66 protein-coding genes, 3 riboswitches and 3 other annotated features (2 of these 72 cut by a window edge) are annotated in these 57671 nt (G+C 36.1%); of the genes, 52 read left to right on the top strand and 14 right to left on the bottom strand.

The window, feature by feature from the left end:
- Nucleotides 1–64, bottom strand: partial view of an MATE family efflux transporter gene (locus tag RTP99_RS00630; RefSeq protein ID WP_000665521.1) — the start only. 1301 nt of this gene lie to the left of the window's left edge; the window shows 64 of its 1365 coding nt (coding positions 1–64); its start codon is at nt 62–64; its stop codon lies beyond the left edge, outside the window.
- 187 nt (nt 65–251) lie between these two features.
- Between RTP99_RS00630 and uppP the strand changes: the two genes are divergently transcribed.
- Both uppP and RTP99_RS00640 read left to right on the top strand, forming a co-directional pair.
- Nucleotides 252–1043 (top strand): bacitracin resistance undecaprenyl-diphosphatase, encoded by a 792-nt coding sequence (gene uppP, locus RTP99_RS00635; RefSeq protein WP_000796248.1) that lies wholly within the window; start codon nt 252–254, stop codon nt 1041–1043.
- 187 nt (nt 1044–1230) lie between these two features.
- Entirely contained in the window at nt 1231–1704 is a 474-nt protein-coding gene (locus tag RTP99_RS00640; RefSeq protein ID WP_000006436.1) for an SRPBCC family protein, read from the top strand.
- Nucleotides 1705–1731: 27 nt separating this feature from the next.
- Here the strand turns inward: RTP99_RS00640 and RTP99_RS00645 are convergent, their stop codons facing one another.
- A complete protein-coding gene (locus RTP99_RS00645; RefSeq protein ID WP_116733374.1) occupies nt 1732–2319 on the bottom strand; it encodes a thioredoxin family protein in 588 nt (195 codons plus the stop codon).
- A 33-nt stretch (nt 2320–2352) separates the two neighbouring features.
- Nucleotides 2353–2784 carry a regulatory YrvL family protein gene (locus tag RTP99_RS00650; RefSeq protein WP_000503436.1) on the bottom strand — a complete coding sequence of 144 codons (432 nt, stop codon included), beginning with the start codon at nt 2782–2784 and terminating at the stop codon, nt 2353–2355.
- Nucleotides 2785–2946: 162 nt separating this feature from the next.
- Between RTP99_RS00650 and RTP99_RS00655 the strand changes: the two genes are divergently transcribed.
- Nucleotides 2947–3366: a MarR family winged helix-turn-helix transcriptional regulator gene (locus tag RTP99_RS00655; RefSeq protein ID WP_000081439.1), complete on the top strand. Its 420-nt coding sequence runs from the start codon at nt 2947–2949 to the stop codon at nt 3364–3366.
- A gap of 136 nt (nt 3367–3502) precedes the next feature.
- Nucleotides 3503–3658: a hypothetical protein gene (locus tag RTP99_RS00660; protein WP_000184931.1), complete on the top strand. Its 156-nt coding sequence runs from the start codon at nt 3503–3505 to the stop codon at nt 3656–3658.
- Nucleotides 3659–3681: 23 nt separating this feature from the next.
- On the opposite strand, the gene RTP99_RS00665 is transcribed toward RTP99_RS00660, so the two are convergent.
- Complete coding sequence (locus tag RTP99_RS00665; protein ID WP_000814819.1) at nt 3682–4917, bottom strand: dicarboxylate/amino acid:cation symporter; 1236 nt, start codon at nt 4915–4917, stop codon at nt 3682–3684.
- A gap of 994 nt (nt 4918–5911) precedes the next feature.
- Here RTP99_RS00665 and RTP99_RS00670 point away from each other — a divergent pair.
- Nucleotides 5912–7255 carry a TrkH family potassium uptake protein gene (locus tag RTP99_RS00670; protein ID WP_000454127.1) on the top strand — a complete coding sequence of 448 codons (1344 nt, stop codon included), beginning with the start codon at nt 5912–5914 and terminating at the stop codon, nt 7253–7255.
- Between the two features lie 33 nt (nt 7256–7288).
- On the opposite strand, the gene RTP99_RS00675 is transcribed toward RTP99_RS00670, so the two are convergent.
- Nucleotides 7289–7681, bottom strand: a complete 393-nt coding sequence (locus RTP99_RS00675; protein WP_001997037.1) for an imidazole glycerol phosphate synthase — start codon at nt 7679–7681, stop codon at nt 7289–7291.
- A 112-nt stretch (nt 7682–7793) separates the two neighbouring features.
- Between RTP99_RS00675 and ytfJ the strand changes: the two genes are divergently transcribed.
- Nucleotides 7794–8255 carry a GerW family sporulation protein gene (ytfJ, locus tag RTP99_RS00680; protein ID WP_001997038.1) on the top strand — a complete coding sequence of 154 codons (462 nt, stop codon included), beginning with the start codon at nt 7794–7796 and terminating at the stop codon, nt 8253–8255.
- Between the two features lie 114 nt (nt 8256–8369).
- The gene (locus RTP99_RS00685) at nt 8370–8459 is read left to right on the top strand and encodes a hypothetical protein (protein WP_000608225.1); all 90 of its coding nucleotides are present in this window, start codon (nt 8370–8372) and stop codon (nt 8457–8459) included.
- 362 nt (nt 8460–8821) lie between these two features.
- Here the strand turns inward: RTP99_RS00685 and RTP99_RS00690 are convergent, their stop codons facing one another.
- Together RTP99_RS00690 and RTP99_RS00695 are read right to left on the bottom strand one after the other, a co-directional pair.
- Nucleotides 8822–9061, bottom strand: a complete 240-nt coding sequence (locus tag RTP99_RS00690) for a YkuS family protein (protein WP_001062581.1) — start codon at nt 9059–9061, stop codon at nt 8822–8824.
- Between the two features lie 125 nt (nt 9062–9186).
- A complete protein-coding gene (locus RTP99_RS00695; RefSeq protein WP_000752504.1) occupies nt 9187–9426 on the bottom strand; it encodes a DUF3911 family protein in 240 nt (79 codons plus the stop codon).
- 415 nt (nt 9427–9841) lie between these two features.
- On the opposite strand from RTP99_RS00695, the gene ilvE reads away from it, so the two are divergent.
- The 20 genes from ilvE to RTP99_RS00795 all read left to right on the top strand — a co-directional run bounded on the left by ilvE (nt 9842) and on the right by RTP99_RS00795 (nt 28078).
- Nucleotides 9842–10738: a branched-chain-amino-acid transaminase gene (ilvE, locus tag RTP99_RS00700; protein WP_001005497.1), complete on the top strand. Its 897-nt coding sequence runs from the start codon at nt 9842–9844 to the stop codon at nt 10736–10738.
- Nucleotides 10739–10754: 16 nt separating this feature from the next.
- Nucleotides 10755–10983, top strand: a binding site (T-box leader).
- Nucleotides 10984–11055: 72 nt separating this feature from the next.
- Nucleotides 11056–12756: an acetolactate synthase large subunit gene (ilvB, locus tag RTP99_RS00705; protein WP_000095845.1), complete on the top strand. Its 1701-nt coding sequence runs from the start codon at nt 11056–11058 to the stop codon at nt 12754–12756.
- Nucleotides 12753–13262, top strand: a complete 510-nt coding sequence (ilvN, locus tag RTP99_RS00710) for an acetolactate synthase small subunit (RefSeq protein WP_000822948.1) — start codon at nt 12753–12755, stop codon at nt 13260–13262. Before ilvB ends, ilvN begins: the two co-directional genes overlap by 4 nt.
- Before the next feature lie 26 nt (nt 13263–13288).
- Entirely contained in the window at nt 13289–14299 is a 1011-nt protein-coding gene (gene ilvC / locus RTP99_RS00715; protein ID WP_001151735.1) for a ketol-acid reductoisomerase, read from the top strand.
- A gap of 1 nt (nt 14300) precedes the next feature.
- Entirely contained in the window at nt 14301–15821 is a 1521-nt protein-coding gene (leuA, locus tag RTP99_RS00720) for a 2-isopropylmalate synthase (RefSeq protein ID WP_000809579.1), read from the top strand.
- 78 nt (nt 15822–15899) lie between these two features.
- Nucleotides 15900–16964, top strand: coding sequence for a 3-isopropylmalate dehydrogenase (gene leuB / locus RTP99_RS00725; protein WP_000415369.1), 1065 nt, complete (start codon nt 15900–15902; stop codon nt 16962–16964).
- Nucleotides 16964–18358 carry a 3-isopropylmalate dehydratase large subunit gene (gene leuC / locus RTP99_RS00730; RefSeq protein ID WP_000518107.1) on the top strand — a complete coding sequence of 465 codons (1395 nt, stop codon included), beginning with the start codon at nt 16964–16966 and terminating at the stop codon, nt 18356–18358. Before leuB ends, leuC begins: the two co-directional genes overlap by 1 nt.
- A complete protein-coding gene (gene leuD / locus RTP99_RS00735) occupies nt 18336–18917 on the top strand; it encodes a 3-isopropylmalate dehydratase small subunit (protein WP_000433195.1) in 582 nt (193 codons plus the stop codon). Before leuC ends, leuD begins: the two co-directional genes overlap by 23 nt.
- A gap of 310 nt (nt 18918–19227) precedes the next feature.
- Nucleotides 19228–20490 (top strand): ATP phosphoribosyltransferase regulatory subunit, encoded by a 1263-nt coding sequence (gene hisZ / locus RTP99_RS00740; RefSeq protein WP_000170319.1) that lies wholly within the window; start codon nt 19228–19230, stop codon nt 20488–20490.
- Nucleotides 20466–21101: an ATP phosphoribosyltransferase gene (gene hisG / locus RTP99_RS00745; protein ID WP_001244481.1), complete on the top strand. Its 636-nt coding sequence runs from the start codon at nt 20466–20468 to the stop codon at nt 21099–21101. The genes hisZ and hisG overlap by 25 nt, the downstream gene beginning before the upstream one ends.
- 11 nt (nt 21102–21112) lie before the next feature.
- On the top strand, nt 21113–22402 hold the full coding sequence (hisD, locus tag RTP99_RS00750) for a histidinol dehydrogenase (protein WP_000407010.1): 1290 nt from the start codon (nt 21113–21115) through the stop codon (nt 22400–22402).
- The gene (gene hisB, locus RTP99_RS00755; protein ID WP_001209291.1) at nt 22402–22986 is read left to right on the top strand and encodes an imidazoleglycerol-phosphate dehydratase HisB; all 585 of its coding nucleotides are present in this window, start codon (nt 22402–22404) and stop codon (nt 22984–22986) included. Before hisD ends, hisB begins: the two co-directional genes overlap by 1 nt.
- Nucleotides 22987–23616, top strand: a complete 630-nt coding sequence (gene hisH, locus RTP99_RS00760) for an imidazole glycerol phosphate synthase subunit HisH (RefSeq protein ID WP_000560331.1) — start codon at nt 22987–22989, stop codon at nt 23614–23616.
- Nucleotides 23589–24308, top strand: a complete 720-nt coding sequence (hisA, locus tag RTP99_RS00765; protein WP_000402315.1) for a 1-(5-phosphoribosyl)-5-[(5-phosphoribosylamino)methylideneamino]imidazole-4-carboxamide isomerase — start codon at nt 23589–23591, stop codon at nt 24306–24308. The genes hisH and hisA overlap by 28 nt, the downstream gene beginning before the upstream one ends.
- Nucleotides 24302–25060: an imidazoleglycerol phosphate synthase cyclase subunit gene (gene hisF / locus RTP99_RS00770; protein WP_000880229.1), complete on the top strand. Its 759-nt coding sequence runs from the start codon at nt 24302–24304 to the stop codon at nt 25058–25060. The genes hisA and hisF overlap by 7 nt, the downstream gene beginning before the upstream one ends.
- Nucleotides 25057–25362, top strand: a complete 306-nt coding sequence (hisI, locus tag RTP99_RS00775) for a phosphoribosyl-AMP cyclohydrolase (RefSeq protein ID WP_000803969.1) — start codon at nt 25057–25059, stop codon at nt 25360–25362. Before hisF ends, hisI (RTP99_RS00775) begins: the two co-directional genes overlap by 4 nt.
- A gap of 10 nt (nt 25363–25372) precedes the next feature.
- Complete coding sequence (gene hisI / locus RTP99_RS00780) at nt 25373–25696, top strand: phosphoribosyl-ATP pyrophosphatase (protein WP_000786129.1); 324 nt, start codon at nt 25373–25375, stop codon at nt 25694–25696.
- A gap of 11 nt (nt 25697–25707) precedes the next feature.
- Nucleotides 25708–26724 carry a histidinol phosphate phosphatase domain-containing protein gene (locus RTP99_RS00785; protein WP_000861818.1) on the top strand — a complete coding sequence of 339 codons (1017 nt, stop codon included), beginning with the start codon at nt 25708–25710 and terminating at the stop codon, nt 26722–26724.
- Between the two features lie 68 nt (nt 26725–26792).
- A complete protein-coding gene (locus RTP99_RS00790) occupies nt 26793–26960 on the top strand; it encodes a DUF4025 domain-containing protein (protein WP_000240694.1) in 168 nt (55 codons plus the stop codon).
- 146 nt (nt 26961–27106) lie between these two features.
- On the top strand, nt 27107–28078 hold the full coding sequence (locus RTP99_RS00795; protein ID WP_001062826.1) for a 2-hydroxyacid dehydrogenase family protein: 972 nt from the start codon (nt 27107–27109) through the stop codon (nt 28076–28078).
- A gap of 32 nt (nt 28079–28110) precedes the next feature.
- Here RTP99_RS00795 and pssA read toward each other — a convergent pair whose 3' ends face one another.
- Entirely contained in the window at nt 28111–28812 is a 702-nt protein-coding gene (gene pssA, locus RTP99_RS00800; protein WP_000285422.1) for a CDP-diacylglycerol--serine O-phosphatidyltransferase, read from the bottom strand.
- Nucleotides 28813–28993: 181 nt separating this feature from the next.
- Nucleotides 28994–30880: an LTA synthase family protein gene (locus RTP99_RS00805; RefSeq protein ID WP_000941720.1), complete on the bottom strand. Its 1887-nt coding sequence runs from the start codon at nt 30878–30880 to the stop codon at nt 28994–28996.
- A 200-nt stretch (nt 30881–31080) separates the two neighbouring features.
- Between RTP99_RS00805 and RTP99_RS00810 the strand changes: the two genes are divergently transcribed.
- The 12 genes from RTP99_RS00810 to RTP99_RS00865 all read left to right on the top strand — a co-directional run bounded on the left by RTP99_RS00810 (nt 31081) and on the right by RTP99_RS00865 (nt 42146).
- On the top strand, nt 31081–31530 hold the full coding sequence (locus RTP99_RS00810) for a DUF3888 domain-containing protein (protein WP_011040159.1): 450 nt from the start codon (nt 31081–31083) through the stop codon (nt 31528–31530).
- A gap of 89 nt (nt 31531–31619) precedes the next feature.
- A riboswitch (Lysine riboswitch) is annotated at nt 31620–31801 on the top strand.
- A 180-nt stretch (nt 31802–31981) separates the two neighbouring features.
- Nucleotides 31982–33298: a diaminopimelate decarboxylase gene (gene lysA / locus RTP99_RS00815; protein WP_312363540.1), complete on the top strand. Its 1317-nt coding sequence runs from the start codon at nt 31982–31984 to the stop codon at nt 33296–33298.
- Between the two features lie 117 nt (nt 33299–33415).
- A riboswitch (SAM riboswitch) is annotated at nt 33416–33524 on the top strand.
- Nucleotides 33525–33596: 72 nt separating this feature from the next.
- On the top strand, nt 33597–33740 hold the full coding sequence (locus RTP99_RS00820; RefSeq protein WP_000116161.1) for a YezD family protein: 144 nt from the start codon (nt 33597–33599) through the stop codon (nt 33738–33740).
- Between the two features lie 86 nt (nt 33741–33826).
- Nucleotides 33827–34531, top strand: a complete 705-nt coding sequence (gene cysH / locus RTP99_RS00825) for a phosphoadenylyl-sulfate reductase (protein ID WP_000958989.1) — start codon at nt 33827–33829, stop codon at nt 34529–34531.
- A 38-nt stretch (nt 34532–34569) separates the two neighbouring features.
- Nucleotides 34570–35706, top strand: coding sequence for a sulfate adenylyltransferase (gene sat / locus RTP99_RS00830; protein WP_000108790.1), 1137 nt, complete (start codon nt 34570–34572; stop codon nt 35704–35706).
- A gap of 12 nt (nt 35707–35718) precedes the next feature.
- Entirely contained in the window at nt 35719–36312 is a 594-nt protein-coding gene (gene cysC / locus RTP99_RS00835; RefSeq protein ID WP_000380509.1) for an adenylyl-sulfate kinase, read from the top strand.
- 11 nt (nt 36313–36323) lie between these two features.
- Nucleotides 36324–37946 (top strand): nitrite/sulfite reductase, encoded by a 1623-nt coding sequence (locus tag RTP99_RS00840; RefSeq protein WP_000119630.1) that lies wholly within the window; start codon nt 36324–36326, stop codon nt 37944–37946.
- A 10-nt stretch (nt 37947–37956) separates the two neighbouring features.
- Nucleotides 37957–38157: a DUF3906 family protein gene (locus RTP99_RS00845; protein ID WP_000366912.1), complete on the top strand. Its 201-nt coding sequence runs from the start codon at nt 37957–37959 to the stop codon at nt 38155–38157.
- 86 nt (nt 38158–38243) lie between these two features.
- A complete protein-coding gene (gene cobA / locus RTP99_RS00850) occupies nt 38244–39020 on the top strand; it encodes a uroporphyrinogen-III C-methyltransferase (RefSeq protein ID WP_000521274.1) in 777 nt (258 codons plus the stop codon).
- Between the two features lies 1 nt (nt 39021).
- Nucleotides 39022–39777 carry a sirohydrochlorin chelatase gene (locus tag RTP99_RS00855; protein ID WP_000644359.1) on the top strand — a complete coding sequence of 252 codons (756 nt, stop codon included), beginning with the start codon at nt 39022–39024 and terminating at the stop codon, nt 39775–39777.
- Nucleotides 39752–40369, top strand: coding sequence for an NAD(P)-binding protein (locus RTP99_RS00860; protein ID WP_000283341.1), 618 nt, complete (start codon nt 39752–39754; stop codon nt 40367–40369). The genes RTP99_RS00855 and RTP99_RS00860 overlap by 26 nt, the downstream gene beginning before the upstream one ends.
- Before the next feature lie 61 nt (nt 40370–40430).
- Nucleotides 40431–40679 (top strand) — a binding site (T-box leader).
- A gap of 111 nt (nt 40680–40790) precedes the next feature.
- Nucleotides 40791–42146, top strand: coding sequence for a sodium-dependent transporter (locus RTP99_RS00865; RefSeq protein WP_000665449.1), 1356 nt, complete (start codon nt 40791–40793; stop codon nt 42144–42146).
- Between the two features lie 30 nt (nt 42147–42176).
- On the opposite strand, the gene RTP99_RS00870 is transcribed toward RTP99_RS00865, so the two are convergent.
- Both RTP99_RS00870 and RTP99_RS00875 read right to left on the bottom strand, forming a co-directional pair.
- A complete protein-coding gene (locus RTP99_RS00870) occupies nt 42177–42338 on the bottom strand; it encodes a hypothetical protein (protein WP_001095994.1) in 162 nt (53 codons plus the stop codon).
- A gap of 101 nt (nt 42339–42439) precedes the next feature.
- A complete protein-coding gene (locus tag RTP99_RS00875) occupies nt 42440–43711 on the bottom strand; it encodes a murein hydrolase activator EnvC family protein (protein WP_000726431.1) in 1272 nt (423 codons plus the stop codon).
- A 498-nt stretch (nt 43712–44209) separates the two neighbouring features.
- Here RTP99_RS00875 and gltP point away from each other — a divergent pair, with 498 nt between their 5' ends.
- The 9 genes from gltP to RTP99_RS00920 all read left to right on the top strand — a co-directional run bounded on the left by gltP (nt 44210) and on the right by RTP99_RS00920 (nt 51926).
- Nucleotides 44210–45481, top strand: a complete 1272-nt coding sequence (gene gltP, locus RTP99_RS00880) for a glutamate/aspartate:proton symporter GltP (protein ID WP_000821138.1) — start codon at nt 44210–44212, stop codon at nt 45479–45481.
- 66 nt (nt 45482–45547) lie between these two features.
- Nucleotides 45548–46066: a ribonuclease FAU-1 family protein gene (locus RTP99_RS00885; RefSeq protein WP_000824671.1), complete on the top strand. Its 519-nt coding sequence runs from the start codon at nt 45548–45550 to the stop codon at nt 46064–46066.
- Nucleotides 46067–46186: 120 nt separating this feature from the next.
- A riboswitch (SAM riboswitch) is annotated at nt 46187–46292 on the top strand.
- A 94-nt stretch (nt 46293–46386) separates the two neighbouring features.
- Nucleotides 46387–47703, top strand: a complete 1317-nt coding sequence (locus RTP99_RS00890; RefSeq protein WP_000665478.1) for a Na+/H+ antiporter NhaC family protein — start codon at nt 46387–46389, stop codon at nt 47701–47703.
- 228 nt (nt 47704–47931) lie between these two features.
- Nucleotides 47932–48288 carry a lmo0954 family membrane protein gene (locus RTP99_RS00895; protein ID WP_000808648.1) on the top strand — a complete coding sequence of 119 codons (357 nt, stop codon included), beginning with the start codon at nt 47932–47934 and terminating at the stop codon, nt 48286–48288.
- 50 nt (nt 48289–48338) lie between these two features.
- The gene (locus RTP99_RS00900) at nt 48339–49001 is read left to right on the top strand and encodes a PspA/IM30 family protein (RefSeq protein WP_000814143.1); all 663 of its coding nucleotides are present in this window, start codon (nt 48339–48341) and stop codon (nt 48999–49001) included.
- A 106-nt stretch (nt 49002–49107) separates the two neighbouring features.
- A complete protein-coding gene (gene liaF / locus RTP99_RS00905; RefSeq protein ID WP_000716091.1) occupies nt 49108–49848 on the top strand; it encodes a cell wall-active antibiotics response protein LiaF in 741 nt (246 codons plus the stop codon).
- A complete protein-coding gene (locus RTP99_RS00910; RefSeq protein WP_000744320.1) occupies nt 49848–50903 on the top strand; it encodes a sensor histidine kinase in 1056 nt (351 codons plus the stop codon). The genes liaF and RTP99_RS00910 overlap by 1 nt, the downstream gene beginning before the upstream one ends.
- Nucleotides 50900–51532 (top strand): response regulator, encoded by a 633-nt coding sequence (locus tag RTP99_RS00915; protein WP_000598709.1) that lies wholly within the window; start codon nt 50900–50902, stop codon nt 51530–51532. The genes RTP99_RS00910 and RTP99_RS00915 overlap by 4 nt, the downstream gene beginning before the upstream one ends.
- Before the next feature lie 55 nt (nt 51533–51587).
- Nucleotides 51588–51926, top strand: a complete 339-nt coding sequence (locus RTP99_RS00920; RefSeq protein ID WP_370530097.1) for a DUF3922 domain-containing protein — start codon at nt 51588–51590, stop codon at nt 51924–51926.
- A 23-nt stretch (nt 51927–51949) separates the two neighbouring features.
- Here the strand turns inward: RTP99_RS00920 and brnQ3 are convergent, their stop codons facing one another.
- Nucleotides 51950–53305, bottom strand: coding sequence for a branched-chain amino acid transport system II carrier protein BrnQ3 (gene brnQ3, locus RTP99_RS00925; RefSeq protein ID WP_001099152.1), 1356 nt, complete (start codon nt 53303–53305; stop codon nt 51950–51952).
- A 57-nt stretch (nt 53306–53362) separates the two neighbouring features.
- Nucleotides 53363–53621, bottom strand: a binding site (T-box leader).
- Nucleotides 53622–53891: 270 nt separating this feature from the next.
- On the opposite strand from brnQ3, the gene RTP99_RS00930 reads away from it, so the two are divergent.
- Nucleotides 53892–54101 carry a hypothetical protein gene (locus tag RTP99_RS00930; protein ID WP_000880630.1) on the top strand — a complete coding sequence of 70 codons (210 nt, stop codon included), beginning with the start codon at nt 53892–53894 and terminating at the stop codon, nt 54099–54101.
- Nucleotides 54102–54140: 39 nt separating this feature from the next.
- Here RTP99_RS00930 and RTP99_RS00935 read toward each other — a convergent pair whose 3' ends face one another.
- Entirely contained in the window at nt 54141–54917 is a 777-nt protein-coding gene (locus RTP99_RS00935; RefSeq protein ID WP_000026256.1) for a class I SAM-dependent methyltransferase, read from the bottom strand.
- Nucleotides 54918–55025: 108 nt separating this feature from the next.
- On the opposite strand from RTP99_RS00935, the gene RTP99_RS00940 reads away from it, so the two are divergent.
- Nucleotides 55026–55877, top strand: a complete 852-nt coding sequence (locus tag RTP99_RS00940; protein WP_000782993.1) for a YhfM domain-containing protein — start codon at nt 55026–55028, stop codon at nt 55875–55877.
- Between the two features lie 87 nt (nt 55878–55964).
- Here RTP99_RS00940 and RTP99_RS00945 read toward each other — a convergent pair whose 3' ends face one another.
- Nucleotides 55965–56162, bottom strand: a complete 198-nt coding sequence (locus RTP99_RS00945) for a hypothetical protein (RefSeq protein WP_001053353.1) — start codon at nt 56160–56162, stop codon at nt 55965–55967.
- Between the two features lie 151 nt (nt 56163–56313).
- Here RTP99_RS00945 and RTP99_RS00950 point away from each other — a divergent pair, with 151 nt between their 5' ends.
- Nucleotides 56314–57411, top strand: coding sequence for a site-2 protease family protein (locus tag RTP99_RS00950; protein WP_000794486.1), 1098 nt, complete (start codon nt 56314–56316; stop codon nt 57409–57411).
- Between the two features lie 178 nt (nt 57412–57589).
- Nucleotides 57590–57671, top strand: the 5' end (the start) of a protein-coding gene (gene hmpA, locus RTP99_RS00955) for an NO-inducible flavohemoprotein (protein ID WP_000947719.1). It continues 1127 nt past the right edge of the window; the window shows 82 of its 1209 coding nt (coding positions 1–82); its start codon is at nt 57590–57592; its stop codon lies off the right edge, out of view.

A 57671-nucleotide genomic window follows, 5' to 3' on the forward strand; every position in this document is an offset into this window, starting at 1 on the left:
AAATCGGGAAAAATAGTAATACAAATTGCTTTAATTTTTGTGAGAATGTACTAGTTTCTTTCATAAAATCCCCTTTCTACGTAAAAAAGAAAACTCTTACTATCATACAATTTAATCAAAAAATAGAAAAGGAATAAGCTTATTAAAACTACGGTTTGACTATAAAAAAGGATGCACTTTGAAAGGGGATAAGGTATTATGGTAAGGTATGAAAAAATTACATATTATTAGTTATTAAGGAGGCACTACTCGTGGCTGATTGGTTAATTGGAATAATCATGGGTGCTGTTGAAGGGTTAACAGAGTTTTTACCAGTTTCATCAACAGGGCATATGATTTTAACAGGTCATTTACTTGGATTTGACGATGAGAGAGCGAAAGTTTTCGAAGTTGTTATTCAATTGGGATCGATTTTAGCAGTTGTAGTTATATTTTGGAAGCGTCTATGGTCTTTAGTAGGTATAGGGAAAGTAACAGACGGACCATCGTTAAATTTATTACATATTATTATCGGAATGATTCCTGCCGGCGTACTTGGCGTATTGTTCCATAGTGCGATTAAAGAAGTTTTATTTGGGCCAGGCCCAGTTGTCATTAGCTTAGTGGCTGGTGGTATTTTAATGATTGTTGCTGAGAAGTTTTCGAAACCAAGTACAGCAAGAACATTAGATGAAATCACATATAAGCAAGCATTTACAATCGGAATGTTCCAATGTTTAGCGCTTTGGCCAGGATTTTCTCGTTCTGGTTCTACAATAAGTGGTGGTTTATTAGCTCGCGTGTCACATACAGCGGCAGCTGAATATACATTCATTTTAGCAGTACCAATGATGGTAGCTGCAAGTGGCTTAGATTTAATTAAAAGCTGGGATATATTAAGTGCGGCTGATATACCGCTATTTGCAACAGGATTTATTACGGCGTTCGTTGTTGCAATGCTTGCAATTGTTTCATTCTTAAAATTATTATCTCGTGTAAAACTAACACCGTTTGCTTACTACCGTTTCATTTTAGCTGCGGTATTCTATTTCTTCATTATGTAAGAAATAAATTCTTGGTAACACCCTATAGAATAGACATTTGAAAAAAGTCTATTCTATAGGGTGTTTTTTATCGTGAGAGAAAATTTTTACTCTCATATACTTGTATTTCACCATATGAAATATGACATAATGATGTCGATATAATAATTTTAAGGAAATCGATAGTGTATTTGAGAGGGGCAGTTTAGTGAGTTTTGCAATAGAAATAGTAATTCCAGCACCAATTGATGTTGTATTTGATTATGTAAATAATGACGAGAAAATAATGGAATGGAGTACCTTTATGGTGGAAAATAGGTATCCGCCACATGTAGATGTAAATAATCCTCGTGAAGGTGATAAATATATATCCGTGCAAAAGATGGGGAAGAAAATATATGAGTTTGAGGCAGAAATTTTAGAGTGTGAAGCACCTTATATCGTATCAATTGGATGTGAAATGAAGCAAGGCTATACAGCCGCAACTTATATGTTAGAAGAGGATGAGGAAGGTACATCACTTACTTTAATTATAGAATTTGAACCGAAGAATTTTTTATATAAGATTATGTATAAGTTGACTGGATGGATGACCCGTGCAGTATATATGGGTGAAATGGAACGGTTAGCAGAGTGCGTAGATGCTGCATATTCTCAGAAAAAGGATTGTAATTTTGCTTAATAAAAAACCTGCCGAAATCGGCAGGTTTTATTTTACTACTTTCTCAATCATGCTTTCCATTACATGTTCCCAAAGAGAAGTGTCATCAGCTAATGTGGCACGGAAATTAGCGTACATTTCTTTTTGTTTCTCTTCGAATGTTGGATCTTCTTTTTCAGGCAATGTAGCGCGCATTGAAGTTACTAACTCTTGTACTTTTGGAGCACGTGGTCCCCAAACGGCTTGTTCGTTTCCATCTTTATCAATGAAAATAAAGATTGGAATCGCACGTGCTGTTCCGTTTGTTAAATATTGATCCATTAATTCTAAGTTTTCATCGCGAATTAATAATGACATATCAATATTTGCAACTTCAGAAATTCGTTTCATAACAGGCACGCATAAAAGAGCATCGCCACACCAATCAGCTGTTAATACGATAACACGCCAGCCATCATTTTGACGTTCTTCTAATACAGGAAGTAATTCATTTGGAATTAAAAAGTTATTGTAAATGTGCAGTAGCTCGTATTGATTTACTTTCATTTCATTCACATATGTATCAAAGGACATACCTTTATCAGCCCATTTTTGTAAGTTCATAAGTAACACCTCTTTCGTATGATTTGTTTTCATTGTACCAATTTTTATATAGAAAAGCTTGTATTCTTACTCTTTCTTGTCACTTAATAATTTACTTAATAGGAAAAAGAATAGTACGACACATAATTCAGCTATGTTGGATAGTTGCACGCTCTCTATCCAATCGTCAGCGGTATGAATGACGAACCAATCTAGCGTAATTTCAATGATTGCGAAAAGAGTAATAGAAAGCCAATTTGGCATGTTTTGTGTCATTGGATATAGCAGTGCCTTGAAGAAACCGAAGATGAAAAATGTAATACCGTCTAAGAAAGTAATTAATAAAAAAAATAGAAGTAAGGCAGTGCGCGACCTATACTCTACACCAGTAATATGAAAGATTCCTACATATACAAAAAATATAAATGCAAAAATTACAATGAGGAACAGAATAACAAAACCAATAATCAAAGTTTTATCTTTTAGATTGAAATTCGAAAATTTGTCTTCTTCACCCATTATCCTAACTCCTTTTTTTGGAAATTCAACTTCATTTTATCATGAAATATCTATTAAAAAACTACGAATTATGGGAAAATAAGGTGACAAAAAGTAAGATTTCATGTAAAATTATTAATAAGGTTTTTATTTAATCAAATGAAATAAAAGGGGCTGTCAAAGTTGTCTCAAAATCGAGAGCAATTAATGGAAGAACTATCGACAAATGTTTTTGCTATGTTCCGCACGTTGCGTAATGATATTGGAAAAATATTTGGTGGTTACATACCGTGGAATGAGTTCATCGTTCTTAGAATATTGAATCGTACGAATAAAGAAATGGTATCACGTGTGGCGAATGAGTTAAATGTGTCGAATAGTCATATTACAGCTGTTACAGAAAAATTAATTAATAAAGGTTTTGTAACTCGTTCACGTTCTACGTCAGATCGCCGAGTTGTATATTTGGAGATTACTGAACAAGGAAAAGATTTAGTTGCAAAAATGGAAGGTGCAAAAAAACAATATTTGCAAGAAAGATTTTCTACGCTCTCAGAAGAAGAAATGAATATAATGATATCTATTTCTAAAAAACTTATTTAAGTTATTATAAGTAAGAAAACGCTTACACTCCGGAAAAGAAGACTTTCCTTATATGAGGAAGGTCTTTTTTCGTATGTAAAAGATTATAAAAAAGAAAATATGTAACATACTACTAATAAAGGAAGGGGGCAGAAATATGACAAATCGAAATGGTAGTAAAGGGAGCGGAAATCAAGGCTCACCGAAATCAGGGCAATTTCAACAAGAGTTTAGTGCAGAATTTGAAACTGGTAACGATAATAAAGGAAAAGAATATCGTTCGAAAAAGGGAAGTAAATCAAAAAAGGAGTGAATCATTTCACTCCTTTTTTTGATTTAAGATGCGGCAGATTGATCTGTATTATATTTTTCTTCTGATTTTGCGACAATCATTGCACAAATTGCATCACCAGAAATATTTACAGCTGTTCTTGACATATCTAGAATGCGGTCAATACCGATAATTAAGGCAATACCTTCTACCGGTAGATTGACTTGATTTAAAACCATCGTCAGCATTACAAGGCCAACACCTGGTACACCAGCAGTGCCGATACTAGCTAGTACAGCAGTTAATACGACTACAGCTAGTTGGGAAATAGTAAGTTCAACGCCGTATACTTGAGCGATAAATACAGTTGCTACACCTTGCATAATGGCAGTACCATCCATATTAATTGTTGCACCTAGTGGTTGTACAAAAGAGCTGATTGCTTTTGGAACACCAAGCTTCTCTTGTGCGGTTTTCATTGCAAATGGAAGAGATGCATTAGAGCTAGATGTACTAAATCCAATCGCCATTACTGGTCCGAAATGTTTAAAGAAACGGACAATGCTTTCTTTTGCTAATACTTTTAATAAGCCACCATATACGAAGACGCCGTGAATAATAAGTACTAGCATAACGACAATCATATACTTGAACATCGCAGCGACGCCTGCAAGACCCATTTTACCGACGGATGAAGCAAGCAACCCAAATGTTCCGATTGGAGCTAATTTCATAACGAGATTAACGAGATACATCATTAATTCGTTGCCCTGTTCAAGTAATGAATGAATACTTTGGACACGTTTTCCTAAAATAGCTATACCAAGTCCAATTAATACGGCAAAGGCAATAATTTGTAACATGTTTCCATCAGCCATCGCTTTTGCTGGGTTATCTGGTACGATATTTAGCAATGTATCGACGAAAGATGTTTCGGTTTTTGCACCTTCATATTTAAGCCCTTCGGTTTTAAAATTACCACCAGATCCTGGTTGTATAATCAGTGCAAATGTAACTGCAATAGAGATGGCAACGGCTGTAGTTACAAGAAAGAATGAAATTGATTTTAAACCGATTCTTCCAAGTTGCTTCGGGTCCCCAAGACCAGCAGCTCCAAGTACGATAGAAATGAATACAACAGGGACAACTAGCATTTTAATGAGGCGAATAAACAATTGACCAAGTGGATTGAACACATATTGATTTAATGGTTCAAAAATGGATGGTGCAGCTAAATTTAAAGTGAGTCCGACAACTAAACCGAGAAATAATGCAATTAAGATTGCTTTTGTTTGTTTCAATAAAACCCCCTCCTTATTTTTGTGAAATTACTTTCTACATTAATTGTACCGAAAAACTACCTATTTTGACAATATTTTCTGAATATTTTGCATGAAAAGTATCTATTTAAATATAGATTGCTTTTACGAAAGTAAGCAGAAAAAGCTAAATAAACTATTTAGAAAACAAAATAGACCATCACACAGGATGGTCTAGGAAGGGGACAATTTATGTCAATTTAATTAGGGATGGAAGTTGTTCAAGACACTGGGGAATGTCTTATAGATTAGGGAGGAACAACTTCGATACATATACTATAAAATGTGGATGTGACGCCCGTGTGAACATAGAGTGAAAGAGAGAGGGAGTTTTAAATAGAAGATAGAAAGACAAAAAATAAGACCATCACGCAGGATGGCCAAAGGAAGGGGACAATTTATGTCAATTTAATTAGGGATGGAAGTTGTTCAAGACACTGGGGAATGTCTTATAGATTAGGGAGGAACAACTTCGATACATATACTATAAAATGTGGATGTGACGCCCGTGTGAACATAGAGTGAAAGAGAGAGGGAGTTTTAAATAGAAGATAGAAAGACAAAAAAATAAGACCATCACACAGGATGGCCAAAGGAAGGGGACAATTTATGTCAATTTAATTAGGGATGGAAAGCTGTTCAAGACACTGGGGAATGTCTTATAAATTAGGGAGGAACAGCTCCGATACATATACTATAAAAGATAGATGTGACCCCTATGTGAACATAGAGTGAAAGATATGAGGATTTAAGCAATGATACATATAAAATGATTGTTGTGAGAGTTATAGAGTAAGGATACTTATAATAGAAAGAGTCTTTTCATAAATGAAGTGAAGTTCGAGTATAAATAACAGTTGAAAACTATGAAAAAAAGGATTATGCTCAACTATATTATAAGAATATAAGGTTTATCCTGCTATTTAAGGTTTTTTATAAGCCTTTAGTTATGAGGGAAAAAAGGGAGCTAGTGAATATGGAAGTAACAAAAAGACAAAGGCTGTATAATCGTTTTATACGATTAAATCCACCACAAATATTAGCATTAGGTTTTTTCTGCTTAATTGTGGTTGGCGGTTTGTTATTAAAGTTACCATTCGCAACGAAAGTACATATTAGTTGGGTAGATGCTTTCTTTACGGCAACATCAGCAGCAACTGTAACGGGTTTGGGAGTAGTAGATACTGCAAGTACGTTTACGATGTTTGGCGAAATTGTAATTATGTTTTTAATTCAAACGGGCGGTTTAGGTCTTATGACAATTGCCATTTTAATTGTTTGGGTATTAGGTAAAAAAATCGGATTACGTCATCGCTTATTAATTGGAGAGGCGTTTAATCAGACAAATATAGGTGGTCTCGTAAAATTAGTAAAACGTGTCTTTATATTTTCAATTTGTATTGAGTTTATTGGAGTCATCTTTTTATCATTTCGTTTTATTCCAGAGTTTGGCTTTGGAAAAGGTTTATACTATAGTATTTTTCACGTGATCGCATCTTATAATAATGCTGGATTTGCTCTATGGCCGGATAATTTAACAAGGTATGTAGGCGATCCGATTATTAATATTGGGATTTGCTCTTTAATCGTAATAGGTGGTCTCGGATTTACCGTACTAATTGATATATGGTATAGCCGGAGTTTTCGAAAACTATCGCTTCATTCCAAAATCATGATTATTGGAACGGTAGCGCTAAATGTGATAGCGATGATTGTGATTTTTGTATTGGAATATAATAATGTGAAGACGTTAGGGAATTTACCGTTAAATGAAAAGTTATGGGCTTCTTTTTTCCAAGGGATTACTCCTCGTACGGCTGGATTTAATACAGTTGACTACGGGGGAATGGAAGAATCATCTATATTATTTACGATGGTTTTAATGTTTATTGGTGCAGGAAGTGTATCAACAGGTGGAGGGATTAAATTAACAACGTTTGTTATTTTAGTTACATCTGTTCTTTCTTTCTTTAGAAAGAAAGAGGAAATCGTATTATTTCAGCGCACAATTAAAATGTCGACAGTAACGAGAGCATTAGCAATTGCCGTTGCTAGTCAAATCCTTATTTTTGCAGCAGTATTTATGTTAATGCTTACAGAAGACTTCAGTTTTATTCAGTTACTATTTGAAACAATTTCAGCGTTTGGAACGGTAGGATTAACGATGGGAATTACTGCAAAGTTATCAGCGTTTGGAAAATGTATGATTATGTTTGTTATGTTTTGTGGATTAATCGGACCGTTAACACTTGTATTTTCTTTAGCGCGACCAGCAAAACAAAAAATTAAATATCCGTCAGAAGATGTATTTACAGGATAAGGTATCCCGCATAAGCGAGATACCTTTTTCTTTTTAAAAGAGGGAGAACAATAAGCCGATAAGCGCTACTCGGAATAAAATTGCAATGAGTGCTGCAATTCCGCCGACAATCGCAGCGATACCACCAGTTACAGTAGCTCCGCGATTATAAGCGTAAATACCTAGTAGTACAGAAACAAGACCGAATAATGTTGGGAAGGTGAAAAGTGATAAGATAGATAAGGCAAGAGCGATAAAGCCAGCCGTTGATCCAGCAGCGGACGATCTTACATCATCTTTATGTTCCTTCTCATCGTAATCATAATCAATGCGCTGTGGTGCAACCTCAGCTGCATATTCTTCTTTATAGTCACTATAATCACTATCTATTCTATCTCTTTTTTTATACTCATCAAATTTCTCAGTCAAAGTCATGACTCCTTTCATAACAAGGTTCAATAGTAGTATGTATCTCTTTTTCCTTTTTATCCGAGTATGTACAGGGAGTAATATCCATTTAAAAGGTGAAGATTGTTTTTTTGAAATAGGAAAAGTTAGTATGACTTCCTCTATTTTGGAAAGTATAAAAAAGAATAATGAGGAAAGGGTGCAATACATAATGGAACATCCAATTGAAAATTTAATGAAAACAGCAATGACAAATTTAAAAGAGATGGTAGATGTAAATACGATTGTTGGAAGTCCAGTTTCAACAGCTGACGGAAATGTAGTATTAACAGTATCTCAAGTGGCCTTTGGTTTTGGAGCTGGAGGAAGTGACTTTAAAGGTGAATTTATTTCCGAAAAACATAATAATGGACAAGGGCAGCATAAAGAGAATAAGCAAAGTCATCCATTTGGAGGCGGAAGCGGGGCTGGGGTTTCTATTAGCCCAGTTGCTTTTTTAGTAGTTGGTTCTAACGGTGTGCAAGTATTACATCTCAATAGTAGTACACATTTAATTGAAAAAGCTTTAAATACCGTACCAAGCACTGTAGATAAATTTGTAAATGGTCGCTAAAAGTGAACTTGCATTTTTTAGGAATTATGATATATTAGAAAAAGTGCGCTTTAGGATGATCGGAATAATTGAACTGTAAATATATATGATGTGTGGAATAAGGGAGAGGAATTTATGATTAATATCAAAAACTTAGTAGTTGGCTTATGTATGTTAGTAAGCGGTTTTGTTGTATATGTAATAAAAGAAAAAGCTCCATTCTAAAACAGACAAACCGTTATTGTCTGTTTTAAATTTGTGAAAAATGTTGACAAGTTGTTATATTGATGTTAAAATTTTAATTCGTGTCTCGGTTACAGCTAGTGTAAAGTAAATAAATCTTATAAATATAATACGAAAAGTTTGCGAAAGATCGGGTAGTTTTACCAACAACTTTTGTGAACAAACCCTATAAATTATAATTATAGGCTTTATAGGTATACTAGTGAATCAAGGAGCGGTCAGTGGAACCGTAATGATGAGAGAGAGGTAGGGCTTTCATCCAGTATATGTTACTTTCCCGTTAGGTGAATATAAAAAAGAGGACTCCTTTTCAGAAGGAGTCCTCTTTCTTTTTTGTATGGAATTTAAATGCGGCTCTCAACTTGCTGGCAAATTTCATCTGTTGTTAAACCGTGGGCGTTAATTACCGATCCTTTTATTGATGTATCTGCAATACCCATCATATTAGAATCTTGCCCAGTTACAACGCAACAGTCGCATCCTTGTGCGTCATGTTCCGAGTTAATTGTAACGACTTCATGCCCCTGTTGCTGAAGAGCTTGTTGGACATCTGTTAACGAATTTTCAACACCAATTTTAGCCATAATTCTCACCTCCTACCATCTAGTTGTTAGTATGCTCAAGTTCATCGTATATATTTATACAAAGACGGTAGGAAGCATATATTTATCTGTTATTTACGGGTAGTCTGATTAAAGTACGACTTTATTTAGTCGTTATATACACCAGTAAGCATTTGGCTTACGAATTGATCGTTTAAAGTATCTTGGGCGGAAGAAGTATTTGAATGGATGTCGATGGAAGCAATAAAATTGTTATGTTCTTTATTATTTGGTTCTACCTCTACATAATTATCGAATTTACAAAAACCTTTCGTATCCATTAGATCGAATAGTTGAAGCATTTCTACTACCTCTTGTCTCGTTCCTTTAATTTGTACACACGCCATATTGATTTCCTCCTTCATTTTGACAAATTGTTTTTTAAAAATAGGATTATGATTCCGAAATGAAAAATATGAATGTTATTTTTAGACAGCGTTATTTTTATTATTTCCCCCCTTTTTCAGCAAAAGTCGTTGTATATTCCCGAATTTATAAAAACGGACGTCCGTTTATTGAATACAATAGATTCGTATCAATTGACGAAAATCCTTCTTTTAAACAAATATTTTTTTAATGGAAATTGACGAAAAAAATTTTTTGACTTTTTGTAAACGTTAACAATGTTGTTAAATCAATATAATTAAAGATGTACGTACGAATAAAAATTATAAATTTTCTAAAAATTCACTTGATTTATTTAGAAAGGAGAGTAAACTAGGAAACAATAAAAAATTCATAGAACATAGGAGGCGCTTTCCAGTGAACGAGCAATGGATTTTCTTAAATGGAGAATTTGTTCCAAAAGACGAGGCAAAAGTATCAGTATATGATCATGGTTATTTATATGGAGATGGAGTATTTGAAGGAATTAGAGTCTATAGCGGTAATGTTTTCCGTTTGAGAGAGCATCTTGTCCGGTTATATGAATCAGCAAAATCCATCATGTTAGAAATTCCATATTCTTTAGATGAAGTAACGAATATTGTTGTTGAGACGATTCGACAAAATAAATTATCTAATGGATACATTCGCCTAGTTGTATCGAGAGGAGCAGGAAATCTTGGGTTAGATCCTGATTCTTGTAAAAAACCGAATGTAGTAGTAATTGCAGAGCAACTATCTTTATTCCCGCAAGAATATTATGAAAAAGGGATTCCAGTTGTAACAGTTGCAACGCGCCGAAACCGTCCAGATGTATTGTCGCCTCAAGTAAAATCTTTAAATTACTTAAACAATATTTTAGTTCGCATCGAAGCGAAATTGGCTGGAGTACAAGAAGCGCTTATGTTAAATGATCAAGGATACGTAGCTGAAGGCTCAGGGGATAACGTATTTATTGTAAAAGGAAATAAATTAATTACACCACCAAGTTCTGCTGGAGCGTTAGAAGGCATTACACGAAACGCTATTTTAGAAATTGGTGAAAAACTTGGATATGACGTTAGAGAAGAGTTATTTACAAGACATGACGTATATGTAGCTGATGAAGTATTTTTAACAGGAACAGCAGCTGAAGTAATTGCTGTTACGACAGTAGATGGTAGAACGATTGGTTTAGGGCAAACGGGTCCACATACGAATCGTTTACTAGAAGAATTTCGAAAGTTAGTTATAGAAGATGGAGAGAAAATTTACGAAGAAAATAAAGTTGGATAACAACTTTTTATAACATAAGAAAGCGTTGATAGGGAGGAGTAGTTGATTGTGAAGCCTCACAGAGAGTCGGTGGTTGCTGGAAACCGATGGTTCACGTCGACGAACATCGCCCTTGAGTGCTAAGCTGAAGCATTTGTCTAGGCTTAGACGGTAGCTCCGTTACTAGCTAGACTCATTTTATGGGTCACTGAGGCAAGAGTATTCTTGCAAAGAAGGGTGGTACCGCGAAATCTTTCGTCCCTTCAGCACATAGCTGGAGTGTGGACGTAGGATTTTTTTTATTGATAAAAGTTTTTAAAAGGGGGCTTATAAGAACAATGTCTTCAAAAACGGAAGAGAAACTGGCAACTGGTGCACAGCTATTGTTAGAAGCGCTAGAAAAGGAAGGAGTAGAAGTGATTTTTGGTTATCCTGGTGGTGCTGTTTTACCTCTTTATGATGCACTCTATGACTGTGAAATTCCGCATATTTTAACAAGGCATGAACAAGGTGCTATTCACGCTGCTGAAGGATATGCCAGAATTACTGGCAATCCAGGGGTTGTCATTGCAACGAGTGGACCGGGTGCTACAAATGTGATTACTGGTCTAGCAGATGCGATGATTGATTCGTTACCACTTGTTGTATTTACAGGGCAAGTAGCGACAACATTAATTGGAAGTGATGCTTTTCAAGAAGCCGATATTATGGGGCTTACGATGCCGGTGACAAAACATAATTATCAAGTGCGAAAGGCTTCAGATTTACCTCGAATTATTAAAGAAGCATTTCATATTGCGAGAACAGGAAGACCAGGGCCAGTCGTTATTGACCTTCCGAAAGATATGGTAGTAGAGCAAGGCGAACGATGTAGTGATGCGCAAATGGATTTACCAGGATACAACCCGAATTATGAACCGAATCTACTTCAAATAAACAAATTATTACAAGCAATTAGAGTTGCAAACAAGCCATTAATTTTAGCTGGAGCAGGTGTATTGCATGCGAAAGCTTCGAAAGAATTAACAAGTTTTGCTCGTAAATACGAAATTCCTGTTGTGCATACATTACTTGGTCTTGGTGGCTTTCCACCAGATGAAGAGCTTTTTCTAGGGATGGGAGGAATGCATGGTTCTTACACAGCGAATATGGCGTTATATGAATGCGACTTACTCATTAATATAGGTGCGAGATTCGATGATCGTCTTACTGGAAATTTAGCTTATTTTGCTAAGGAGGCGACTGTCGCGCATATTGATATTGATCCAGCAGAAATCGGAAAAAATGTGCCGACTGAAATTCCTATTGTTGCAAGTGCTAAGCAAGCGCTCCAAGTATTACTTCAATCAGAAGGAAGGACAGAAAATCATCATGAGTGGATCTCTTTATTAAAGAATAGAAAAGAAAAGTATCCATTCTCTTATAAACGAAATTCTGAAAGTATTAAGCCTCAATATGCAATTGATATGTTATATGAAATTACGAAAGGAGAAGCGATTGTAACAACAGATGTGGGGCAACATCAAATGTGGGCAGCCCAATATTATCCGCTAAAAAATCCAGATAAATGGGTAACTTCAGGAGGATTAGGAACGATGGGATTCGGATTTCCTGCAGCAATTGGTGCACAAATTGCAAAGCCTGAAGAACTAGTTATTGCAATTGTTGGTGACGCTGGATTTCAAATGACACTGCAAGAATTAAGTGTGTTAAAAGAACACTCTTTACCTGTTAAAGTATTTATTTTAAATAATGAAGCTTTAGGAATGGTAAGACAATGGCAAGATGAATTTTATAACAAAAGATATTCGCACTCTTTACTACCTTGCCAACCAGATTTCGTTGCTCTTGCGAATGCGTATGGCATAAAAGGAGTTCGCATAGATGATCCACTTCTTGCGAAGAAACAATTGCAGCATGCAATTGAATTACAAGAACCGGTCGTAATTGATTGCCGTGTACTTCAATCAGAAAAGGTAATGCCGATGGTTGCGCCAGGGAAAGGTGTTCACCAAATGGAGGGAGTGGAAAAAAGGTGAAGAGAATTGTTACAGCAACAGTTCGAAATCAAAGTGGTGTGTTAAACCGAATTACAGGTGTTATGACACGAAGACATTTTAATATTGAAAGTATTTCAGTAGGTCATACGGAATCATCGGACATATCGCGGATGACGATTGTTGTACACGTTGAAAATGAACAGCAAGTTGAGCAGCTAATTAAACAACTGCATAAGCAAATTGATGTTTTGAAAGTATCAGATATTACAGAAGAAGCGATGATTGCAAGAGAACTTGCACTTATTAAAGTAGCCACTTCGGTAGCGAGGGCGGAATTATACAGTTTAATTGAACCGTTTCGAGCCGCTGTAATAGATGTTGGAAAGGATTCCATAGTTGTGCAAGTAACAGGTACACAGGAGAAAGTAGAAGCATTAATTGAATTACTTCGTCCATACGGTTTGAAAGAAATTGCAAGAACAGGGGTAACAGCCTTTACGCGTAGTATGAAAAAACAAGATAAGCAAGTTATGTTAATTCAATAATCATTTAAATATAGGGGGAAATGAAAATGGCAAAAGTTTATTATGAAAAAGATGTAACGGTAAATGTATTAAAGGAAAAAAAAGTAGCAATCATTGGATACGGCTCGCAAGGTCATGCGCATGCGCAAAACTTACGTGATAACGGATTTGATGTAGTAGTAGGTTTAAGAAAAGGGAAGTCTTGGGATAAAGCGAAAGAAGATGGATTTTCAGTATATACAGTAGCGGAAGCAGCAAAGCAGGCTGATGTAGTAATGATTTTACTGCCAGATGAACTGCAACCAGAAGTATATGAAGCGGAAATTGCGCCAAATTTACAGGCAGGAAATTCTCTCGTTTTCGCACATGGATTTAATGTTCACTTTGATCAAGTGAAACCACCAGCGAATGTAGATGTATTTCTAGTAGCGCCAAAAGGTCCAGGACATCTTGTACGCCGTACATTTAGTGAGGGTGGCGCTGTTCCAGCATTATTTGCAGTATACCAAGATGCAACAGGAGTTGCGACTGAAAAGGCACTTTCTTATGCCGATGGAATTGGAGCGACGAGAGCTGGTGTATTAGAAACGACATTTAAAGAAGAAACAGAAACAGACTTATTTGGAGAGCAAGCTGTACTTTGCGGCGGAGTAACTGCGCTGGTAAAAGCTGGATTTGAAACGTTAGTTGATGCGGGATATCAGCCGGAACTTGCATATTTTGAATGTTTACATGAACTGAAACTTATTGTTGACCTTATGTATGAAGGTGGACTTGAAAATATGAGATATTCAGTTTCAGATACAGCGCAGTGGGGTGACTTCGTATCAGGGCCACGCGTTGTAACGGAAGATACGAAGAAAGCGATGGGTACAGTGCTAGCAGAAATTCAAGATGGTACATTTGCAAGAGGTTGGATTGCAGAGCATAAAGCAGGAAGACCGAATTTCCATGCGACAAATGAGAAAGAGAATGAACATGAAATCGAAGTAGTTGGACGTAAATTACGTGAAATGATGCCTTTCGTACAGCCGCGAGTAAAGGTAGGGATGAAATAATATGAAGCAGATTTTGTTCATGGATACGACGCTACGTGATGGCGAACAATCACCAGGAGTGAATTTAAATGAACAAGAGAAATTGCAAATTGCAAGGCAATTAGAGAGACTAGGGATCCATGTTATGGAAGCTGGCTTTGCAGCAGCTTCCGAAGGGGATTTTCAATCGGTAAAACGCATCGCGAATACAATTCAAAATGCTACAGTTATGAGTTTAGCTAGAGCAAAAGAAAGCGATATTCGAAGAGCATATGAAGCTGTGAAAGGTGCGGTATCTCCTCGTTTACACGTATTTTTAGCTACAAGTGATATTCATATGAAATATAAACTTTGTATGTCAAAAGAGGATGTATTAGATAGTATTCATCGTTCTGTTACACTTGGAAAATCATTATTTCCAACAGTACAATTTTCTGCAGAAGATGCGACAAGAACAGCAAGAGATTTTTTAGCTGAGGCAGTAGAAGTTGCGATTCGTGCAGGAGCGAATGTAATTAATATTCCAGATACAGTTGGATATACGAATCCAGAAGAATATTATTCTCTTTTTAAGTACTTACAAGAATCCGTTCCTTCATATGAAAAAGCAATTTTCTCTTGTCATTGTCACGATGACCTTGGGATGGCTGTAGCAAATTCGCTAGCTGCGGTTGAAGGGGGAGCATTGCAAGTAGAGGGAACAATTAATGGAATTGGAGAGAGAGCAGGGAATGCGGCATTAGAAGAAGTCGCAGTTGCTCTTCATATTAGAAAAGATTTCTATCAAGCAGAGCCTTCTATGACGCTAAAAGAAATTAAAGCGACAAGTACATTAGTAAGCAGATTAACAGGTATGGTTGTACCGAAAAATAAAGCAATCGTTGGAGCGAATGCATTCGCTCATGAATCCGGAATTCATCAAGATGGTGTATTAAAAGAAGTGACAACGTATGAAATTATTGAACCAGAGTTAGTAGGCGAATCTCAAAACCTATTTGTACTTGGAAAACATTCTGGACGTCACGCGTTTACAGAAAAAATGAAAGAGCTTGGCTATGAATTTACAACGGAAGAACGAGATGCAGTGTTTGAAGCGTTTAAAAAATTAGCTGATCGTAAGAAGGAAATTACTGAGGAAGATTTACGAGCACTTATGCTTGGTGAAGCAGCATTTGCGGCTCAGCAATATAATATTACGCAACTGCAAGTACATTTCGTATCAAATAGTACACAATGTGCGACAGTTGTACTAAAAGATGAGGAAGGAAATGTATTCGAAGATGCAGCTACTGGCTCTGGTAGTATTGAAGCAATTTATAATGCAATCCAAAGAATTTTAGGATTAGAATGTGAATTGGCGGATTATCGCATACAATCTATTACGCAAGGTCAAGATGCACTGGCTCATGTTCATGTTGAATTAAAAGAAGGAACACATCAAGTATCAGGTTTTGGTGTTGCGCAAGACGTATTGGAAGCGTCGGCGAGAGCATATGTCCACGCAGCGGGGAAATTGAAATCTTTTATCCAGCTTGTGAAATAAGTGTTTGATAGGTGAGAGGGACTATTCTCACCTGTCAAATTAATGTTCTGAAAATTCAGTTAAAAAGGAGTGTTGAAATTGGAAAAACGTATCGTTTGTTTAGCTGGTGATGGTGTTGGACCGGAAGTTATGGAAAGTGCGAAGGAAGTATTGCATATGGTAGAAAGGTTATATGGTCATCATTTTCATTTGCAAGATGAGTACTTTGGCGGGAGTGCTATCGATTTAAATGGGCAACCATTACCACAACGAACGCTTGCCGCTTGTTTAGCAAGTGATGCGGTTTTACTAGGAGCAGTTGGTGGACCAAGGTGGGATAGTGCGAAAGAAAGACCAGAGAAAGGATTATTAGCTTTAAGAAAAGGGCTCGGTGTATTTGCGAACGTTCGCCCTGTAACGGTAGAAAGTGCGACGGCACATTTATCGCCATTAAAAAAGGCTGATGAAATTGATTTCGTTGTCGTTCGTGAATTAACAGGTGGGATTTATTTTTCTTATCCGAAAGAACGAACCGACGAAGTAGCAACAGATACACTTACGTATCATCGCCATGAAATTGAACGTATCGTTTCTTATGCCTTTCAATTAGCGAGTAAACGGAAGAAAAAAGTAACATCTATTGATAAGGCGAATGTTTTAGAATCTAGTAAACTATGGAGAACTGTAACAGAAGAAGTAGCCCTTCGTTATCCAGATGTTGAACTAGAACATATTTTAGTAGATGCAGCTGCTATGGAGTTAATTCGGAATCCAGGACGGTTTGATGTAATTGTAACAGAAAATTTATTTGGGGATATTTTAAGTGACGAAGCTTCCGTATTAGCTGGATCATTAGGAATGCTTCCATCAGCAAGTCACGCGGAAAAGGGCCCTTCGCTATACGAGCCTATTCACGGATCAGCGCCGGATATTGCCGGGAAAAATAAGGCAAATCCAATTGCGATGATGCGCTCTGTTGCCATGATGCTTGGGCAATCGTTCGGATTAACGAGAGAGGGGTGTGCAATTGAAGAAGCGATTTCAGCAGTCCTTAAATTAGGAAAATGTACAGCAGATATTGGCGGGACTGAAACGACAACTTCATTTACGAAGGCAGTAATGCAAGAAATGGAAGAGCAAGCACTAGTAGGGAGAGGAAGATAATGGGGAAAAGGTTGCTAGATAAACTTTGGGAAAGACACGTAGTTGCGACAAATGAAAATGGATTAGATTTATTATATATCGATCTGCACCTTGTTCATGAAGTAACGTCACCGCAAGCCTTTGAAGGCTTGCGGCTTACAAATCGAACGGTACGCAGACCAGATTTAACATTCGCAACGATGGATCATAATATTCCAACGAAAGATGTTTGGAATATTACCGATCGCATTGCGAAGCAGCAACTAGATACACTTCGGGAAAATTGTAAACAATTTCAGGTGCCGTTAGCGGATATCGGAGATGAAGAGCAAGGGATCGTTCATGTTATCGGACCAGAACTTGGGCTCACGCAGCCAGGCAAAACAATTGTTTGTGGTGATAGTCATACAGCAACGCACGGTGCGTTTGGCGCGCTAGCGTTTGGTATTGGTACGAGTGAAGTGGAACATGTATTGGCAACGCAAACGCTGTGGCAAAGAAAACCGAAAGCGATGGGCATTGAGTTAAAAGGAAAATTACAGAAAGGCGTTTACGCAAAAGATATTATTTTGCATCTCCTTTCAAAGTACGGTGTAGCAGTTGGAACGGGATATGTAATGGAATTTTACGGAGAGACGATTCAGGCTATGGAGATGGAAGAGAGAATGACGCTTTGTAATATGGCGATTGAAGGAGGAGCAAAAGCGGGTATTATCGCGCCAGATGAAAAAACAGTTGCTTATGTAAAAGGACGTAAATATGCACCGAAAGACTATGAAACTTTCGAGAAGAAATGGTCTGAACTTTATACAGATGCAGATGCAATGTATGATTTACATATTTCGATAGACGTTACGGATTTAGCGCCATACGTTACGTGGGGAACAAATCCGAGTATGGGAGTTCGTATTGATGAGAAATTGCCAGAAAAGCATGATGTAAATGACGAAAGAGCATTTTCTTATATGGGATTAAGCCCTGGACAAAGTACGTATGACATTCCAGTTCAACATGTCTTTATTGGATCTTGTACAAATTCCAGGCTCTCAGATTTAGAAATTGCTGCATCTGTTGTGAAAGGGAGAAAGGTAAAAGAAGGTGTGCGAGCACTCGTTGTGCCTGGATCGAAAAGAGTAAGGGACGCGGCGATGCAAAAAGGACTACATCACATATTTGAAGAAGCAGGATTTGAATGGAGAGAACCTGGATGTTCCATGTGTCTTGGAATGAATCCAGATCAAGTACCTGAAGGAGAGCATTGCGCTTCCACTTCAAATCGTAATTTTGAAGGAAGACAAGGAAAAGGAGCAAGAACACATTTAGTTAGCCCGGCAATGGCGGCAGCAGCTGCGTTATATGGTCATTTTGTTGATATTAGAAAGGAGAGTTATGATGGAGCCATTTCGTATTCATAAAGGTACTGCCGCAGTACTTATGAATGATAACATTGATACAGATCAAATTATTCCGAAGCAATATTTAAAGAGAATTGAAAGGACGGGATTTGGGAAATATTTATTTGATGAGTGGCGGTATGATAATGAACGACACGAAAATCCTAATTTCCCACTTAATGCACCAGATAGAAAAGGAGCAAGTATATTAATTACAGGTGATAATTTTGGATGTGGTTCTTCAAGAGAACACGCACCTTGGGCACTTGCTGATTATGGTTTCCGCGTAATTATCGCAGGAGGGTTTGCAGATATTTTTTATATGAATTGTATGAAGAATGGTATGTTACCAATTGTAATGGATAAAGAAATGCGAGAAAAGCTTGCCAAAACGGATGCAAGAGAACAAATAGAAGTAAATTTAGAGAATGAAGTAATTACAACAAGTACGCACAGGTTTCATTTTACAATCGAGAAAATGTGGAAAGAGAAATTATTAAATGGTTTAGATGAAATTAGTATTACAATGCAATATGAACAAGAAATAAAGGAGTATGAAAGAATGGTAGCTGTATATTAAAAGATAACGGAATATTTAAAATGTATTTACATTCAGAATTAAGTATTATATACTATGTAAAAATTAGAGGAGAAAGGGAGTAAGTATTATGAAAACAATGCAATCTATTAAAATGCTTACACAACTACATCATCATACATAAAGCCCTTGAACCTAGCGTGAAAACGTGTAGGTGCAAGGGTTATTCCCGTTGTACCTACACGCTACTAAAGAGCCTTGTAGGTATATTTTATCTACAAGGCTCTTTTTATTTTCGGTTTAGGTGCATGAAATAAGCATACATTAGAAAGGGAAAGGTGTGAGAATTTCGATGACAAAATGGAAACGGGCAAATCCAAATGGAACGAGAGATTATTTATTCGAAGAATGTACGTTAATTGAAGAAGTGGAGCAAAAATTAAGGCGTACTTTTTTAGAGAGAGGTTATGAAGAAATAAGGACACCAACAATTGAATTTTATGATGTGTTCGCCTTTCAAAGCAGGCCGATAGATGAAGAAAAGATGTATAAATTTTTTGATGAAAAGGGAAGGATTATCGTATTGCGTCCAGATATGACAATTCCTTTAGCGAGAGTGATCGGAACGCAGAGGTGTGATACACCACTTAAAGTGACGTATAGCGGAAATGTATTTCGAGCGAATGAGTCCCTTACTGGAAAATATAATGAGATCGTGCAAAGTGGTATTGAAATTATCGGTATTGATAATGTAAGAGCTGAAATTGAATGTGTTATAAGTGTCATTCAATCACTTCAAAAGTTGAAAGTGCAATCTTTTACAATAGAGATTGGGCAAGTGCAGTTATATAAATGTATTGTCAAAAAGCTCTCCATTCATGAGGAAGAAGAGAAAGTTCTTAGAACATATATTGAAAGTAAAAATTATGCTGCTCTATCAAATTTTATTAGAGAAAAAAATTTTGATCGATGTGATGAAACAGTAAGGTTACTGGAGAAATTACCAAGGTTATTTGGGAATTTAGAAGTGATTGAGGAAGCAGAAAAACTCGCCTCCAGTAATGAAATGAAAATGGCCATTGCAAGAGTGAAAGAAATATATGAAGCAATTGACAAGCTAGGCTATGGATCGTACATATCAATTGATTTAGGTATGATTCAACATTTGGACTATTATACGGGTGTTATTTTCAAAGGGTATATATATGAAATTGGAGAAGAAATTGTTAGTGGCGGAAGATATGATGAGTTAATTGGAAATTTTGGAGAAATGTTGCCGGCTGTTGGACTCGCGGTGCAAGTTAATCAAATTGTGAAGGCGCTGCAGGAGCAGCAAGAACCGTATGAACGAAAGAGAATAGATATTATGATTCATTACGAGTTAAATAGATTAGCAGAAGCGGAACGGTTACGAAATTTACTTCAAAAGGACGGGAAAAAAGTAGAGATATCTTTATGTTCTAATTTAAATGACACCTTTCAATTTGCAAGAAAAAATCAAATAGTGACGGTTGTTGAGGCAAAGAACGAATCGTTAGTGGAATATGTGTGGAACGAGAAATGGGTAGTCCAGAAAGAAGGAGAAACTTCATGCGTAACATTCAAATTGCGTTAACGAAAGGAAGATTAGAAAAACATGTGATTCCACTCTTTGAGCAGATTGGAATCGATTGTTCAGAGCTTAAAAATAAAGGACGAAAGCTTGTCTTTCAAAGTAAAAATACAGATATCTCATTTATTTTGGTGAAAGCAGTAGATGTTGCTACTTATGTAGAACATGGAGTAGCGGATATCGGGGTCGTTGGAAAAGACGTTTTAATGGAAAACGAAAAAGATATTTATGAAATGTTGGATTTAGGAGTAGGTGTGTGTAAGTTTTGTGTTGCTTCTATTCCTACTTATAATCCGAAGAGCTACCGGAAGAAACGTATTGCGACGAAATATCCACATATTACTTCTAACTATTTTCATGATAAAGGAGAGGATGTAGAAATCATAAAAATAGAAGGGTCTGTAGAAATCGCTCCTATTCTTGGATTGGTAGATGCGATTGTTGATATTGTTGAAACAGGAAAAACATTACAAGAAAATGGACTCATTGTATTTGAGGAAATGTATTCTATATCTGCTCGAATGATTGTGAATAAGGCTGCATTAAAAACTAAAAAAGACGAAATATTCAGTATTATAAATGTGATGGAGCAAGAAATTTTGTCAGGAAAATAGGGGGACTTGTAATGGAGATCGTTTTTGAAGATTTTCAAAAGGCGTTATCGAAAATAAAATTGCTACGAGAAAACGCTAATATAATAGAAGAAACTGTTCAAAGAAATGTAAGCGAAATCGTTCGAAATGTAAGGGAGAGTGGGGATGAGGCCTTATCTTTTTATACAAAAAAGTTTGATGGTGTAAAGATAAAAGAGTTTCGTGTAAGTGAAGAAGAAGAAAAACGAGCGAGTATGTTTGTAGAGAATTCATTTTTAGAAGCGTTACAAGAGGCGAAGAAAAACATTATTTCGTACCATGAAAAGCAAAAAAGACAATCGATGTTCGATTGTGCGAGTGAAGGCATCATTAGAGGGCAAATCATTCGGCCGTTAGAGAATGTAGGCGTATATGTGCCAGGCGGAACTGCTTCGTATCCTTCGTCAGTATTAATGAATGTATTGCCAGCAAAACTCGCTGGTGTGAAAAAGATTGTAATGGTAACACCGCCAAGAGAAGGAGGAATTGATCCACATATTTTAGTTGCTGCAAGCCTTGCGGGAGTAGATGAAATTTATACGATAGGTGGTGCGCAAGCAATTGCTGCTTTAGCATACGGTACGGAATCGATTCCGAAAGTGGATAAAATAGTTGGACCAGGAAATTTGTACGTCGCTCTAGCGAAACGAGAAGTATACGGAATAGTAAATATCGATATGATTGCTGGACCGTCAGAAATTGTAGTTATTGCGGATGAAACCGGCAATGCAAAATATATTGCGGCTGATTTATTATCACAAGCAGAACATGACGAGAGAGCGACAGCAATTTGTATTACAACAAATATAGAGTTAGCAAAAAAAGTAGAAAAAGAGATAGAAAGGCAGTTAGAAACATTACCAAGAAGCGAAATTGCACGTGAATCAATAAATAGAAATGGAGCCATTTTTATCGTTCCTTCTATAGATGAGGCACTACAGTTATCGAATGAAATTGCCCCGGAACATTTAGAGTTACATATAAAAGAACCGATGAATGCTTTAGCTTATGTGAAACATGCAGGATCTATCTTTCTTGGACCATATGCACCAGAACCGCTCGGGGATTATTTAGCAGGACCGAATCACGTGTTACCGACAAGTGGAACGGCAAGGTTTTTCTCACCGTTATCAGTCGATGATTTTGTGAAAAAATCAAGCTTTCTGTCTTATACGGAGGAAGCATTAAGAGATGTCCAACATCATATTGTAGAGCTTGCCAATAAAGAAGGATTACATGCGCATGCGAGAGCAATTCAAATAAGATTTGAGGAGGAAGAATAATGCGTGAGTCTAGTCAAATACGTGAGACGACAGAGACAAAAATAAAATTAAGTTTACAGCTTGATGATGGGAAGAATGTTTCTGTACGAACGGGAGTTGGTTTTTTTGATCATATGCTAACTTTATTTGCAAGGCATGGAAGATTCGGTTTGCAAGTGGAGGCAGAAGGCGATGTATTCGTTGATGCGCATCATACAGTTGAGGATGTTGGAATTGTACTCGGAAATTGTTTGAAAGAAGCATTGCACAGTAAAGAGGGGATTAACAGGTACGGCTCAGCATATGTACCGATGGATGAGTCTTTAGGCTTTGTTGCAATTGATATAAGTGGACGCTCATATATTGTATTTCAAGGAGAATTAACGAATCCGAAGCTTGGGGATTTTGATACAGAACTAACGGAAGAATTTTTTAGAGCAGTTGCTCATGCTGCTAATATTACATTACATGCTCGTATTTTATACGGAAGTAATACACATCACAAAATTGAAGCCTTATTTAAAGCGTTTGGTAGAGCGCTTAGCGAAGCAGTCGAAAGAAATGCCAACATTACTGGTGTAAATTCAACGAAAGGGATGTTGTAATTGATTGCCATTATAGATTATGGAATGGGAAATATTCGTAGTGTAGAACAAGCATTAAAGCATATTGGAGCAGCGTACATTGTAACGAGTGATAAAGAAGAGATTTTTAGAAGTGATGGAGTGATTTTACCAGGAGTAGGTGCATTTCCAAAAGCGATGGATGTATTGGAAGAAAAAGATTTAGTGCGTGTGTTACAAGAAATCGGGCGTTCAAGAAAACCACTTCTAGGTATTTGCCTAGGAATGCAGCTTTTATTTGAAAAAAGTGAGGAACTACAAGACTGTAACGGGCTAAGTTTATTGCCAGGCGTTATTCGAAAGCTAAAGGTTCCTTATAAAATTCCTCATATGGGATGGAATGAGTTAAAGAAAGAAGGAGAAATAGCGCTTTGGAATGGAGTAGAGGACGGTTCTTTCGTATATTATGTCCACTCTTATTACGCAGATTGTCCAAATGAAATTGTGTATGGAATAAGTGATTATGGAGTGAAAGTACCTGGTTTTGTAGCAAAAGAAAATATATATGGCGCACAGTTTCATCCTGAAAAAAGTGGTGATATAGGCATGCAAATGTTGAAAAATTTTAAAGGAGTGGTAGAATCATGGAAATCTTCCCAGCTATCGATTTAAAAAAGGGACGATGCGTTAGACTGTATCAAGGGGAATTTAGTAAAGAAACAGTAATGAATGAAGATCCGGTTGCGCAAGCGATTATATTTGAAACATTTGGAGCGAAACGGTTGCACATTGTTGATTTAGATGGTGCAGTTGCTGGTGAATCGTTAAACTTGTCCGTCATTGAAAGAATTTGCAAGGCAGTACGTATTCCAGTGCAAGTTGGCGGAGGAATTCGATCACTTGTAGCCGTAGAGAAGTTATTTTCAGTAGGGGTAGATAAAGTGATTTTAGGAACAGCTGCTCTTTATGATAAGCCATTTTTAGAAGAAGCAGTTTTTCTATATAAAGAAAAAATCATCGTCGGAATTGATGCGAAAAATGGTTTCGTCGCAACGAGAGGCTGGCTTGATGTATCTGAAATTTCTTACATTGATTTAGCAAAACAAATGGAGAATATAGGTGTTCAAACAATTGTATTTACAGACATTTCGAAAGACGGGACACTTGCAGGACCGAATATAGCACAATTGGAGTTACTACAAAAAAGCGTTTCTACTCGACTTATTGCTTCTGGAGGAATTGCATCTATTCAAGATGTGAAAAAGTTAAATGATATGAACATATACGGCGTCATAATTGGTAAGGCTCTTTACGAGAAAACGATTGATTTAGAAGAAGTGCTAGAGGTAACAAAGTTATGTTAGCAAAACGCGTTATTCCATGTCTAGATGTGAAAGAAGGGCGAGTCGTAAAGGGTGTAAATTTTATAGGACTACAAGATGTCGGGGATCCTGTTGAAATAGCAGCTTTATATAATGATGCGGGAGCAGATGAAATAGTATTTTTAGATATTACGGCAACTCATGAAGGACGAAAAACGATTGTAGATGTTGTAGAAAAAACGGCTTCAAAAGTATTTATTCCTCTTACAGTTGGCGGAGGAATTTCAAATGTGAAAGATATGTACAATTTACTAAGAGCTGGAGCAGATAAAGTTTCAATTAACTCAGCAGCAGTGCGAAATCCAAAATTAATCGGAGAAGGGGCAGAGCATTTTGGCTCACAATGTATTGTCGTCGCAATTGATGCTAGAAAAGTAGCAGAAGATAAGTGGAATGTATATGTGAACGGCGGAAGAGTTGATACGGGAATGGATGCAATCAGGTGGGCAAAGCGCGTTACAGAGCTAGGCGCAGGCGAAATTTTATTAACGAGTATGGATGCAGACGGAACGAAAAACGGATATGACCTTCGTTTAACAGAAGAAATTTCAAAAAGTGTTTCCGTACCTGTCATCGCGTCAGGCGGGTGCGGTCATGCTGATCACATTATAGAAGTGTTTCAAAAGACAGCAGTTGATGCAGCATTAGCGGCATCAATCTTTCATTACGGTGAGGCGACAATAGGGGACGTAAAGAGAAAGTTAAGAAATGCAAATGTTGAGGTGCGGCTATGAAACCTAACTTTTCAAAAGGACTATTACCAGCAGTTGTAATTGAAGAAGATACAAAAGAAGTTTTAATGCTAGCTTATATGAATGAAGAGGCATATGAAAAAACAATAGAAACGAAAAGAACATGGTTTTATTCTCGTTCAAGAAGGTCGTTATGGAATAAAGGAGAAACATCAGGTAATGTCCAACATGTGCAATCTCTTTATTTAGATTGTGATCAAGATTCAATTGTTGTTGTCGTAAAGCAAGTAGGACCTGCATGTCATACGGGAGAAAAAACATGTTTTCATTACAAAATTATATAGGGGGATACATATGAAAAACGCCTTTACATTACTATTTGAAACAATTGAAGAACGAAAGAGAAATCCACTTCCTGAATCATATACAAATTACTTGTTTTCAAAAGGAGAAGATAAAATTTTAAAGAAAATTGGTGAGGAATGTACGGAAGTAATTATTGCATCCAAAAATAATGATAACGAAGAGCTAGTGAAAGAAATAGTTGATGTATTGTATCACTGCTTCGTGTTATTAGCCGAAAAAAATATATCATTAGAAGATATTATGGAGGAAGTGACAGAAAGAAATGGGAAGCTTTCGAGAGTAGGGGACAGAAGAGAAATAGATACATTATAGGGGGAATACGTATGAAGGTGGATTATCACATTCATTTAGAAGAAGGGCCATATTCAATAGGATGGCTAGCTAAAATAAATGAATCATTACAACATTATGAACCGCTAAAAGAAGAAAAACATTCTATGGAATGGCTTGTAAAAATACAAGAACGCCTGCAAAGACGTGTGAATGAAGGACCATTTACAACGAAATGGATTGATTTATATTTAGAAGAAGCTTTGCGAAAAGGGATAAAAGAAGTTGGTATTGTCGATCATTTATACCGTTTTTATGAAGCGAAAGAATACTATGAAAAATATGTTGATATTAGTGATTCGGGGCTTGGACGTTTACAAAAGGAATGGTTAGACCAAGTAAGGGTAGCTTCACTACATGATTTTACAAAGGCAATTGAAGAGGCGAAAGAACGGTGGAGTAAAAGAGGTGTTACGCTTAAACTTGGAATTGAAGCAGATTATTTTATTGGTGGTGAACAACAATTACAATCTTTACTTGCATTAGGAGATTTTGATTATGTAATTGGTTCTGTTCATTTTTTAAATGGCTGGGGATTTGATAATCCAGATACGAAAGAATATTTTAAGGAACATGACTTATATGCTTTATATGATACGTTTTTCAAAACGGTTGAGTGCGCAGTTCGTTCTGAGTTATTTGATATTATTGCTCATCTTGACAACATAAAAGTATTTAATTATCGGTTAGATGAGAATGAACAAATTTCTTATTATAAGAAAATTGCGCGTGCATTAGTAGAAACAAATACAGCAACGGAAATAAATGCGGGATTGTACTATCGCTATCCTGTGCGCGAAATGTGTCCGAGTCCGCTATATTTACAAGTATTAGCTAAACACGAAGTTCCGATTACACTTTCTTCAGATGCTCATTATCCGAATGATTTAGGGAAATATGTGGAAGAGAATATAAAGACGTTACGTAATCATGATATTGCTCACTTAGCTACATTTACGAAACGAGTCCGAACGATGAGATTACTAGAAGAAGTAACAATTTCAAAATGATCATGATTTTTTCATGAAAACCCATCTTTTTGTTCAAAATAAGAAAGAATAAAAAGGAGGGTAAAGAAATGGTGAAACAACAAAATAAACAAAATGTACAAGATGCACAGCAACAAGCGTATACTTCTGATACGAATGCTACATCTCAATCAGTGATTGAGGAGCAAATTAGTGATACAGTTGCAGAAGGAACAATTGATGTGAAGCTTGGAAAACAATCGCAAGAAAAAGCGTAAAAAGAGGGGAGACTTGCATCTCCTCTTTTTTTGTGGAAAAGTGTCGATTTTCAAAACTATAATCAAATTCCTTGGTTTTTATATGTGGATTTCTTACAATGAAAGATAAGAGCTATCCTATTTTGTATAGAAGAGGTGTTAGTATAGTGGCAAAAATATTAGTAGCAGGAAAAATTCCAGCAATCGGATTAGAACTATTAAAAGATCATGATGTAGAAATGTATGATAAAGAGGAGTTAATTTCTTTAGATGAATTAACAGAACGTGTAAAAGATAAAGATGCATTGTTAAGCCTACTTTCTACAAAGGTGACAAAAGAAGTGATTGATGCGGCACCTAATTTGAAGATTGTTGCAAACTACGGTGCTGGTTACGATAATATTGATTACTCATATGCTGGAGAAAAAGGGATTGCGGTAACGAATACACCGAAAGTATCAACGGAAGCGACAGCAGAATTAACATTTGCACTTCTTTTAGCGGCGGCACGTAGAATTCCTGAAGGTGATACGCTATGTCGTACAACTGGATTTAACGGATGGGCACCGTTATTTTTCTTAGGCCGCGAAGTACATGGTAAGACAATTGGAATTATCGGCCTTGGAGAAATTGGAAAGGCAGTTGCAAAGCGTGCAAAAGCGTTTGGAATGAATGTTTTATATACAGGACCAAATCGAAAGCCCGAAGCTGAAAGTGAACTGGAAGCAACATATGTAACATTGGAAGAATTATTACAAACAGCAGACTTTATTACAATTAACTGTGCGTATAATCCGAAATTGCATCATATGATTGATGAGGAACAGTTCAAAATGATGAAGAAAACAGCGTATATTATAAATGCTTCACGTGGACCAATTATGCATGAAGCGGCACTTGCTCATGCTTTAAAAACGAATGAAATTGAAGGGGCAGCTCTTGACGTGTTTGAATTTGAACCGAAAATTACTGAAGAGCTAAAAGGATTAAAGAATGTGGTACTTGCTCCTCACGTAGGAAATGCAACATTCGAAACGCGTGATGCGATGGCCGAAACGGCGGTAAGAAATATTTTAGCTGTATTAAATGGCGAAGAACCTGTAACGCCTGTCAATCAAAAAGTATTCGTTACAAAATAAAAAGAAACCTTCCGGAATCGGAAGGTTTCTTTTTATTTTTCTTTATTTGCTCTTTTTGATGGTCTTTGTCTAAGGAATTGAGATAGCATGTACAAAATATATAGTGGAATAGCAATGAATAAGAAAACAGAAAAATTACCGAACCCTGTTTGGTACATTGTGATAATGATGCCCACTAAAAATAGTGTAATAATGATGCTATATCGTGGAATTGGTACATCCTTTAAACTTGGGATACGAATGCGGCTCACCATTAAAAATGCGAACGTTACAAATACTGTAATAAGAACGATTTTTGGAATGGTATGTGAAAATAATGTTAAGAAAGCAACAAGCCCTCCCGCTGCTGTAATCGGTACCCCAGTGAAATATTTCATTGAAGTAGAAGATGGTGTTACATTAAATCGTGCTAAACGATATGCTCCGAAAAGAGGGAATAGCCCCGCTATGTATAGTCCGATGATTCCATAATTAGAGAAAGATGTGTAATACATGAGAACAGCAGGTGCTGCACCAAATGTTACGACATCCGCAAGCGAGTCAAGCTCTTTTCCCATTTGTGAATCAACACGTAATAAACGAGCAACACGCCCATCAAGACTATCTAACATCATCCCGATAAGTACTAAAATAGCAGCTGATTTATAATATCCTAAAGATGCATAGCCGATTGACAAGAATCCACTATATAAATTTCCGAGCGTAAATAAGTTTGGAATAGCTGCTCTATACAAAATCTGATCCCTTGCTTTCTGTAATAAATTCTTAATTAGTTTATGAAAGTTTACTTATTTTATCATACCATAAATTTCTTCTTCATACGAAAGAAATTCCCAATTTGTGAAAGATTTCATAGCAGAATGATTTGAAAAATAAGTGAAAAAAGAAGCAACTTTTATAAAGTTGCTTCGTGTATTATTCAAAGTTCGTTGTCATAGTTCCAGTTTTATACCGATTGTTAGGATCGAAACGTAACAAATCTCCATAAATGAGTTTGTCGGAAAGTTTCAATTCCGTTTTTGCTTTTTCAATATTCGGTTGACATAATGAGATGTCTGCTTCTTCACCTGTGTTTCGTTTATAGCACATGTTTTTTGTATACACATAATCTTCCGAAACGAAGCTACCATCACGCATTACCATAAGAGGGTCTTTTTCTTTAATAAATAGGTCAGTTCCAAATTCAACTGATTGATTTGTTTTAATACCAAGTAAATGAAGTAGCGTTGGTTTAATATCAATTTGACCAGACACTTTAGAAATGACTTTTCCTTCTTGACCAGGCACGTGAATGATGAGAGGGACGCGTTGTAATTGCATAGAATCAAACGGTGTAATAGCGTCTTTCCCAAGGAATTGAGCCATAGCTGCGTTATGGTTTTCAGAAATACCGTAATGATCTCCATAAATGACAATAATGGAATTATCATACAATCCTTCTTCTTTTAATTGTTTAATAAATTGTTTAAGAGCTTCATCCGTGTAACGAACAGTTGGGAAGTAACGGTTTACAACACCACTTTCTGAATTAAACTCATCAACATATTGATCTTCTGGATTTAGAAGGAATGGAAAATGGTTTGTTAAAGTAATGAATTTTGTATAGAACGGCTGTGGTAAAGATTTTAGCTTTGGAATAGATTGTTCAAAGAACTCTTTATCTTTTAACCCCCAACCGACAGACATTTGTTCTGTGCCAACATAATCATTTAAATTAAAGTAACGATCATATCCAAGTGCAGGGTACATTACATCACGATTCCAAAACGTTTTATCGTTTGAATGGAAGACAGCAGAAGAATATCCGTATTTCTTTAATTGTTCTGGTGTAGCTGTATATTCATTTGTTGCATGAGTAAAGAATACAGAACCGCGGTCTAACGGATAAAGTGAATTTTCAACGATAAATTCAGCGTCAGAAGTTTTACCTTGCCCTGTTTGATGATAGAAGTTATCGAAATAAAAACTATCTTTAATAAATGCATTTAAAAATGGAGTAATTTCTTTTCCATTTATTTTTTTATTAATAACAAAACTTTGTGTAGATTCCATTGAAATCAAAATTACATTTTTACCTTTTGCAGCTCCAAATAAGTTTTTATCAACTTGCTTATCTTTTGAGTCTGTATAGTTTTTAATTTCAGAGAACCCGTCCCCACTCGCAAATACACGTTCAGCTGAAGATTTAGATTGAAGTGTAATATCAAATAGATGATATGTGTATAAACCTAAATTTTTCACGACAGTTTGACGGTCAAACGAGCGTGAGAACATTTGTGGTTTATAAATAATGGAAACAACAATTTGTAGTGCTAATAGAGCTGTTACACCGCTAAAGAAAGTTCTCTTTTCAGAGCGAGAAAGCGGCGTTTTGTCGCAAAATGATGGGAATTTACGCGAAAGAAACATTAAGATGATCGCATCTGCGAATAACAGTAATGTTTTATACGTAAAGAGTTCTTTTATACTCGTCCCTAAATCAGCCATATTATTTGTTTGAAATAATACTGGGAACGTAACGAAATCGTTATAAAACCCATAAAACATTGCATTTCCAAATAAAATGAATGACAGTATAAAACTAATTCCAACTATAATGCGATTTCGGTGTTTAGATGCAAATAATGCAAAACCGAAAAATAAAAGTAACGCAGCTAGTGGATTAATAAAAAGCATAAATTCTTCAAAGAAATTATCAATTTTAATATCAAACGCTAGCTTGTACACAATATATGTTTTTATCCATAATAAAACGACTGCAACGAGTGCGAATCGCAGTTTTGGAAACAGACGTTGTAGCATAATATACTCCTCTCCTAAAAAGCATGACGGTTCTTGTGGGCCGATTTGATTAGCGCCTCATTTTATATATACGAACAGTCCTTTATTATTATGTTTATTATACTATGAGTATCATTATACGAAAATAAAAGAGAGTTGTGGACTTTTTTATAATAATTGAGTAGAAAAAGGGCAGTAGGAGACAATAAAATGGAGTTTCTATGTATGATTATTATCGTGCGCGGAAAGAATCGTGTAACAATACGGAGGTTATAATGCGAAAATTATTATATTTTATAGTATGCAGTAGTGTTATACTTTTTGCTTCACCAAGTGTGTCGGTAGCTCAATATGATGCACCTCTTATGGAAGATGCCCTTTATTCTGTCTTATTTCCGAAAATAAATAAAGCAATCGAAAAACAATATGGAAGCTTGAAGCCTTATCAATGCCCGAAAATTATTAGTTTAAAAAAAGTGTATACCGGTACATATTTATTTCAAGCAGTTATTGAAGTAACAAAGTATGAACGTGTTGCAGGGGAAATTGCGCCACCATTTGAGAAGGTAACGATTACATTTAATAACGAAGAAGGCGAATGGGAAGTGACAAAGGTTTCAGTAAAGCGCTTACCAAACGATACGAAACTAAACTGTAAAAAAGCAATATAAAAAATTGTTTGACAAATAAAATGGTCCTTTGGTATTGTTAATAGCAACAATTAGATGTTTGAAAATTAAATAGACTTACCTCATCTACTCTCAAAGGTAGAGGCCGCGATAGGAAAGAGTAAGCTATGGGAGATTTAATGGGATCTGTGATCATAGGTTGAAAGGGACTATTGCCGAAATATAAGAATAACCATCTTATTCATATATTGGGACTGCATTGAATAAATGTAGTACTGTCATAAGATTTATTTTATGGAGAGCTATTTGGAGATGTTGATGCGGTTTCTTATTTTGAGGAGATAACAACTCGTTTATTTTTTCAATATATATTTTTCCTAATAAGAAACGCGTGTGAACATTGTTCCGCGCGTTTTTTGTCTATCTAAAAGCGTGCTGCAATGAATAGAAGATTGGGGTTATGAGTTTTAGAGGAAATAAGGGAGGAATTCAAATGTATTTACACGGCACAAGCCGAATCAATGGGCAAGGACACTTAGAAATTGGAGGGTGCGATACGACGCAGCTAGCAAAACAATATGGGACACCACTTTATGTATACGATGAAGAGTCAATTCGAGGAAAGTGCCGCGCGTTTCATCGTGCTTTTAAAGAAAGTGGGTTCTCTTATCAAGTAGCATATGCAAGCAAGGCGTTCTTGTGCATGGAGATGTGCCGAGTAGCTCGTGAAGAGAATATGTCATTAGATGTTGTTTCTGGAGGGGAATTATATACTGCACTACAAGCAGGATTTCCGGCATCGCGCATTTATTTTCACGGCAATAACAAAACAGATGAAGAAATTGTGATGGCTCTTCAGGCGAATATTGGTTGTTTTGTCGTAGATAACTTCTTAGAATTAGAAATTTTGCATGATTTAGCAGTGCAGCATGGGAAATTTGTGAACATATTAATTCGTGTAACGCCTGGGGTAGAGGCGCACACACATGAATATATTACAACAGGTCAAGATGATTCAAAATTTGGATTTGGCGTGTCAAATGGTCAAGCGATGCAGGCAATTGAGCTTGCTTTACAAAAATCAAATTATAACGTGTTAGGGATTCATTCACATATCGGATCACAAATATTTGAAACGGCTGGATTTGTGCGAGCGATTGAAGTTCTTCATCAATTTTTAGAAGAAGTGAGAGAGCGAACAAACTATGTAGTAAAAGTGCTGAATGTGGGTGGAGGATTCGGAATACGCTACACAGAGTCCGATACACCATTAACTCTTGAGACATACGTGCGAGCTGTAACAAGTGCAGTGAGAGAACAATTTACAGTATGTAATTATCCATTACCAGAAATATGGGTTGAGCCAGGTCGTAGCATTGTAGGGGATGCTGGAACGACACTTTATACAGTCGGATCTGTGAAAGACATTCCTGGTATTCGGAAATATGTATCAGTGGATGGTGGGATGACTGATAACTTAAGACCTGCTTTATATAACGCTCGTTATGAAGCGATGTTAGCGAATCGAGGGAATGATGAGAACGAGGAAGTTGTTTCGATTGCAGGGAAATGCTGCGAGAGTGGAGATATGTTAATTTGGGATATTAATCTACCGAAAGTTGCTTCTGCGGATTTACTAGCAATTTCTTGTACAGGGGCATACGGGTACTCGATGGCGAATAATTATAATCGGATTCGTAGACCAGCTGTCGTCTTCGCGAAAGGTGGTACATCACAAATTGTTGTAGAGCGCGAAACATATGAAAATATTATTGGGAACGATCGCATACGTATTAAAGAACTTGTTTAAATGAGGAAAAAGGAGTTGTTCGGATGGGCAATTCCTTTTTTATAAAATAAAATAATTAAAATATATCGGAAAACTAGGATTGAAAAAAATCAGAATTGTGATAAAATACAAATACAAAGCTTATCAAGAGAAGCGGAGGGAACTGGCCCGGCGAAGCTCGGCAACCTGCTTATAGAAAGCAAGGTGCTAAATCCAGCAAAATGGAATCCATTTTGAAAGATAAGGTAAAATATATTACCGAACAGTCTTTTCGAAATGGGAAAGATTTTTTTTATGAATAAAAAGGGGGGCTGTTCGCGTGAGCGTACGGGAACATTTTGAGGAAGTATCTGAGAAAATTGAAGCGATGCTTGCTGATATGAAATATGGTTCAATTACAATTGTTGTGCAAGATGGCAAAGTCATTCAATTAGAGAAAAGTGAAAAAGTACGTTTAAAGTAAAAAGCGCTGACTAGAAAAACTAGAGGCGGTTTTAACCTATTTCATTAGGTTAAAACCGTCTTTTTGCTTTTATAGGGGGAAAAAACATGTTGACGTATGAAACGTGGGAAGAAAATGATGTTTCATTTTCAGAAGAAGATGAAACGAAAGGCGCGTTATCTGTATTAAGTTGGGCTTATAAAGAATATAAAAGTGAAATTGTATACGCATGTAGCTTCGGAGTGGAAGGGATGGTACTGCTGCATCTTATTAACCAAGTAAATCCATCTGCTAAAGTTGTTTTTTTAGATACAAACGTACATTTTCAAGAAACGTATGAATTAATTCAAAAAGTGCGGGAACGATTTCCGTCATTAAATATTATAGAAAAACAACCAGAACTTACACTTGATGAACAAGCCAACTTGCATGGTGACAAGCTATGGGAAAGCAACCCCAATCTCTGTTGTAAGATTAGAAAAATTTTGCCTTTAGAAGAATCATTAGCGAATGAAAAAGCGTGGATATCGGGACTGAGGAGGGAACAATCAGAAACCCGTAAGCATACAAAGTTTATAAATCAAGATCATCGCTTTCGATCTATTAAAGTTTGTCCGCTCATTCATTGGACGTGGAAAGAAGTATGGCGATATGTATACAAGCATAGCTTGCCGTATAACCCATTACATGATATTGGATATCCAAGTATTGGGTGTGAGAAGTGTACGTTGCCTGTAGGAGAGGGTGGCGATTCGAGAGATGGTAGATGGGCCGGGAAAGTAAAAACTGAATGTGGCCTTCATTATCAATAAGGTGAATCTTGAAATAAAACTAAGAGGGGATATAGAAAATGAGTACAGTAAACGAATTAGTAAACCGTGTAGACGAGACATATGACGTATCGCAAATTGAAAAAGAAATTGGGCTAGACAACATTGCATTAAGTGATTTAGAACTATTAGCGACAGGGGGATATAGCCCGCTTACTGGTTTTCTAGGAAAGAAAGATTATGATTCGGTTGTAGAAACGCTTCGTTTAAATAATGGAAGTGTTTGGAGTATACCCATTACATTACCAGTAACAGAAGAGGTAGCAGAGACGCTAAAAGTTGGAGAGGAAGTAAAACTTGTTAACGGTGGAAATGTATATGGTGTCATTCAAATAGAAGATATTTTTGTGCCTGATAAGGAAAAAGAAGCGTTACTAGTGTATAAAACGACGGATGAGGCTCATCCTGGAGTGAAAAAATTATACGAAAGACCGAGCGTTTACGTCGGAGGAGCTATTGTTCTGACGAAACGTTTTGAAAATAATCCGTTTCCTTCTTATCATTTAGATCCAATTGAAACGAGAGAGGAATTTAAAAAACGTGGTTGGAAAACAGTAGTTGGATTCCAAACGAGAAATCCGGTACATCGTGCTCATGAATATATTCAAAAATCTGCTCTTGAAATTGTAGATGGCCTCTTTTTAAATCCGCTCGTTGGGGAAACGAAGTCGGATGATATTCCTGCTGATGTAAGAATGGAAAGTTATGAAGTATTACTTCAAAACTACTATCCGAAAGATCGTGTCTTTTTAAGTGTATTTCCTGCAGCAATGCGTTACGCAGGGCCGAGGGAAGCGATATTCCATGCATTAGTCAGAAAGAATTTTGGATGCACCCACTTTATTGTAGGGCGCGATCATGCAGGAGTAGGAGATTATTACGGTACTTATGAAGCACAAGAAATTTTTACAAACTTTACAGTAGAAGAGTTAGGGATTACACCGTTATTTTTTGAGCATAGTTTTTACTGCACGAAATGTGAAGCGATGGCTTCAACGAAAACATGCCCGCATGGAAAAGAGGATCATGTCATCTTATCTGGTACGAAAGTAAGAGAACTATTAAGAAACGGTGAGGTTCCGCCAAGTACATTTAGTCGTAGAGAGGTAGTAGAGGTACTAATTAAAGGTTTGAAAAAAGAAGTAGTAACAGAATAGGGAGAGAATGAGATGGATACGAATATTACTTGGCATACAGCTTCTGTTTCAAAAGATGAAAGAAGAGTGAAGAATGGGCATCATAGTTTTGTCATTTGGTTTACTGGTTTATCAGCTTCGGGTAAATCTACAGTAGCGAACGCGGTTGCTCGTAAACTATTTGAAAAGAATATTGGAAACTATGTACTTGATGGAGATAATATACGCCACGGTTTAAATAAAGACTTAGGTTTCTCTGAAAGTGATCGTATGGAAAATATAAGACGGATTGGCGAAGTAGCAAAGCTATTTGTAGATCAAGGGACTGTTGTTCTTACAGCGTTTATTTCACCGTTTCGAGTAGACCGAAAACAAGTTAGAGATCTATTAGCTGCAGATGAATTTATAGAAGTGTTTGTAAAATGTCCAATTGAAGAGTGTGAGAAACGTGATCCGAAAGGGCTTTATAAAAAAGCAAGAAAAGGTGATATTAAAGACTTTACAGGTATCGATTCACCGTATGAGGAACCAGAGCAAGCGGAATTAATTGTAGAAACGCACAAGTATTCTATTGAAGAATGTGCAGAACAAATCGTGAAGTACTTACAAGAGCGTAGTTTTATATAGGGGGATAAAAAATGAGTTATGAAAAAGTATGGGCTAACAATGAAAAATTAAATCAAACTGAGAAAAATAAATTAAAAAAAGATGGATTGGAAATCTTTAATGACATTCCTTACTATGCAGAGAATGGCTTCGAATCTATTCCGAAAGAAGAGTGGGACGCATTCAAATGGGCAGGGTTGTATTTACAAAGACCGAAGGAAGCTGGTTATTTTATGATGCGTGTAAATATCCCTTCTGGCATTATTACGAATGCACAGGCAGAAGTGCTTGCTTCTATCGCTGAGGATTATGGACGTGACGTAATAGATATTACGACAAGACAGGCAATTCAGTTTCACTGGTTAGAAATTCATCAAATTCCAGATATTTTTGAAAGATTAGCAAAGGTTGGGTTATCTTCAGCTGGGGCTTGTGGTGATATAACGCGTAATATTACAGGGAATCCACTTGCTGGTATTGATGCAAATGAACTATTTGATACAACTGGCATTGTAAAAGAGGTATATGATTATTTCCAACATAATGAAGAGTTTTCTAACTTACCGCGTAAATTTAAAATGTCTATTAGTTCTAACATTTATAATTCAGCAAACGCAGAGATTAACTGTGTTGCATTTACACCTGCAACGAAAGAAATAGATGGTGAGAAAAAAGTTGGTTTTCATATAAAAGTAGGCGGTGGGTTATCAGCCCGTCCGTATTTAGCTGATGAATTAGATGTATTCGTTTTACCAGAAGAAGTAAAGGCGGTAGCAATTGCGATTGCTACGATATTCCGTGATTTTGGATATCGTGAAAAACGTCATTTAGCTCGTTTGAAATTTCTTGTTGCAGACTGGGGAGCAGAGAAGTTTAAAGAGAAACTAATAGAATATACAGGACCATTACAAAGTAAAGGAGAAAGTGCTCTTAAAGGCTGGAATGCGGGGTACTTTTATGGTGTCCAAGACCAAAAACAAGATGGACTAAAATATGTAGGTTTTAATGTGCCAGTAGGACGCCTACATGCAGAAGAAATGTTTGAGATTGCAAGAATTGCTAAACAATATGGAAATGGACAAATTCGTACATGTAATTCACAAAACTTCATTATTCCGAATGTTCTGCCAGAAAATGTAACTGGCTTGCTAAATGAGCCGTTGTTTGAAGCGATATCAGCAAATCCGAAATCGTTTATTGGTCACGCGGTTTCTTGTACTGGTATTGAATATTGCAATCTTGCATTAGTAGAAACGAAAGAAAGATTACGAAAAATTGCCGAATACTTAGATACACAAATTGCACTCGATGTTCCGGTTCGTATTCATATGGTAGGATGCCCGAATTCATGTGGTCAACGTCAAATTGCTGACATTGGATTACAAGGTGTAAAAATGAAAACGAAGGAAAAAGGAATTGTTGAAGCATTTGAAATATATGTAGGTGGAACGCTGTTAGATGGTGGTGCTTATAATCAAAAGTTAAAAGGAAAAATAGATGGCGAGGATCTACCTGATGTACTCGCATCATTTATAAGTTATTTCAAAGAAAATAAATTACCAGCTGAAACGTTTTATGATTTTGTAGGCCGTGTTGGTGTAGAGACATTACAAACAGCGTTAAATAACGTGTTAGAAGAAGTAATAGCGTCTTAGGAGGGGCAATATGGATTTATATCGATTTGAAGCGGTATTAGTGAATAGCATTGTTCCGATTGTTGTTGTTGCTGAAAGTGAAGAACAGGCATTTAAGATGGCGGAGATTGAGCTTGAAAAACATTTTTTACCGTTACCAGAAGTAAAGGAGATTGCTTTATTTGAAAAAAAGAAGATTCGAAAAAGCGCAGCCTTTGTTATTCATGAGTAAGGAACATTGAAATATGAAGAAATGAAAACTTCCATTCCTATATAAGGATGGAAGTTTCACTTTAATAGTAGAAATGAGGAGAGATGATGGGAAAAGTATATATCGTTGGAGCGGGCCCTGGTGATCCAGATTTAATTACTGTAAAAGGATTGAAATGCATTGAGAAAGCAGATGTTATTTTATACGACCGTCTCGTGAATAAAGAATTGCTTTCTTATGCAAAGCCTGAAGCGGATTTAATTTATTGCGGAAAACTACCAAATTATCACACGATGAAGCAAGAGACAATTAACACGTTTCTTATTAAATATGCGAAAAAAGGAAAAGTTGTAACGAGGCTAAAAGGTGGGGATCCATTTGTATTTGGTAGAGGAGGAGAAGAAGCTGAAGCGTTAGCAAAGCAAGGTGTACCGTTTGAAATCGTTCCTGGTATTTCAGCTGGAATAGCTGCTCCTGCTTATGCTGGTATTCCAGTGACACATCGTGATGCAAGTGCAAGTTTTGCTATTGTGACAGGGCATAGAAAAGAAGATGCTGAAGAGGAAGTGAAGTGGGAAAATTTAGCGAAAGGTGTAGAGACGTTAGCTGTATATATGGGGGTTAGCAATTTACCCTACATATGTGAGCAACTGATAAAGCATGGAAAAGATAAAAGTACGCCTGCTGCTATTATTGAGCGGGGAACGACATCTATGCAGCGCACAGTTGTTGGGACGTTAGGAACAATTGTAGATGTTGCGAAAAAAGAACAAATTCAAAATCCGAGCATGATTGTAATTGGAGAAGTCGTCCGTTTTAGAGGAAAAATCCATTGGTTTGAGAAACAGATAGAAAGTACGTATCAAGTAAGTGGAGTGTTATAAAATGAAAGCCATCTTATATATATGTCATGGAAGTCGCTTGAAAGCGGCGAAAGAAGAAGCGGTTGCATTTATTACGTCATGTATGAACCGTGTAGAGGCAAGTATTCAAGAAATTTGTTTTTTAGAGTTAGCGAGTCCAACTATTGATGAAGGGTTCCGTACATGTGTGAAGCGTGGTGCTACAGAGATTATTGTTATTCCTGTTTTTTTATTAGCGGCAGGTCATGTGAAGAAAGATATCCCGTTTGAATTGGAAAAGTTAAATAATCAATATCCAAGTATAAAAGTGACCTATGGTAATCCGTTTGGTGTATCAGAATCACTTGTTAAATCGGTATATAGCGGAAGTGGTATTGAACAGGAAGATAAGAATGAAGTGACGTTACTTCTCGTTGCAAGAGGGAGTAGCGATCCTGAAGTATTAAAAGATATAAACTGGATTGCTTCTTTATTTCAAATGGAAGAGAAGATTAAGAAAGTAGAAGTTTGTTATTTAGCAGCTGCAGAGCCAAAATTTGAGGAGAAGTTAAAGGAAGTTGTAGAACGAAAAGAAAAGAATATCGTTGTACTGCCTTACTTGTTATTTACAGGTTTGCTTATGAAGCATATTGAAAAAGAAGTGCGCCAATATGAGCTAGATGAGATAAAAATAAGTCCATATTTAGGGAAGAATGAAGCGTTTCAGTATATATTAATTCAGAAAACGAAGAAATTATTGAAGGGAGATCAATATGTATCCACTTACAGTGCGAGTTGAGAAGAAACGTGTTGTTGTCATTGGTGGAGGGAAAGTCGCGGGATTCAAAATTATTCCTTTACTCAAACAAGGTGCAGATATAGTTGTGGTAAGTCCTGAATTGGATGCAAATTTAGTGAAACTTGTAGAAGAAAAGAAAATTCGTTGGTATCAAAGGGAGTATGAAAAAAGTGATATTAAAGACGCCTTTTTAGTTGTTGCAGCGAGTAGTGATGCTGTATTGAATGAACAAATTGCTGAAGATGTCGCAGAGAATCAATTAGTAAATGTTATTACGAATCCGGAAAGTGGTAATGTTCATTTTCCGGCGGCGTTTCATCGTGGGCTACTTAATATAGCTGTTTCTACTGGAGGAGCGAGTCCGAAACTTGCAAAAAAAATTCGAGATGATATCGCAAATAAATATGATGAGACGTATGAATCGTATCTTGATTTTTTATACGAAGTTAGAATAAAGGTGAAAGAATTACAAATAGAGAAAAGAGAGAGAAATATATTGTTGCAAGAGGTATTGAAGTCGATATATGTTCAAAATGAACAAAAAAGAGAATTGTTTTTACAAGAATTAGAGAGAAGAGTTCATATAGGATAATAAATAAATTGTACTTTACAACTATAAAAATATAATTTATAATCACAAGTAACTTCAATAGATGAAATCGATGAGCAAGAAGAGTATGTATATTTGATACGTTCAGAGAGCTGGGGTAAGGTGTGAGCCCGGTACGATAAGATATACAGAATGGGCTTGCGAGAGGTATGTTGAACATTGTAGTAGGCAACCCGGGTTCCGCCGTTAAAAGGATAGAGTATCGGAGTTTTTCCTGTACTTGAACAAGTGGGATTTATCAATCCAATTGAGGTGGTACCACGGTATTAACATTACATATATCGTCCTCTACATGCATATTTGCGTGTAGGGGACTTTTTTATTTTCTAAAGGAGGTGTGCGAGTATGAAATGAAAGTGTATAATTAACAAAAGTTTAAATATTCAGAAAAGGAGAATTTATGATGAAAGAAACACAGCAATGGACGTCGAAAATAGGCTTTGTACTCGCAGCAGCCGGAGCCGCAGTAGGTCTTGGTGCAATATGGAAATTTCCATATGTTGCAGGTAATGGCGGGGGAGGCGCATTCTTCCTTGTATTTTTACTATTAACTTTATTTATAGGTATGCCACTCCTTTTAGCTGAATTTGTTATTGGACGTAGTACGCAAAAAGAGGCAGTTACAGCGTATAAAGTATTGGTGCCAAATAGCAAGTTATATCCTTGGATTGGTCGTATGGGAGTTGTTACTTGTTTTAGTGTACTATCTTTTTATAGTGTTGTAGGTGGATGGATTTTACTTTACTTATACTATAGTGTGACAGGAAGTTTCTGGAATGGAGTGACTGATTATGGGCAATTATTCGGTGAGACGATTTCAAATCCAGTAAGCGCGATTGGAGCGCAATTTGTCTTTATGCTTTTTACGATTTTTGTTGTAAGTAAAGGTGTAGAGAAAGGGATAGAAAAAGCAAGTAAGTATATGATGCCGCTATTATTTATTTTGTTTATTGCAATTATTGTTCGTGCGTTAACACTGGATGGTGCTTTTGCTGGGGTAGAATTCTTCTTAAAACCAGATTTTTCAAAGCTGACAGCAGATACGATTTTATACGCGATGGGACAATCATTCTTCTCGCTAACAGTTGGGGCCTCGGTAATGGTCACGTATAGTTCCTATTTGAAGAAAGAAGAACATTTAGCAAAATCAGCAACATCTATTGTAAGCTTAACTGTTTTTATTACAGTACTTGCAGGATTAGCGATTTTTCCAGCGATTTTCGCATTAGGTGTTAAGCCGACTGAAGGACCGGGGTTACTATTTATCGTCCTTCCAGCAGTATTTGCGAAAATACCATTTGGACAATTTTTCTTCATTATGTTTTTGGTGTTATTCTTCTTTGCAACGTTAACATCTGCGATTTCCATGCTTGAAATTGTAGTAGCATCTGTTGCGAAAGATAACGAGAAAAAGCGTCCGTCAGCATCGTTATTAATTGGTATTCTTATTTTTGCAGTTGGAATTCCGTCAGCTCTATCGTTTGGAATTATGAGTGATGTGAAAATATTTGGGAAAACATTCTTTGACTTAGTCGACTTCTCAGTAAGTAACGTATTGCTGCCGTTAGGGGTACTAGCTATTTCGCTATTCGTACCAAATAAAATGAGTAAAGAAATGTTAATGAAAGAATTAGAAGTTACGGAAACGAAAGGGAAAACATTATTTAATATTTGGTTCTTCTTACTTCGTTATGTTATTCCAGTAACTGTAATTATTGTATTTTTAAATGCGATAGGCGTATTTAAAATGTTTGCATAATAAAAAGACGGAGATTTCTCCGTCTTTTTATTATGTTGTAGGTGTATTTAATAAACGATTATATGCTTTATAGGCTGTGACGACTGCGAGGAATGATCCGATTAAAAATAAAACTGAGCCGCCAAATGTAAATATCCGGCCAATAAAAGTCTCTCTAGCTTCTTGTATTTCTTGTTGTAATTGTGTATTCATATAATTCACCCCGTAAACTATAGGCATTTAGTTGTAGTCTATGTGGAATGCCTATAGTGTGTGAAGGGGAAATAAAAAAACTCGGTATGCACCGAGTTTTTTTATAATCCGATATAAGGAGATGGATCAACTGCGTTTGTCTTACCGACATTCCATTCTCCAAGATGAAGTTCAAAGTGTAAATGTTGTCCGTATGATTGGCCGGTATTCCCCATAAATCCAAGTTGAGTTCCTTGTTTTACAGTTTGTCCATTCGATACAGAACGGCTACTCATATGAGCATATACTGTTGTATATGTTTTTCCGTTAATACGGTGAGATAAGTACACAACATTTCCGTAACTAGATGATAATTCTGAGCGAATAACAACGCCATCTGCAGCGGCAATAATTGGAACAGTTCCTGAAGCAGCGATATCGATTCCTTTATGGTTATCAATAGAGCGCACGCCAAAACCAGAAGTTTTTGATCCAGCTGCTGGTTTAATAAATCCACCGATGTTTGTATCGTGTGGTGTTGGGGCCGCTTGAGCTGTTTGAGCAGATGTAGCAGCTTGTTTACGAGCTTCTTCCGCCTTGCGAGCTTCCTCGGCTTTACGAGCTTCTTCTGCGCGTTTTTCTTCTTCAATTGCCTTTTGAACAGCTTGACGCTGATTTTCTAAAATTCCTTTAGATTCTTCTAATCCTTCAATCTCTGAATCTACTTTTGCTACTTTCGTATGTAGATCGCTAATAAGAGTTTGTTGCTGTTGTTGGTTGTTTTGTAATTCTTGTTGTTTTTGCTCTAATTTTTGCTCGGATTCTTTCAGTTGTTGCTCTTTTTTCTCAACAGCCTCTTTTTCTTTCGTCACAGCATCTTGGTCATTTGTTTGTTTTTTCACAATATCAGTATCGTTGTTTAAAATTAAACTGACAGAGTACATATTATCAACAAGATCAGCAATGTTTGCAGAATTTGTTAATACTTCCGTAATGATATTTGTGCGAGGTTTTTCTTGCATAGATTGCAGTCGTTGCTTAATAACTTCCTGACGTGTATCTATGTTTGTTTGTAATTGCTCTATATGTTTCTTTTTTTCAGTAATTACTTGTTGTGTTTTACTAATTTCTTTTTTTGTATCGTTTAATTCAGCTTCGTTTTTATTAATAGAAGTAGTTAAATCGTCGATTTTCTTTTGTAATTCTTGAATTTCTTTTTCTATTTGTTCTTTCTCGGCTGATTTATTTTGTAAGTCATTTTGTTTTCCTTCTAATTCAGATTGAATATTAGATAATTTATCTTGATTCGTTTCAGCGTATGCGGGTGAAAGTAACGGGGAAGCGAAAATCGTTCCTGCTGCTAAAACGCTGAACGCTACAAATTTCTTTTTCATGGTTGTCTAGCTCCTTTCCCTATGAATGTTATATATCATAAGAAGAAGAGTGTCTATCGTTGTAACCATAATGTAAAGAAAATTTTATAAAATTACTAAGTTTTGTCGGAATTTATCATTTTTCAGCGATAAATTTCACTGCAGATGCATTTTTTATATTTGTGTAACAAGGGTGTATTTTTAGAGTTCCTTGTAAAATAAAGGGAAAAGTGAAATTGTTTTATGTAGTGAAATATTAGTTATACATTTAATAAAACACTGGTAAGGAATCGTTCTCATGTTAGGTTTTCTGACATGGGTTTTATTTTTGTCAAGAAAATTATTTGCGTTCGGGCAAACTTATTTTGTTGTCAGATTTTAAATTTTGATTTATGATTTTTAACAGGGACAAAATGTAGTGAATTGTCGAATAATATGTAATACTCTTAATTTCAAGTTTTATAGAGATAGATAGAATGAGAGATAGAGTGAAACATCGAAGAGGGGGTTACAACAAATATGAAAAGAATAGGACTTGCATGGCAAATTTTAATTGGTCTTGCGCTAGGTATTGCAGTTGGGGCGATTTTCTTTGGCAATCCGGCAGTGGTGAGTTATTTACAACCAATTGGTGATATTTTTATCCGATTAATTAAAATGATCGTTGTACCGATTGTTGTAGCGAGTATTGTTGTTGGGGTTGCTGGTGTTGGCGATGTTAAAAAATTAGGTCGACTAGGCGGAAAAACAATTATTTACTTTGAAATTATTACAACAATTGCAATTATTGTCGGTCTATTAATTGCTAATATTTTCCAACCGGGAAAAGGCGTGAATATGGAGCAGTTAACAAAGACAGATATTTCGAAATATACACATACGACAGAGCAAGTACAAAGTCATTCGTTTGCAGATACATTTGTAAATATTGTTCCAACAAACATTGTAAAGTCATTAGCTGACGGAGATATGCTTGCTATTATCTTCTTCTCTGTATTATTTGGTTTAGGTGTAGCGGCAATTGGTGAAAGAGGAAGACCGGTTCTTCAATTTTTCCAAGGTGTAGCTGATGCAATGTTTTACGTAACAAACCAAGTTATGAAATTTGCACCATTTGGTGTATTTGCGTTAATTGGAGTTACAGTTTCTACATTTGGTCTTTCTTCATTAATTCCATTAGGGAAATTATTAATTGTAGTATACGGAGCAATGATTTTCTTCGTTGTAGTCGTATTAGGAATTACAGCGAAAATATTTGGAATTAACATTTTCCAATTCTTTAAGATTTTAAAAGATGAACTGATCTTAGCGTACTCTACAGCAAGTTCAGAAACAGTTTTACCAAAAATCATGGAGAAAATGGAGAAGTTTGGTTGTCCAAAGGCAATTACATCTTTTGTTATTCCGACAGGTTATTCATTTAACTTAGATGGATCAACTTTATATCAAGCAATTGCGGCTATTTTCTTAGCACAAATGTATGGTATTGATTTATCTATTACACAACAAATTACATTATTACTTGTATTAATGCTTACATCAAAAGGTATTGCGGGTGTACCTGGCGTATCATTCGTTGTATTATTAGCGACACTTGGTACAGTAGGTATTCCAGCTGAAGGTTTAGCCTTTATTGCTGGTATTGACCGTATTTTAGATATGGCCCGTACAGCAGTTAACGTTGTAGGTAACTCTTTAGCAGCTGTAGTTATGTCTAAATGGGAAGGTCAATATGACGCTGAAAAAGGACAAGCCTACTTGAAAGAAATTTCTAATAAGCAAGCAGCTTAATTATAATTTGAACAAGCTCTCACATAATATGTGGGGGCTTTTCTATATAGAAAGGGAGCAGACGAAATGAAACGTAAATATGGTGACGGTTCTTCGTGGAAGCGACTAATAGAGAGGGATTATACTGTTAAGCAAATAGAAGAAGGAATGCTAGGAATACTGGAAATAAAAAAGGTGAGAGAACCTAGTTTTAAAGCATATGATGGTAAGGAACTTTGTATTGCTGGTAATCAGTATACGTGGATTCAATATTTCATAGATGGGAAAAACTTTGCGATTACAGCTATGTTAGATGATCAGAAAAAATTAGTGCAATATTATATCGATGTGGCGAAAGAATATGAAATAGATGACTGTGGCTTACCATATTTTGATGATTTATATTTAGATGTAGTGTTATTACCGAATGGTAAAATGTATGTACTCGATGAAGATGAGCTAGAGGATGCTTATAAAAGTGGCGATGTTACAAAAGAAGAGTATGAGTTAGCTTGGTACACTACGAAATGGATCATAGCTGCAATAAAAAATAGTGAATTTTATTGGATTTCAATATTGGAAGAAGAAATCAAAAAGTTAAAATGATTATTGTATTCAAATTTTTGTATAATTACCAAAAAAATCTATACAAAAAATAATTGACTTTTGTTTTGTAAGCGAGTAAAGTTAGGGAAGAAATTATTATTAAAAAATAAATATGAAACCTTCTTATAAAGAGAGGCGGAGGGACTGGCCCTACGATGCCTCGGCAGCGGACTCGATTTCAGAGTGCTGTGCCAAATCCAGCAAGCATATGCTTGAAAGATGAGAAGAGCGTTTCTTATAGATGTATAAGACCTCTTCTCGATGGAAGAGGTCTTTTGTTATTCATTAGAAAAAGGTTGAAACTAGGGAGAGATGGTACTTTGAAAGAAACGAGAGGAAATGGTTTGGCATTATTACCACTTGGGATATTTTTGGCGCTATTTATTGGTTCTGGAATTATTACAGGTGATTTCTATAAATTGCCGATACTTGTAGCAATTTCAATTGCTGTAGGAGTCGCTTTAGCAATGAATCGTAAAGAAAGTTTTCATGTAAAAGTGGAACGATTTGCTAAAGGTGCAGGGAACCCAGACATTATGATTATGGTTCTGATTTTTGTACTGGCAGGAGCATTTTCTGAAACAGCAAAAGGGATGGGTGGCGTTGATTCTACAGTTAACTTAGCGTTATCGATTTTACCACAAGGATTTATCGTAGCTGGCATTTTCGTTATAGGAGCATTTATTTCATTAGCGATGGGAACTTCAATGGGAACAATTGCTGCATTAGCACCAATTGCTGTAGGTATTAGTGGGCAAACTGATATCTCAATTGCACTTACGATGGCTACTGTTGTTGGCGGAGCGATGTTTGGTGATAATTTATCATTTATTTCAGATACAACAATCGCAGCTGTACGTTCACAAGGAACAGAAATGAAAGATAAGTTTAAAACGAACTTTTTAATTGTATTACCAGCAGCTATTATTACAATTGTACTATTAGTAATCATTACTTTAGGAAGCGATACGCAGATTAAAACGCATAGCTTTGACTGGATAAAGATTTTACCGTATGCAGGAGTACTTATTACAGCGCTACTTGGTTGGAATGTACTTATCGTGTTAACTGGTGGAACTGTACTATCTGGGGTTATCGGTCTTTTAGATGGAAGTTATACGTTAGAGAGTTTCTTTAAAAGTGTAACGACTGGAATGGGCGGTATGATGGAGTTAGTATTACTTGCTATTTTAATTGGCGGTATGGTCGAATTGATTCAATATAATGGTGGCATTCAATATTTAATGAATATTTTAACGCGTAACATTCGTTCAAAAAAAGGAGCAGAGTTCGGTATCGCTGGTTTAGTAGGTATGACGAATATGTGTACAGCGAATAATACCATTTCTATTATCTTTACAGGTCCGCTTGCGAAAAACATTGCAGATCAATATGAAATTGATCCTCGTAAATCAGCGAGTGTATTAGATCTTTTCTCGTGCTGTGTGCAAGGGTTAATTCCGTATGGTGCGCAAATGTTAACAGCAGCAGGATTTGCGGCGTTATCTCCAATTGAACTGTTACCATATGCGTTTTATCCAATCTTAGTTGGCGTATGTGGAATCATTTCTATATTAATTGGTTTCCCGAGGTTTTCTAAAGTAGCGGAAAAAAAAGAGTATCATAAAACAGCATAATGAAAATGAAGTGTATGAAAAGTAACGAAAGCCGTACAGAGAACATTCTCTGTACGGCTTTTTATGTGCGGGAAAAGAGTGAATGATCCCATGCTACCGTATGTTTTTACAAAAGGCTGAATGCAACTCGGTCTTAAGTCTGAGTTAAAAACGGTTCTTAAGCTCGTTATGGAAAAAAGAAAAAATAGTTAAGATAAGAGTATCAAATCGAAGGGAGGCAAGCACAAGATGAAACAATTTCTAGCGTTTATCGCGGCTGGTATTTTAGCTTTAATTGCTCTTGGTAGTCTTGCTGGTATTGTAGGATTCGCAATCGGAGCAGGAGTTGTGTACTGGAGCTATAAATCATTTGTGCGAGCACAATCATTTTTTGGAAAGTTAGCTTGGGGTATTGTTGGTTTGATCGGCTTGTCCATCGCCCTTTCTCATTCCCCAGCATTAATCGGTATTGCAGCATTAGTAGTTTTATACTACGGATACCGTGAGTGGAAAAAAGAAAAAGATGTAGTTGTTGATTCTGCTCCAGAAAGTTCTAAACCATATAGCAACTTTGAAGATGAGTGGAACAAGTTAATGAAAAACTAATATAAAATCAATCAAATCAAATTTATAAAGTAGAAGAGAGGAAGATTATAATGAAACAATCTTTATTCGGACGTGTACGCGATGCAATTTTAGCAGATTTTCATAATGTGTTAGATGAGAAAGAAAGAAAAAACCCAATTGCTATGTTAAACCAATATTTACGTGATAGTGAGCGTGAAATAACAAAAATTGAGAAGTTAATTCAGCGTCATAAAACATTAAAATCTAACTTTGCTCGTGAGCTTGAGCAAGCACGTTATTTCGTGAATAAAAGATCTAAGCAAGCGATCATCGCTCAAGAAGCAGGCGAACTACAACTACATGAGCGTGCATTAGAAGAAGTAGCTTATTATGAAGGGCAAGTAACTCGATTAGAAGAAATGTATGCAGGTGTTGTAGAACAAATTGATGAGCTAGAGCGTCGTCTTTCTGAAATGAAAAATAAATTAAAAGAAATGAACGCAAAACGTATGGAATTAATGGCACGTGAAAATATGGCACATGCAAATCGTCGTATGAATACTGCGATGCATAAAATGGATGAAAATAATCCATTCTTACGCTTTGAAGAAATTGAAGATCATATTCGCGACTTAGAAACTCGTATGAACGAGGAGCATGAACGTGACACATTTGATATGAAGATTGCAAAGCTTGAGCGTGAAATGAAAGAAAAGAATGATGTATCGTTAACGAAAGAGTTAACAAAATAATAGTAGTATATTATAAAACAGGCTTATGATATAGTGATAGGAGAAAAGGTGTTGGAAAGCAATGCCTTTTCTTCTATGTATATGTGACAAGAAGGGGGGAGCTGAAATGAAGAAACATTTTTCAAAGACACAATTAATGGGGATGCTCCTCATCATATTTGGATTCGGTCTTTTTCTTGATATGATACTTGGACATTTTGAACCAGGTGGTCTCATTTTTGCATTTATTATGCTTATGTTTGGAAGGCATTATCGTAAAAAGAATCGTTATGTACGGGGAAATGTATTTTTATTTGTCGGTGGTATCGTATTTTTATTCTTCTTATTTTCATCAGCAGCATTTGTTCTTGTCGTATTTGCTTGTTTAGCTTTAATTGGTTATCAATTGATTCAACAAGGGCATCAGCAAAAAGCAATGAAGGTTGAAATTAAAGAAGAAGGGATTATAGACGAAGAGAAGCAAATATATCGTACAGAACCATATTTAAAAAATATGTTTGTAGGCAATGTACGAATGATGGATCATATTTATGAACTTGAGGATATTAATGTTCAATATGGTGCTTGTGATGTGGAAATAGATTTAACAACTGCTATGATTCCAGAAGGAGAAACGGTAATTGTTATTCGGGGTGTCGTTGGTAATATTCGTTTATATGTGCCATATGATATTGAACTGTCTTTAAATCATTCTGTTATTGTCGGACGTGTGCTCTTGCCAGGTCATGAGGAGACAGGGTTTAACCGCAATGTTACATTTAGAACAGAGCAGTATAAAGAGGCTCCTCGTCGTATTAAAATTATTTCTTCGCTTGTCGTAGGCGATACGGAAGTGAGGAAAGTATAATGAAGAAACAAAAAAATATTTCGTGGATGTATATTCGTTATTCTATGTTGTCCTCAGTTAGTATCGCACTCATTTGTACAATTGTATATGTATGGAAAAGCGAGCAACAAGTATATGATTTATTATGGAAGGAATCCATCGCTTCTGTTCCAATTGGCTTGTTTATTATGACTACAAGTTTACTTATCGGGGGGATTGTAGGATATGCAATCGGTTACTATATAGAGCAGCGTATACAAGGATTAAATACGTTTCTATTTGAAGTAGAGCGAGGGAATTTTCCGAGTGATGTTTCGTTTACTGCAGATGATGAATTTCATGAAGTGGAACGAAAAGTAATCGGTCTGGCTCGTCGATTAGAGGAGCAAGCTGGACTCTTTCAAAAGGTAACGAATGAACGAGCTCATTGGAATGAAGAGATGAGACAAGAAGCGATTTCCCAAGAAAGGCATCGATTGGCGAGGGAGCTGCATGATTCTGTAAGTCAGCAGCTTTTTGCAATGTCGATGATGATGTCGGCTATTAATGAACAAGTAGCTGAATTTCCAGAAACGACGAAAAAGCAGTTACAGCTCGTTGAAAATATGGTTGTAAATGCACAGTCAGAAATGAGAGCATTGCTTCTTCATTTACGCCCAGTACAGTTAGAAGGTAAGAAACTAACAGAAGGTATAGAAGAATTATTAACAGAACTATCTAGAAAGCAACATATGAAAATTGAATGGTTAATTGAACCGATTCAATTAAAAAAAGGTGTAGAAGATCACTTATTCCGCATTGTACAAGAGGCGCTATCTAACACTTTACGTCATGCGAAGGCAAAGAAAACGGAAGTGCGTCTTCGAAAAATTGATCAATATGCAATATTGAAAATTATTGATGATGGTGTAGGTTTTAAAGTAGGAGTGAATAAGGCTGGTTCTTACGGATTAAGGTCAATACAAGAGCGTGTTCATGAAATTGGTGGGACATTAAAGGTACTTAGTTTTCCAAATAAAGGTACACAAATAGAAGTAAAAGTACCGATTATGATTGAGAGAGGGGGAGAATCATGATTAAAGTATTACTAGTGGATGATCATGAAATGGTTCGAATGGGTGTATCAGCATATTTATCAACGCAGCCAGATATTGAAGTAGTTGGAGAAGCTGAAAATGGAAGAAAAGGTTCAGAGTTAGCTTTGCAATTAAGGCCGGATATTATTTTGATGGATCTTGTCATGGATGAGATGGATGGTGTTGAAGCAACACGTGCTATTATTCAAGAATGGCCAGAAGCAAAAATTGTAGTTGTAACGAGCTTTTTAGATGATGAGAAATTGTATCCTGTTATTGAGGCCGGAGCGACAAGTTATTTATTAAAAACATCAAGAGCGAGTGATATAGCAGACGCTGTACGAGCTACTTATGATGGAGAAACGGTATTAGAGCCGAAAGTTACTGGTAAAATGATGTCTCGTATGCGTCAGAAGAAAGAACAACCTTTGCATGAGGAGTTAACAGAAAGAGAGTCTGAAATTTTGTTATTAATTGCAGAGGGGAAAAGTAATCAAGAGATTGCAGACGAGTTGTTTATTGCCCTCAAAACAGTAAAGACACATGTGAGCAATATATTAAATAAGCTAAATGTAAGTGACCGGACACAGGCGGTTATTTATGCGTTTCGACATCAATTGACGAAATGATAAAGTGAAATTTTAACCAGTGGGGTGGTCCCCACTGGTTATTAGTTTGTACAAAATCTTTTTATTGACGCCAATAAATGTAAGCGTTATCATTAAGTTGTTAACAGTACATACAAAGGGGAGAATGTATATGCTAGTTCAAACTATATTCGGTATGGATAAGTCTAAAAAACTAGGGGATTATGTGAACGCATTACAAGCGCTTTGTGAACAATATAATGTTGAAACAGATAAAATTGCAATTGTTGAGGCGACAGAAGAGTACTATTTATTTTTAATAAAGCAAGAAGAGTGCTACGATGTTGTCAAAGTAGAAACAGTGGATACAAATATCGATTATTATACGAAAGCGTATAAAATAAGCAGTTTTAATCATACTGCTTATCAAATGTAAAAAAACTCCCTTTCGGGAGTTTTTTAGGATGCTTTTATTTCACGAGATTCGGTGAGTAAGGGAACTTTTTTCGCGCCGCTTAGCTTAGCGATTGTAAGGCCGATAAGAGCTCCGATTAATGCAGGTACTAGCCAACCTATTCCTTCATTATATAAAGGGATAAATTCAAAATATGATGTGATAAATGAAACTGAAATACCACCTTGTTTTAATCCATCAAATACGCTTACGATTGCTGCGCCAATTAAAGCACCTACATAAACAGAGCGATATCCACCGAAATATTTATGCAGTAACGATAGTAGAACAAGTACAATCGCAACTGGATATACAACAAGTAAAATTGGAACAGAGATGGAAATGATTTTTGTTAAACCTAAGTTGGCAACTAATAATCCCAATACACAAATGATACTTGCGAATGTTTTGTATGAAAATTTAGTCAATAATGTTGAGAAATATTGACTACATGCAGATACAAGTCCAACACATGTTGTTAAGCAAGCGAGTGTAACGATAAGAGATAATAAAAGCAGACCATATGGACCGAATAATTGTTGTACGATTACAGTAAGTAATTTTCCACCATTCTTTGCATATCCGAGCGAGACGCTAGTTGCACCGAGCCAGCCAAGCGCACCATATACAAGTACGAGGCCAATAGCAGCAATAAGTCCAGCTTTGGCTGTTGCGATGGCAATGGATTTACGATCCTTCACACCTTTAGAGCGAATGGTATTTACAACGATAATTCCAAATGCAAGTGCTGAAATGGTATCCATCGTTAAGTAACCTTCCATAAAGCCTTTGAAAATCGGAGAAGTTTGATACTCTTGCATTGCAGGTCCTGATTGTCCAAGTGGTGTAAATACACTTTTAACAAACAATAAGAAAATAGAGAGTAATAAAATAGGTGTTAATATATTTCCGATACGATCTACAAGTTTAGATGGATTCAAACTCAGCCAATATACGATAGCAAAGAAGATGATTGTATATGCAAAAAGTGCTAGGCTGCTAGAGCGAATCGTTTCTGGTAAGAAAGAACTAACGCCCATTTCATAAGCGACATTTGCAACGCGTGGAATACCCATAGAAGGACCAATGGCGATGTATACAACTACCGTAAAGAATATTCCGAATAAGGGGTGAACATGACTTGCAAGTTGCTGCATACCATTTCCTGATAAAGAAATTGCGATAACTGTTAGTAGTGGTAAACCCACTCCTGTTAGTAAAAATCCAATCATTGCCGGCCAAAAGTTTTCGCCTGCATTTTGTCCAAGCATGGGAGGGAAAATTAAATTACCTGCCCCAAAAAATAAAGAAAATAGCATAAGACCCGTGAAAAAAATATGTTTTTTTGATACAGTGTTCATTGTTTTTCCTCCTTTTTTAAAATTCATTTGTAAGAACACAAAAAACTCGTCCCTAAAGAAAGGGACGAGTTATATTTACCCGCGATACCACCCTAATTTATACATGTAGAAATAATTCTATATGTATACGGCTCTGCAACGTACAACATGATACGTGTTCCTTGTAACGGGGGACAGCCGGTAAGAACTTACTATAACATTCGGTTCTACTTCTCGGAGATGATTTTCGGCTACGCACTGAACGTTGGCTTTCAGCAAATCGCCAACTCTCTGGGGGACAGTCCTATAACGTACTCGTTCTCGTCAATGAATTTTTATTCAAGTATTCTGAAAGTATTGTTACATTTTTTTTTTAGAAAGTCAATATATTTTTTAATAAAATATATATATGCGGAAATGTTATTTGTTTTGGAATGAATAGTTGATGTAAATTGAATTGTAAAACAGAAGTAAAAATTTGCGGAGAATTGTAAAATTTATAGAGAAAGTTGATATTTATAGGAGTAAAGAAGGGATTGTTTGAATTTAGAGAGAATAATACAACAATCCACTTGCTGGAAAGAACAAACCAAAAGAGGTGACTGAAATGCTTGCGATGGGAGTATTATTTGGCATTATTGCTATAATTGGTTTTATGTGGTTATATTATTCGCGTTCGTTTAAACAAGCAGAAGTTTTACTCTTTCAAAAAGGTAGTTTGTTGACAAATCAGTCTAGATATTTAGTATGTCCGAAGTGTGGAAGTGCACAGGCCAGAAGTGGAGGATATCAAGAGTGTTGCAAAATTAGATTATGAAAGAAGGAAGCCTCACATTATTTTGTGAGGCTTCCTTCCTTACAACTTCATGGCGCTCCAAATGGTCCAACGATCTCTTTCGATAATAGGAGAGACGTTTTGTAAGGCGGTCTTTACTTGTTGTAGAAGTTGAGAAAGTTCATAATCTGTTAGTTCATATAGAATGGATCGGCCTGTTCGAGGTGATAAATCTTGCAATAATGCCTGTACAGAACCATGTATTTTTCGTATCTCCCATTGTGTTTGAGTCGGGAAAACGTGAAGAAAATATTTTTGTAATTCTTGCTGTATCGTGGTGGTTTTTGGACGTCTTTTTGATTCTATTTCAATGAGTTTTGGGAAGATAGAGAAAAAATATCCACGGATGTGTTCGGGACTTCCAGGGATCGTACAATCTTCAATAGTTCGGTCTTGTACAATAAGTACACCGTTTTTCTTTAATATACGAGAAGCTTCACGTAGAAATGTAGGAACGTCTTGTAAATGATGAATAACTGCGCGCGAAATAACAATGTCGAATGTATCATTAGGATATGGGACGCTATGTGCATCACCTTGAATGAAAGAAATGTTTGAAAATCCGCTACAATTTTCTTTTGCAGCCTGTAATATTTCTTTTGAAAAATCAAGCCCAACAACACTTTCTGCTCCCATAAGAGCAAGTTCTTTCGTATAAATCCCGCCACCACAGCCGATATCAATTATTCGTTTCTTTTGTACGTCTGTAATATTTTTTATCATTTCTCTCCAAGAAATATGGGCGTTTCGCTGTGCGTATGTGTATTTATTATTTGCATCGTGAAAATTAATGGACATGAAAAAGACCTCCTTTCAATGCTTAGTATAGCGTATTTTATAGTGTGTCACGTTTTTGTTTTTTGTATGAAGATTATAAGAGTTTCTTATTGTAAAAGGAGGATTAAGTTGAAAATGAAATATGTATTGCTGTTATTTGTTATGTTACTAGCATCTTGTAGTCAAGTTGAGCAAAAAAAAGAAACAAAAAAAGTGGAAGAGACGGTGAATGAAGTGAAAGAAACAATAGAGGTAACCGTTATACAAAAAAAACATAAAGAGAAAAAGTTACAGGAATCAGAAGCTAAGGTAGTAATAGACATTATAGATAAAGCTGAGAAACAAGAAATAACAGGTAGCTTTGGTGAACCTGAATATGAAATACAAATTAGTAGAGATGGGAAGAAAGAAACGTATTATGCATGGCTAAGAGGAGAAGACAGACGAGGATGGGTACAACATAAGAAAGCTATGTATATGCTGAATAAAAAAGATACAGAAAAGCTTTTGGCTATATTTCCAAATGTATCAGAACAAAAAGAAGATGAAACACAGGCAGGTCCTTTAACGGAAGTAACAAAAAAAGATTTGCAGATTACCGCGTTCCATATTAAAGCGGGCGATCAAAAAGTGAATTATACAGTACGGTATACGATTTCACAATCACTATACAACAAGTTAGAGAAGGAACAAGAATACTATTTGCAGGTCATTTTTCCAGAAAAAGTTCAAAAATTAATTGGAGCAAAAGAGAGTGGAAAAATCTTAGGAGAAAAGGTAAAGGAAGGATATAAACAGTATGAATTGCATGCTACTGTTCCGGTACAAGGTGCTTCAGAATCACAATTAAAGTCATTAGAAACATATTATGAAAATTATGATTTGAAAATATTAAATAGTAAACAAGAAAAAATAGGTGTTTTTCAAAATATTATTCAAATTGTTAAAGATTATGGTGAAAAAATGAATTTACAAAGATAAGGTGAAACGTTATTCGAGATAAACTCCTCAATTCTATATGAACTTTCCTAGGAAATGATAATAGAGAGGGGAACCCCCCCCTCTCTATTACTTTGCTTTTGCAGATGGCTCATTCATTGATTTTCGTGTAATAAGAAAAGAAATCATAAGAGCGGAAAGGATGATAAGAGCAATAAATACGTGATTGGGCAACAAATCTAATAGTAATACGTAACTAACGGTATAAAAAATAAGAGTTGAGGCTAAAAAAGATAGAGCTCCTATTATGAGAGATTGTAAATTCAATTGTGCGCACCTCCTTTTATTTATATTTTTGGCTAAAAATGGATTATATAAACATTATTTCTAACAATAGAAAAAAATATGTCATAATAGAAAAAAGAACAAGCTTTAATGAATGTATATCATTCATTAATGAAAGATAAAGGAGAGGAATATGAAAAATAATAAAAAAGGATTATGGGGAATTATTGTTGCAATAGGGTTATTTTTACTTTCTAAGTTAAAGTGGGTATTTGCAATTTTTAAATTAGCAAAGTTTTCAACGGTATTTAGTATGTTTCTATCACTTGGTGCGTACGCAGTTATATATGGTTGGCAATTTGGGGTAGCGCTCATTTATTTGTTGTTTATTCATGAAATGGGCCATTTATGGGCTGCGAAAAGAAAAGGTATACCAACATCGCCAGCAATATTTATTCCATTTATGGGCGCTCTTATTGGGATGAAAGAGATGCCTAAAAATGCAAAAGATGAAGCATATATTGCCTATATGGGACCTCTTTTCGGATTACTTTCATTTTTACCGGCTATTCCACTTTATATGATAACGAAAGAGCCGTTTTGGGCGCTCATTATTTTACTCGGAAGTATGATTAATTTCTTTAATTTAATTCCGGTTTCTCCGTTAGACGGGGGACGGATTATTTCAGTTGTAAGTACGAGAATTTGGGGAGCGGGGCTTGTTTTACTACTTGGGTATTCAATTTATTTTAAAAGTATTTTGGGCGGATTTATTTTTATTATCGGCTGTATGGAATTGTATAGAGTAATAAAGAGAGATGAGCCAATTAAGGAATTAGGATATAAAATTGATGGAATGAAAGAATATGTTGCAAGGCTTGAAGAAGAGTTAAAAGAAACTGGTGCAGTGCATCGGAATATATATATGATGCAACATGAAATAAATGTATTAAGGCAAAAAGAAAGAGAGAAAGAATTAAAAACAGGAGAACTTCAAAAGATTGAAGTGTTAGAATATCTTTTACCAAAGTTTGAGCCACTTGATTACGTCCCATATGAAGATGAAAAAGAAACACATACAATTCATATACGAGAAGCATTTGAAATGTCAGAAAGAAAATTACAGGAATGGGATGCAGACAAGAGACAACAGGAAAACTATTACAAAGTGGATACGAAAACGAAATGGACAGCATTTGCTTGTTATATCGGATTAATGGCTATACTCGGTTACGCAGCTTATGAAGGGTATATGGTTTTACAAGAACATTTGCCAACGAGGAATGTATAGAAAAATATTGTCGAAATGATAAGCTAGCTAGCATTCTAGTTAGCTTATTTTCTTTTGTAAGTGCAATGTTCATATATTTTTCACAAAAACACCGTGTTAATAGTGATTAAAATCACAATCTGTATTATACAATTCGGTTAAACTAAAAACAGTTAAGGAAATAGAGGAGTGGGATACAATGTTAAGTGAAAAAACAATTGAAATCGTAAAGTCAACAGTACCATTATTACAGGAAAAAGGCGTTGAAATTACAACGAGAT

The organism is Bacillus sp. (in: firmicutes), from assembly GCF_031983925.1.
Lineage (GTDB): Bacteria > Bacillota > Bacilli > Bacillales > Bacillaceae_G > Bacillus_A > Bacillus_A pacificus.

Coding starts and splice junctions, on each gene's coding strand:
- RTP99_RS00645 (WP_116733374.1), bottom strand. CDS start 2,319: ATGAAAACAAATCATACGAAAGAGGTGTTACTTATGAACTTACAAAAA.
- RTP99_RS00650 (WP_000503436.1), bottom strand. CDS start 2,784: ATGGGTGAAGAAGACAAATTTTCGAATTTCAATCTAAAAGATAAAACT.
- RTP99_RS00660 (WP_000184931.1), top strand. CDS start 3,503: ATGACAAATCGAAATGGTAGTAAAGGGAGCGGAAATCAAGGCTCACCG.
- RTP99_RS00670 (WP_000454127.1), top strand. CDS start 5,912: ATGGAAGTAACAAAAAGACAAAGGCTGTATAATCGTTTTATACGATTA.
- RTP99_RS00675 (WP_001997037.1), bottom strand. CDS start 7,681: ATGAAAGGAGTCATGACTTTGACTGAGAAATTTGATGAGTATAAAAAA.
- ytfJ (WP_001997038.1), top strand. CDS start 7,794: ATGACTTCCTCTATTTTGGAAAGTATAAAAAAGAATAATGAGGAAAGG.
- RTP99_RS00685 (WP_000608225.1), top strand. CDS start 8,370: ATGATTAATATCAAAAACTTAGTAGTTGGCTTATGTATGTTAGTAAGC.
- RTP99_RS00690 (WP_001062581.1), bottom strand. CDS start 9,061: ATGGCTAAAATTGGTGTTGAAAATTCGTTAACAGATGTCCAACAAGCT.
- RTP99_RS00695 (WP_000752504.1), bottom strand. CDS start 9,426: ATGGCGTGTGTACAAATTAAAGGAACGAGACAAGAGGTAGTAGAAATG.
- ilvB (WP_000095845.1), top strand. CDS start 11,056: ATGTCTTCAAAAACGGAAGAGAAACTGGCAACTGGTGCACAGCTATTG.
- ilvC (WP_001151735.1), top strand. CDS start 13,289: ATGGCAAAAGTTTATTATGAAAAAGATGTAACGGTAAATGTATTAAAG.
- leuA (WP_000809579.1), top strand. CDS start 14,301: ATGAAGCAGATTTTGTTCATGGATACGACGCTACGTGATGGCGAACAA.
- leuC (WP_000518107.1), top strand. CDS start 16,964: ATGGGGAAAAGGTTGCTAGATAAACTTTGGGAAAGACACGTAGTTGCG.
- leuD (WP_000433195.1), top strand. CDS start 18,336: ATGGAGCCATTTCGTATTCATAAAGGTACTGCCGCAGTACTTATGAAT.
- hisZ (WP_000170319.1), top strand. CDS start 19,228: ATGACAAAATGGAAACGGGCAAATCCAAATGGAACGAGAGATTATTTA.
- hisG (WP_001244481.1), top strand. CDS start 20,466: ATGCGTAACATTCAAATTGCGTTAACGAAAGGAAGATTAGAAAAACAT.
- hisD (WP_000407010.1), top strand. CDS start 21,113: ATGGAGATCGTTTTTGAAGATTTTCAAAAGGCGTTATCGAAAATAAAA.
- hisB (WP_001209291.1), top strand. CDS start 22,402: ATGCGTGAGTCTAGTCAAATACGTGAGACGACAGAGACAAAAATAAAA.
- hisA (WP_000402315.1), top strand. CDS start 23,589: ATGGAAATCTTCCCAGCTATCGATTTAAAAAAGGGACGATGCGTTAGA.
- hisF (WP_000880229.1), top strand. CDS start 24,302: ATGTTAGCAAAACGCGTTATTCCATGTCTAGATGTGAAAGAAGGGCGA.
- hisI (WP_000803969.1), top strand. CDS start 25,057: ATGAAACCTAACTTTTCAAAAGGACTATTACCAGCAGTTGTAATTGAA.
- hisI (WP_000786129.1), top strand. CDS start 25,373: ATGAAAAACGCCTTTACATTACTATTTGAAACAATTGAAGAACGAAAG.
- RTP99_RS00785 (WP_000861818.1), top strand. CDS start 25,708: ATGAAGGTGGATTATCACATTCATTTAGAAGAAGGGCCATATTCAATA.
- RTP99_RS00790 (WP_000240694.1), top strand. CDS start 26,793: ATGGTGAAACAACAAAATAAACAAAATGTACAAGATGCACAGCAACAA.
- RTP99_RS00805 (WP_000941720.1), bottom strand. CDS start 30,880: ATGCTACAACGTCTGTTTCCAAAACTGCGATTCGCACTCGTTGCAGTC.
- RTP99_RS00810 (WP_011040159.1), top strand. CDS start 31,081: ATGTATGATTATTATCGTGCGCGGAAAGAATCGTGTAACAATACGGAG.
- lysA (WP_312363540.1), top strand. CDS start 31,982: ATGTATTTACACGGCACAAGCCGAATCAATGGGCAAGGACACTTAGAA.
- cysH (WP_000958989.1), top strand. CDS start 33,827: ATGTTGACGTATGAAACGTGGGAAGAAAATGATGTTTCATTTTCAGAA.
- sat (WP_000108790.1), top strand. CDS start 34,570: ATGAGTACAGTAAACGAATTAGTAAACCGTGTAGACGAGACATATGAC.
- cysC (WP_000380509.1), top strand. CDS start 35,719: ATGGATACGAATATTACTTGGCATACAGCTTCTGTTTCAAAAGATGAA.
- RTP99_RS00840 (WP_000119630.1), top strand. CDS start 36,324: ATGAGTTATGAAAAAGTATGGGCTAACAATGAAAAATTAAATCAAACT.
- RTP99_RS00845 (WP_000366912.1), top strand. CDS start 37,957: ATGGATTTATATCGATTTGAAGCGGTATTAGTGAATAGCATTGTTCCG.
- cobA (WP_000521274.1), top strand. CDS start 38,244: ATGGGAAAAGTATATATCGTTGGAGCGGGCCCTGGTGATCCAGATTTA.
- RTP99_RS00855 (WP_000644359.1), top strand. CDS start 39,022: ATGAAAGCCATCTTATATATATGTCATGGAAGTCGCTTGAAAGCGGCG.
- RTP99_RS00860 (WP_000283341.1), top strand. CDS start 39,752: ATGTATCCACTTACAGTGCGAGTTGAGAAGAAACGTGTTGTTGTCATT.
- RTP99_RS00865 (WP_000665449.1), top strand. CDS start 40,791: ATGAAAGAAACACAGCAATGGACGTCGAAAATAGGCTTTGTACTCGCA.
- RTP99_RS00870 (WP_001095994.1), bottom strand. CDS start 42,338: ATGAATACACAATTACAACAAGAAATACAAGAAGCTAGAGAGACTTTT.
- RTP99_RS00875 (WP_000726431.1), bottom strand. CDS start 43,711: ATGAAAAAGAAATTTGTAGCGTTCAGCGTTTTAGCAGCAGGAACGATT.
- gltP (WP_000821138.1), top strand. CDS start 44,210: ATGAAAAGAATAGGACTTGCATGGCAAATTTTAATTGGTCTTGCGCTA.
- RTP99_RS00885 (WP_000824671.1), top strand. CDS start 45,548: ATGAAACGTAAATATGGTGACGGTTCTTCGTGGAAGCGACTAATAGAG.
- RTP99_RS00895 (WP_000808648.1), top strand. CDS start 47,932: ATGAAACAATTTCTAGCGTTTATCGCGGCTGGTATTTTAGCTTTAATT.
- RTP99_RS00900 (WP_000814143.1), top strand. CDS start 48,339: ATGAAACAATCTTTATTCGGACGTGTACGCGATGCAATTTTAGCAGAT.
- liaF (WP_000716091.1), top strand. CDS start 49,108: ATGAAGAAACATTTTTCAAAGACACAATTAATGGGGATGCTCCTCATC.
- RTP99_RS00910 (WP_000744320.1), top strand. CDS start 49,848: ATGAAGAAACAAAAAAATATTTCGTGGATGTATATTCGTTATTCTATG.
- RTP99_RS00915 (WP_000598709.1), top strand. CDS start 50,900: ATGATTAAAGTATTACTAGTGGATGATCATGAAATGGTTCGAATGGGT.
- brnQ3 (WP_001099152.1), bottom strand. CDS start 53,305: ATGAACACTGTATCAAAAAAACATATTTTTTTCACGGGTCTTATGCTA.
- RTP99_RS00930 (WP_000880630.1), top strand. CDS start 53,892: ATGCTTGCGATGGGAGTATTATTTGGCATTATTGCTATAATTGGTTTT.
- RTP99_RS00935 (WP_000026256.1), bottom strand. CDS start 54,917: ATGTCCATTAATTTTCACGATGCAAATAATAAATACACATACGCACAG.
- RTP99_RS00950 (WP_000794486.1), top strand. CDS start 56,314: ATGAAAAATAATAAAAAAGGATTATGGGGAATTATTGTTGCAATAGGG.